Genomic DNA, 55,782 nt, shown 5'->3' with positions numbered 1-55,782 from the left:
TTTTTCAGGCTTTTACGCAGGTTTAATGCTTCGTTTTTAAGAGCTTAGCCTACAAGGCTAAGCCCCACTTTCCCTCTCTCTTCATCTATTGAGACAACCTCGATTTGAGGCAGATACTGGTTTAGAGAGAGCACCTCAAGCGGATGAGAAATTTTTGTTGCGCTCATTTTTGAGATGTGAATCATGCCGTCATTTTTAAGCCCGATATCCACAAATGCCCCAAAATCGGCAATATTTCTTACAACTCCAGAGACAAAACTTCCTACACTCAGCATTTTAATATCTGTTATGCCCTCTTTAAACGGGATGGGCGGCAACTCTTCTCTTGGGTCAAAACCGGGTTTTTGCAGCTCTTTGATGATATCTTTTAGCGTCTCTTCTCCGACGCCCAACTCTTTTGCTTTTTACTTGATATCAACAGTTGCCAAATCAATAGCGAGAAGTTTTTTAGCAACTTCGTAACTCTCAGGATGGATTCCGCTGTTGTCAAAAATATTTTTGGAGTTTTTGATGCGGATAAATCCTACGGCCTGCTCGTACGCTTTTTTGCCCAAACCCTTTACTTTCAAGAGTTGCTCTTTTGTGTAAAAAGCCCCGTTTTCTTCTCTAAAAGCGATTATATTTTGGGCTATTTTTACACCTATACCTGCAACGTAAGCCAGAAGCGAGAGAGATGCGGAGTTTATATCAACTCCTACGCGGTTTACGAGATCTTGCGTAACATCGCCCAGTTTTTTCTCCAAAAGTTTTTGGTCTACATCATGCTGATACTGCCCGATACCTAAACTTTTCGGGTCTATTTTAACAAGTGCAGCCATCGGGTCTTGAAGTCTTTGAGCGATAGAGATAGCGCCTCTTATGGTTACGTCAAGATTCGGGTACTCCTGCGAAGCAATCTTTGAAGCGGAGTAGACGGATGCACCTGCTTCTGAGACGACCGTGTAGTTTAGTTTCGCATTCTCATCCCTGTTAAGTCGTGCAAAAAACTCCTGCGTCTCTCTTGAACCTGTTCCGTTCCCGATAGCCACACCCGTTATGTTATATATGGAAGTTAGTGTTAGTACTCTGTTTTTGGAGTTTTCATAATCCTTCTGAGGCTCTGTCGGATAGATAACGCATGACTCAAGGTAGTTTCCGTTTTCATCAATAACGGCCAGTTTACACCCCGTTCTAAATGCAGGGTCAACGCCCAATATAACTCTTTTTGTAACAGGTGGAGTCATAAGAAGTTGATTTAGGTTTTTTCCAAAGACCGAAATTGCGGCTATGTCGGCTCTCTCTTTTAACTCTCCTTGAACTTCTCTCTCAAGGGAAGGAAGCATAAGCCTCTTTAGTCCATCTTTGTAAGCTTCAAAAAGCAGTTCTTTTGAACTTGAAGCATTGCGGGGGATTTTGTACTCTTTTATATTTGCTTCAATGTAATCAGTATTGATAGTTATCTTTACGGAGAGCTCCTTTTCTTTAACCCCGCGCATTATGGCAAGATAGCGGTGAGACGGCATGTGAGCCACTTTTTCACTTTTACCCGCAAAGTTTTTAAAAGTTCCGTTTTCATCAAAGTTTTTTCTCTTTTTAATCTCTAAAACTCCATGGCGAAGCATGTTGTTTCTTATGGACTCACGCTCACGAGGCATATCGGCATAACGCTCTGCCAAAATATCCTGCGCACCCTGCACCGCTTCATCTACGGAGGGGATACCCCCTTTTACAAACTCTTTCGCCTTTGCTTTGAATTCGGCTTCGCTAAGTCGCACTTTTTCTAAAATATCTGCAAGAGGAGAGAGACCATTCTCTATGGCAGTTGCCGCACGAGAATTTTTCTTCTCTTTATATGGACGGTAGATATCCTCTAAAACACGCAAACTATCAGCATCTTCTATGCTTTTTTTGATTGTTTCGCTCAGAGTTGCTCTCTCGGCAATAAGCCTTAAAATCTCCTCTTTTCTCTCTAAGAGTTTTTTGGCACTAAGAAACAGAGTCTCAAATTCACGGAGCACTTCATCATCCGCTCCGCCCGTCATCTCTTTGCGATAGCGTGCGATAAACGGGATAGTAGCACCCTCATCAAGAAGCTTTAAAATATTTTCTACATGTTCTTTTTTTAAAGCAGTTTTTCTGGTTAGTAAATTTATTAAATTGTTAATATTTTTTTCCTACGCACTCTATAAAATCTTTTTCGCTCAAATCTTCTATTAGTGTTTTAAAGTTTTTCAGCGCAAAGAGTTTTACATCTTCGCCCTTTAAGGCTTTTAGCTCGTTTGAAAAGCCCCCTTTGGAGACTATAACATAGATATTAGGCGTTAGCTCGGCTAAGCGACACTGCTCTTGAAGCTTACTCAGCTCACTCTTTTTTGCTTTTTGGTTGGAGTATTTGCATACTCCCGCAACGACTTTACCCGACTTTGTCTTTGCTAAGATGTCGATTTGCGTATTTCTATCCCAATAGCTTCCAATCTCTACAATCGGGTCATCTTTGAGGCTCTTTTTTATAAGCTCATGGGAGAGTTTTTTAAAAGTAAGTTCGTAAAAATCGCTTTTGCGATTGGCAAAAGATTCTGTTGTTTCTTTGAAATCGCCATCTTTTATGCTTTTGAAGTATGGTGAGACAAAAGCAAACCAAAAGCGCATAAAAGGGGTGTTGAAGTTTAGTCTCTCATCTACCTTATCATCTTCAATCGGCGGAGATTCAAGCGAGTACTCACGTTTTAGAAGATTTTTGTCACAGAGTTTGTCAATGGCTCCCTCTCCCTCAACCCTTGAGATGCGTGCCCGCTTTAGTGCGGAGTGAACTTTGCCGTCTCCTGCCGCGATAGCGCTTAATATGGAGTGGCTAATTTTGTCGCTTTGTGTAAGTTTTGTAATATCGCCGTGAATATAGGTGTAGTTTTTTAAAACCTTGCTCTCTATCAACTCTTCAAGCGATTTGCTCAAGTCAACGCTCCAGCTCATGCCGCCAAAAACAGAGAAATACTCTATTGCACCACCAAGTTCTTGTGGCTTGTTTTGAAAACAAAAGGAGCGAAACTGCTCTAGAAGTGAAGGTTGTTTTGCCATGAAAAAGCCTTTTATTATTTTTTGAAATTATACTTGAATAAAAATTATATAGCATCAAAAGAAGCGTTGATTTACAAAATGAAAGTTTTTAATGCTAGAATTCTACTCTTATAATTTCTCCTCATCGCTTAATAGGATAAAGCAGTCCCCTCCTAAGGGATAGCTCGAGGTTCGATTCCTCGTGGGGAGACCACTCAGACTATCTTCAAAAACCCATTTCCATCTTTTTATTTGAGAAATGATATACTTTAACATGATTAATCTATCTACAAACAAACAGCTCGGCGTTACTCTTGCAAACACTAACAGAGCGTTGGCGGTTGTTTTAAAAGAGGCGACACCAAAAGAGATGGAGACGATTTTAAAAGATAAAGATTTAAAGTCCGTTATAAACTCCATGCTCAAAGGAAGCATTCAAAACTCAGAGTCCGACAAAGCTCTTTTAAATCTTGCAAAAAACAATCCAACGCTAAAAGATTTGGGCAATGTTTCAAACACCGTAAAAGAGCTTTTAAATGTGCTAAAGAGCGAAAAAAATCCACTGCCCATTGAGAGCGCCTTAAAGAAGTTTCTCGTCGATATCAAAGAGCTTAGTGAGCCTCTTTTAAAACAGAAGCTTGAAAATTCGGGTGTTTTTTTAGAATCCAGACTCAAAAATGCGCAAAATCCTCAGGTCGAGCTTAAAAACATCCTTATCTCGCTTAAAAAAAGTATAGAAAAAAGCGAGATTCCAAGCGTAAAACTTCTTGCTCAAAATATAAAAGAGATGTTGGCTACACCTACTTTAAAAGAGGCATCAAACAGCGCTCTTTTGCAGGCTCCCAAAAACGAGAAAGCTGTTTTGGCATTATTGGCAAAAGACGTTGAAAATATTGTCTCAAAACTCTCAGAGCAGTTAAAAAGTGCAGACATCATAACGACTAAAGGTTTTGAGAAACAGCTCTCAAAAGCAGACCCGCTCTTTTCGAAAGAGACCGCAGCTCTCATTCCTAAACTCTCCCACTTTAGCGCTGTGCAAAAGCTCTCGGCGGATGAGAGTGTCAAGGAGATTTTATCACAAGATTTAAAAGCTGTTTTACTAAAGGCGGGCGAGGAGATGGCAAAATCACCGCATCCAAATCAGGCAGAAATTTTAAAACATGTAGACAAACTGCTGCTTCAGATAGATTACTTTCAGATGCTCTCCCACCTCTCAAACTCCTCCTCGCTCTACCTTCCATTCTCATGGGATAGCCTTGAGGAGGGAAGTATTAACATTAAAAAAGATAAAAACAGCGTCTTTTACTGCGATATAGATTTGAAACTAAAAGAGTATGGGGAGCTAAAGTTAAAACTCGCACTTTATGAGGAGAATCAGATAAATATTCACATCTACTCGGATAGTTCTGAGTTTAAAGAGATTGTAAAAGAGAGTATCGCTTCTTTGCGTTCTGCTTTGATTGAATCACAAATTACGCCAAGAGAGATACGCATTTTTGATACTCCAAAGAAAAGTCCCATCTCATCCTATGAGACGCCACCGCAAGAGATTGATATGGGATTTGAGGTAAAAGTATGAAAAAAGCAGCAGCTCTCAGATATGACAAAGATAGAGAGAACGCTCCTAGAGTAGTTGCCAAAGGGGAGGGAAGAAGCGCGGAAAATATTATAAAAATCGCCGAACTTCACAATCTTCCCATCAGAAAGGATGAGGATCTCATAGAGCTGCTCTCAAAAGTGGAGCTTGACAAAGAGGTTCCGGAAGCTCTTTATAGGGCTGTTGCAGAGGTGTTTAGTTTTATCTATAAGGTGAGCAAGAAGAGTTAGAAATCCTGATACTCTTCTATTTGTGTTACATCTATTCCTTTTTCTTTGAGTTTATTTCCTATCTCAAGAACGATTTTATTATATTTTTCTGTCTCTAAAAATCCTTTATATGAGTCAAGCTTCCCCTCGTACACTTTTGCCGCGATATCTTGAATTGCTCCAAGAGCTTTTTTAAGCTCTTCATCCAAAAACTCAACAGTATCGCCTAAAATTTCCTCTTCTTTCATGTCTTCTCCTTTTTTATTTTTAAAGTGAATTATAACTTTTAATATTCAATCTTGTCGGTTATATGTTCTGGCAGATTTTTGCTATTTGCCGCTCCGAGTTTTTCCAACTTTTGAAACTGGCTTGTAATGCTTCCGCTGCCTGAGTGGAGTTTAGAGAAGGTCTCATCGTAGGTTTTTTGAACGGTTGTTATCTGATTTCCGAGTTTCTCGACACTCTCAATAAATCCAGCAAATTTGTCAAAAAGTAGCCCTGCACGTTGTGCAATTTCCTGTGCATTTTTTTGCTGGCGTTCATATTTCCAGCTATTTTCAACTGCACGAAGCGATACCATCAAGGTTGTAGGACCTACTAAAATAACATTTCTTTTAAAAGCATGGTCAAATAGTGAGCCGTCATACTCCATCGCCATAAGTAGCGCACTCTCAATTGGCACGAACATAAAGATAAAATCGAGTGTTTTTATGCCCTTTAGATTTGTGTAATCCTTCTCACTCAGCTCTTTTATATGCTTTTTCATAGAAAGCACATGTGCCATAACAAATTGCTCTTTTTGTTCCTCATCCTCATCCGACGAATAGCGTTCATAGGCAACCAGAGAGGTTTTGGCATCTATGATTATATCCCTGCCATCAGGAAGATGCACCACAACATCGGGGCGGTAACGGCTGCCGTCGCTCTCATGCTCTAGGGCGACCTCTCTCTCATACTCTTTTCCAAGCCTTAAACCGGAGTGTTCAAGCACGCTCTCTAGAACCATCTCACCCCAAACTCCCTGTTTTTTGCTCTCGCCTTTGAGTGCTTTTGTGAGGTTTTTGGCATCTTTGCTCATCTGATGGTTTATCTCTTTGATGCTTCTTATTTCGGCTTGAAGCATGGAGCGGTCTTTCGCCTCTTTGATGTAGACATCATCAATCTGCTTTTTAAACTCTCTGAACTGCTCTCTCATGGGGTCTATCATCTTGGAGATATTTTCTTGATTTTGCAAAGAGAACTTCTGTGAGTTGTTTTCTAGAATTTTTTGAGCAAGTTCTTGAAACTCCAGTCTCATCTGCTCTCTGCTTTGTTCTAGCAGTTCAAATTTCTCTCTGTTTTTCTCATTTATGCCATCAATACGCTCCTCTAAGACAGCGTTTTTGTTTAAGAGAGCGGTTGATTTTTCAGCTTCATGACGCAGAGAATTTTTTAAATTAATTACAGCCGTAATCCAGACACCAAGTGCGCCAAAGAGCAAACCTATTATTACATAGAGGGCTTCAAACATCTTACATATTCTCCAAATTATTGCCGTATTGTAGCATAACGCATAAAATAGATATAATTGCATATATGAAACAGAGGATACCCCTATGGACGGTACAAAAAGAGCAGAGATTAGAAGCGGGATGAGCGTAGCGATAGTTCTCAAAGAGGATCAGGCGACGGGGAAACTTACCGATGGCATAGTCCGCGATATTTTGACAAAATCATCTTCGCATCCACATGGAATTAAAGTTCGTTTGATGAGCCGTGAAGTCGGCAGAGTAAAGAAGATACATTAATGGATACAAGAGATTTTTCAAACCTTCCTCTTAGCAAAGAGATGCTCCATAACCTAAATGAAATAGGTTATAAAGAGATGACGCCGATTCAGGAGCAGAGCCTGCCTTACATACTTGAGGGCAGGGATGTAATTGCTCAGGCAAAAACGGGAAGCGGCAAAACGGCGGCTTTTGGTATCGGGCTGCTTCACAAACTTCAAGTCAAAAAGTTCAGAGTCCAGTCTTTGGTGCTCTGCCCGACACGAGAGCTTGCAGATCAGGTTGCACGTGAGCTTAGAATGCTTGCGAGATTCGCTCACAATATAAAGATTCTGACGCTTTGCGGCGGAAGTGCTTTCGGTCCACAGTTGGGCTCTCTTCGTCATGGCGCGCATATCATTGTAGGTACTCCGGGGCGCATTTTAAAGCATCTTAAAAAAGAGACGCTCTCGCTTGAAGATGTTGATATGTTGGTTTTGGATGAAGCGGACAGAATGCTCGATATGGGTTTTAGCGAGGAGATAAACGAGGTTTTAAAGTTTGTTCCAAAATCTAGACAGACGCTTCTCTTTTCGGCTACATATACGGATGAGATTATGGATATCAGCGCATCAATCCAAAACAGTGCCATAAATATAAAAACCACTTCTACCGAAGTTGCCAACAAGATTATAGAGCGATTTTACGAGGTGCAAAACTCACAGAAGATAGAAGTGCTTATAAATATTTTGAGTAATTTCAAGCCAGATAACGTTATAGTGTTTGCTAACACAAAGGCGGAGGTTCAAGAGATTGCCCAGACTTTGCAGAAAAACAGAATCGATGCGCTGGCTATTCATGGGGATTTGGAGCAGTATGAGAGAAACGATGTGTTGGTGCAATTTGCTAACAAAAGCTGTAGGGTGTTAGTGGCAACAGATGTCGCGGCACGCGGACTTGACATCAAAGAGCTCTCAATGGTTGTGAATTACGACTTGCCCCATAGCGAAGAGATATACACGCACCGCATAGGCAGAACAGCTCGCGCGGGAGAAGAGGGGCTGGCTTTTACCCTTTTTAGTGCTTATGAATCGGACAAGGCGGATGAGTATAGAAAGGAGAGCCGTCTTTTTGAATCTGCCGACACTTTAAAAGCAGTAAACGGCTTTGAGATGAAGCCGCAGAACATAACGCTTGTCATCGAGGGCGGCAAAAAAGATAAAGTACGCGCGGGAGATATTCTCGGTGCACTCACCGGTGAAGCGGGACTAAGCGGCGATGTTATAGGAAAGATAGATATCTACGACAGACAGAGTTATGTTGCCATAGAAGCTCTCAAAGTTGATGAGGCACATGATAAGCTTAAAAGTGGAAAAATCAAAGGGAAGAAGTTTTCAGTTTGGATTCTCTAAAATATATAAGTCACTATCCGCAGGATATAAAGATGCAAGTGCAGGAGCTGATAAGAGAGAATAAACTTGCACTTCATCTTAAGAACAAGTATCCAACTGCACATGCAATTAAAACGGATAAAGCGCTTTTTGCCTATATAAACGACATTAAAAACAGCTACATAAAAAATGCGCCGACTCTAAGCAAAGTTCTTTATGACGGTAAGATAAACGTTATTCACAATGCTCTTGGAACGCATCACTTTATCTCAAGGGTTCAGGGTGCAAAACTAAAGAGCAAAAACGAGATACGCATCGCTTCTATGTTTAAAAGTGCGCCTTTGGAATTTTTGGAGATGATAGTGGTGCATGAGCTCTCCCATTTTAAAGCAAAAGAGCATAACAGAGCGTTTTACTCTCTATGCGAGTATATGCAGCCCTCCTACCATCAGGTGGAGTTTGATGTAAGGCTATACTTGACACAGATGGAGATTTTCTCCAAGATAGAGGAGTGGAGTTAGCAGATGAGGAGCTATTTATGAGAGAAGAGACAAGTTTAGCTATTATAAAAAGTATTGCTGATTCGCAAAATGATTTGATTGCTGTTTTTAATAACGGCGAGCCTGTTCTGATAAACAAAGCATTTGAGAAGTTTTTTTCAGTCTCATCACTTGATGAGTACAAATCAAGCTTTGGTCTCTTTGTCGATAATTTCGTTCCCCATCCGCACTATTTTCACAAAGATAAGATTAAAGACGCAAGCGTCTGGTTTGACGCAATCCTAAAACTCCCAGAGATGGAGCGTGTTGTGAGCATGATGACGCCAAGTTATGAGCCGCATGCTTTTGGTGTTCAAGTTGAGAAGATAGAGGAGTATGTTGTTGTGGTACTTGAGGATATTACGCAGACTCTTATAAAACGTATTATGATTGAAAACAATACAAATATCGACAAAGGGAGCGGTGCTTATGCCAAGAACTACTTTTTGCAGGTTACACAAAGTTATCAGGATGCTGCACAATTTAGCAAAAAAATAGTCAGTGCGATTTTAATAAAAACAGACAAAAATGATGAATTAGCTCTGAGAGATTTAGCTGATTATTTTAAGAGCATTATCAGACAAGACGATATGCTGATTCGCTGGGGAGAGAGCTCTTTTTTGCTTATATTTCTTGTCGATAATATTTCAAATGCGCAGAAGATGTTAAAGAAGCTCTATGCAGACGAGTGCAGTTTTGTGCTTACAACTCAAAGAGAGAGCGAGAGTATCAAAGAGCTTATAAAAAGAGTTGAGAGCTGATTTAATTCTCTTTGTTAAAGAAACGGTATCTGTTTCTTCCGTTCTCTTTTGCCTCATACATTGCCGTATCAGCATTTTTAAACAGTGTCTGTCGGTCAAGCCCGTCCTTAGGATAGATTGCAATGCCTATTGAGGCTGTTACATGCATTTCACTTCTGTTGAATTCACACGGTGTATCGCTTACTTTAAGAAGTTTTTCGGCTATATGTGAAGCGCCGGAAGGGGGCGTATTTGGCAGCAGAAATATAAACTCATCGCCGCCAACGCGTGAAACTGTGTCTACTTCGCGTAAAACAGCATTAAATCTTTTTGCAAGTTCAATAAGCAGAGCATCGCCGGCATCATGTCCGAGTGTATCGTTTGCCTCTTTGAAAAGATCCAGATCCAAAAAGAGAATGCTCAACTTCTCGCTGTTACGTTTTGCCATCCTTAAGGCATAGTCGAGACGCTCCTCAAGCTGATATCTGTTTGGAAGCCCGGTAAGAGAGTCAAAGCTAGCAAGAAAGTGGATACGCTCTTCTGCGCGTTTTCTGTCGGTAATATCCTCTTTTATTGCCATATAGTGAGAGATTGTTCCATCGGCTTTAAAAATAGGTGCCGCCTTTACCCCCTCAATGTACTCTATGCCGTTTTTGCTTTTGTTTACAAACTCCCCATGCCATGTTTTCCCAAGCTTTATGCTCTCCCACATGTCATCATATACTTTTGGGTCTGTTTTACCGGACTGTAAGAAGCGCGGGTTTTTGCCTATAGCCTCATTTTTTGCATAACCTGTAATTTCACTAAAGGCTTCGTTTACATACTCTATATTTCCATCAAGATTTGTAATTATGATGCCGCTTGGACTCTGCTCAACCGCTTGGTAGAGCCTTGTCAGCTCCTGAGTTTGTATTTTGAGAATATATCTGCTTTTAAAGAGCATTAAGATAATAAAAAGCAGTAAAAACTGTACAACTAAACCTGCCGCCGTCATCAAGAGAGGATAGATTACATCTGCAGAGTTGTCAAACTCCTTTGTGCTTGAGAAGCGTATGCGCCACGTTGCATTATTCAGCTCAACACTTTTTTCGGTATTGAATTTTGATCTGTATGAGTTTGGTTTGAACGACCTATAAAGCAGATGTTCTTCAGAGGTATCCTCACCGTCATATATTTCAAAGTTTAAAATTGATGATTTTAAAACGATTTTATTCATAAGGTCGTTCATACGAAAAGGACTGTATACAAAGCCTACAAGAGCTTTTCGTCTCTCATCTACGCTTTGGGTCTTTGCCCCTTTTTTGTATAAAGGAAGATACATCAACATTCCTGCCTGCACGTCTTCATCAATCTCCTGAACAAGGATTACTTTTTTGGATATAGATGCCTTTGCGGTGTCTCTTGCCCTCTCCATCGCAGCTCTTCGAACCGGTTCTGAAAACATGTCGTATCCAATCGCCGCTCTGTTTCGCTTATCCATAGGCTCAAGGTAGAGTATAGAGCTGTATTGTCCACGTTTGCCTAATGGTTTGATGGAGAATGATTTAAATCCGTCCTTTCTCATCTCCTCTTCTATTTGCGCCACTTCTGAGGGGTCAATCATCTTTGAAAAACCGATACCTTGGACACCTGGGTAATTATTTTTAAGATTTAACTTTTCTACAAAGTCATGCCACTCTTTGCGAGTTATACTTTCGCTTGCGTGAAACAAGCCTATTCCGCCATGGACGTGAAATAAGGCTATTCCGCTATGAAGGAGCGTTTCGTACTTTAGCATTCGTTTGTTGATGCTCTCTATATTTTCATTTACGGCAGCCTCGAACTTTTCTGTTGCGAGAAAATGGTAGTATTTATTTGCGGCATTCCAAATAATAGCTCCGACTAGAAGCGAGAATAGAACTGCTAACGAGATGGTTGCTCTGTTATAGACGAAACCGTTTCTTAATGGCGCTAGGGAGTGATTGCAATTTGTCACGCTTTGAACCCTGTTGTTTTAGTTAAATATATTTTATATGCTAGCATAAATTAAAAAGTCTTCTGTTGCGACTACTCAACTTCTGCTATCTTTTTGTCGTAGTCGTTTGTAATCTCATCAAATTCATTTTGTAAAATCTCTAAGAGTTCAAACATCTTCTCAACCTCTTTTTGCTCTAAAGAGACTAGTTTTGAAAACTCTATAATTTTAAAACTGTCACCTTTTGTTGTTGCCTCAAGAAGCTTTTTTTGATGAGAAGCTAAAGTCTCTTCGCTCTTTATGATAGAGGCTTCAAGTTTGTCAATCTTTTTTCTCATCGGCGAAATTAGTTTGTTTTTGTCTCTAATTAGGTCAGCTTTTGCTTTTTTGCTATTTTTAAAGTTTGTTTTGGGCTTTTGCTTGCCCTTCTCTTCATTCTCTTCCTCTTCCCAGCCCATTTTTTCTAAGAACAGGTCATACCCTCCGTCAAAATACTCTGCACCGTTTTTTGTAAATATGATAAGCCTGTCACATGTACGGCGTAGCAGCTCTTCGGAGTGGGTTACGACGATTACGGAGCCTTTGAAGTTTTGGATTGCTACCGTCAGTGCTTCTATGGAGTCCATGTCTAGGTGGTTTGTAGGCTCATCCAAAAAGAGGAGGTTTACATCACGAGCTAAAATTTGCCCTAGCATGACACGGCTTTTTTCGCCGCCTGAGAGAAGAGAGACTTTTTTATCTGCACTATCTCCGCTAAACATCATAGAACCCGCAATAGAGCGAATATTTTGCGCGGAGAGTTTCGTGTTGGCGGAGTGAATCTCGTCCAAGACGCTACTGTTTGGATGCAGTCTTGCGATATTTGTCTGCCCGAAGTGCGCAAATGCTGTGCTTGTGTGCATATGAACCTCACCGCTAAGCGGCTTTAACTCTCCTGCAATTGTATTTAGCAGGGTTGATTTACCTTTACCGTTTTTTCCGATAATCCCAAGACACTCGCCCTTCTCAAGCACGAAAGAGATATTTTTAAAAAGAATGTTCTCAAGCGTATATCCGAAACTTAGATTTTTAACATCAAGCAGAACTTTTGCCGGAGTATCTTTGTAGTTAAAATCAAATTCCAAAGATGAGTCGTACCCTAAATCTTGAAGCAGATCCATCTTCTCAAGCTGTTTTACTTTCGACTGTGCAAGAGCGGCGGTTGAAGCACGTGCTTTGTTTTTTGCAATAAAATCCTCAAGCTCTTTTACTTTCTTATCCTGCGCTATCTTCTGTTTCTCGTGCAGCTCATCATTGGCTTGGAGTTGCTCGTAGTATTTGTGCGTATCTCCGGCAATAACTCTTAGATTTCTGCGTACAATCCCCATGGTATGAGTAGTGACGGCGTCCATAAAATCTCTGTCGTGAGTAACAAGAATTACCTCACCCTGAAATGCTTTTAAAAAACTCTTCAGCCATCTAAGTGAGAGGATGTCGAGGTAGTTTGTAGGCTCATCAAGAAGCAGCAGGTTCGGTTCAGTTACTAAAAGTTTTGCAAGATTTATGCGGATTTGATAACCGCCAGAGAAGGAGAGCGGGTCTTTTTCTAAATCTTCTTGCGTAAAACCCAAACCAAATAAAATCTTCTCTACGCGGTAGATATCATACTTCATTTCCTCTTCAAGCGCTAACGCCGCCTCTTCTCTTAGCGTGGTCTCGGTAAAGACAAGATGCTGTTTTAGGGCACCTATTTTATACCCTTTTGGTATAACTACTTCGCCGCTATCGGGAGTATCTTCACGCAGTATAAGCTTAAAAAGCGTTGATTTTCCGCTTCCGTTACGGCCTACTAAACCTACTTTGTTGCCTGAGTTTAGTTTAAAGTTAAGATTGCTAAAAAGCTCCTGTTTGCCGAAACTCTTTGAGATGTTTATTAGTTGTATCATAAGACTCTTTTTTTTATTTTATTACGTATAAAGGAACAAAGTCCCTTTATACTGCGCTAGCTGCTAAGGCACTGAAGCTTGCTGTACAAAGCGGCAGATTATTGTGTGTTTTTTATCTCTTCTAGTATCCATCGCCATTCGCCGTAACCGCTGTCTCTGTTTATATGTCCTGCGTTTTCTAAAACTTTCATCTCTATACCGAGTGTTTTTTGAAGTTCTATAGCTTCATCTTGTGACATGTAAGGATCGTTAGTCGAGGTAATAAGCATCTGCTTTTTTGCATAAAGTTTTTTAGGAACACTGCATGGAAAAAAGCTCTCAAGCTCCTCTATGCTGCACTCCAAACTTGGAGGAGCAACAAGAAAAAGATTTTCTATCTCCTCTATTTTGCACTCATTGCAGAGATGAAACCAGAGTATATTTGCCAGTGAGTGGCAAACAACGATATCTGGTTTAAAATCGTCCAGTTCTTTGGTTAACTCAACTAACCACTCATCTTTGTTTGGAAAGTCAATGTTACTAAAGTTTAAAAAACTGACACAGCCATAATCTTTTGCAATCTCAGATGCCAACCAACTCTGCCAGTGCGGAAAATCACTCCCGCCCCAGCCGTGAAGGATTAAAATCCTCTTCATTTTTTATGAGTGCTTGGCAATAGCGTTTGTGATGCGCAGCATCGTCTCGTCTCTGCCGATTATCGCCATAACGCTATCAAGTCCCGGACCGCTCATTTTGCCCAAAAGTGCCACGCGCAAAGGCTGACCGATTTTTCCAAAGCCTATCCCCATCTCATCAACCACTTCTTGCATAAGATGGTGATAATCGCTTGGAAGATGAAGCTCTTTTGCGGCAGATACTTTTGCACCGAAAATATTTAAAATTTCCAGCGCATTGCCTTTAAGCGCTTTTTCTACGGCTGTTTGCTCATAATAAGTCGGAGTGGTAATAACCTCATAGACAAGGGCTGCCATCTCTTTTAGAGTCTTTGCGCGCTCTTTTATGGCATCTAGCAAGATCTCTTTTTTGTCATGGGAGGCAAGCAGCAGACCATACTGTTCAAGAAGCTTTGCTAGCTCGCTGTTTGGAGCATTTTTGATATAGTGGGAGTTTAGCCAGTCAAGTTTTTCGGTGTTGTAGATAGATGCCGACTTGTTGATGTTTTTAGGGTCAAAAAGCTCTCTCATCTCATCCATGGAAAAAATCTCTTGATCCCCATGGCTCCATCCAAGACGTACTAAAAAGTTCAAAAGTGCTTCGGGAGTATATCCCATCTCTTTGTACGCCATAACGTCTGTCGCGCCGTCACGTTTGGAGAGTTTTTTCCCCTCTGAATTGTGAATCATCGGAACATGATGAAAATTCGGCATATCAAATCCGAGTGCTTCATAAATAATAATCTGTTTTGGTGTATTTGAGAGATGGTCGTCCCCGCGTATAATCTCGGTGACTCCCATAAGATGGTCATCAACCGCTACGACAAAGTTGTATGTAGGAGAGCCGTCGGCTCTGGCGATTACAAAATCATCTAAAATATCTTCAGCTCTAAAAACAATGTCGCCCTTAACGCCGTCTCGTACGATGATATCTCCGCTAAGAGGTGCTTTTATGCGGATAACTGGTTTAACGCCCTCGGGAGGAGTGCCTTTAAAATCACGATATTTGCCGTCATACTTTGTACGCTCTTTGTTTGCGCTCTGCGTCTCTCTAAGTTCCGAGAGCTCCTCTTTTGACATGTAGCATCTGTAGGCTTTGCCCTCTTCTAAGAGCTGATTGATATATTTTGCGTATATCTCATCTCTTTGAGATTGGTAGATTATCTCGCCGTCATGCTCCAAGCCAAGCCAATGAAACGCATTGACAATTGCCTCTGCCGCTTCCTGTGAATTTCTTGCTTTATCGGTATCTTCGATGCGAAGAAGAAATTTCCCGTTATGTCTTCTTGCCCAAAGATAGGAAAAAAGAGCTGTTCTTAAACCGCCGATATGTAAATAGCCCGTAGGACTTGGAGCAAAACGAGTGACAACCATAAAAAGCCTTTGGTAAATAGTTATGGAATTTTAGGCTATCATTTGTTAAAAGCGGGTAAAATACTCCTTTTAATTTACAGGATGACAGATGTATAAAATATTTTTATCTCTTTTTTTTGGCGCACTGCTTAGTGCGGAGCTAATAAATGGGGTCAGCGTGGTTGTAAAGGGTGAAGCAATTACTCTTCGTGATGTTAAAGAGGAGATGCACATGTCGAATGTCGATTCGGCTACGGCAATTGATATTTTGATACGAAAAAAGTTAGAAGTTGCTGAGATAGAAGAGCGAAAAATAAGCGTTGCGAGCGCCGAAGTTTATGATGATATCAAAAGAGTGGCAGCTGCAAACAAGATGAGCATAGATGAGTTTTATGAGGCTGTGAGAAACTCAAACGGACTTAGTTCTGCAGAGTTGAAAGAGAAGACAAAAGAGAAACTTCTCTCACAAAAGCTTTACTCATCGATAGCCTACTCATCTGCAGAGTCTCCGAGTGAAGATGAGATGAAAGAGTATTATAAACTTCATAAAGATGAGTTTTTACGTCCAATAGCTTTCGTTGCTACGACTTACACCTCAAAAAATAGAGAGCTTCTTCAAAAAAAGATAAACACTCCTGTGTTTCACTCAAATGAGATAAAAACAGAGCAGCAAACTCTCCCGTATAATAGAATTTCTCCTGAACTTGCAGGGCTTTTGGAAAAAGCTGATGTGAATACATTTACCCCTGTTATCATGAACAACAAGGGCTCTTTTGTCACATTTTACGTCAAAGAGATTCAAAAACCGAGCAAAACCGGCTATGAAGATGTTAAAGAGCAGATTAAAAACATGATAATGGGACAGAAAAGGGAGCAGGTTTTAAGCGACTATTTTGCGAGGCTAAGGGGCAACGCAGATATTAAAATCCTTAGAGAAGTTGAGTAATGCTAAGCGATGAAAATTTTATAAATATAGCCAGAGAGATAGCTAGCGCTTCAAAGTGCGTCTCTAAGCAAGTCGGTGCCGTTATCGTAAAAGAGGGAAGAATCTTAAGTACTGGCTACAACGGCACGCCTGCAGGCTATATAAACTGCCGTGAACATTGGGACTCAGAGTATACTTCAGAACATCATGAGTGGTCGAAAACATACGAGATACATGCAGAGATGAATGCTATCATCTGGGCGGCAAGAAAAGGGATCTCAATAGAGGGTTCAACGATATATGTAACGCTTGAACCATGCAGCGAATGCAGCAAAAACATTATAGCAAGCGGAGTTGTTAGGATTGTTTATCTTAAACCTTATGAGCACAACCACTCTGCAATTATTTCAAAATTTATTAAAGACAACAGCGTAAGTATAGAGATGCTTGGTCAAAAAGAGTAGAAAATGAATGAACAAAAAGAGTTAGAAGCGGAAATCGGCAAACATTTTATGCAGCCCGAAAACTACGGGAAGCTTGAAGACGCGGACTGTGTCGGGGTGGGGATAGATCACGGTACAAAGAGTTATGTTATTCTGTATATAAAAAGAGATGAGCATACCATCTTGGATGCAATGTTTGGAACAAACGGTACGCAGGATACTACGACTCTAGGTTCACTATTTACAGAGATGATAAAGGGTGACACGATTGAGGGTGCGATAGAGATAACATCGTCATTGGAGAGAGATTTGCAGGCTAGCTATGCTGCAATTCCCGCTCCAAAGGTTGACACAACCAAACCCGAAGGTGAGCAGGTTGAGCGTATCTCAACCGAGTATCAGGACAGCGCCAATATGGTTCTCACCGCATTTCGCGCCGCAATGCGCCACTATGAGCGCAAGCAGAGCGGCATAGAAGAGGAGCAGTTTGAGATGAGTATAGTTAAAACCTGCCCATACTCGACAAAAGAGTGCAACTTGGTTAAAAAAGAGAAGAAGAACTCCTAGTTCTTTAAAAACTCGGCAATTCTCTCGCTAGGTCTTCCTATAATCGCTATATTTCCCTTTATAATTATAGGGCGCTCTATTAGTTTTGGATGTTTTGCCATAGCTTCTATAAGAGCCTCGTCACTCTTCTCATCCATAAGATGGAGCTCTTGATAGATATCCTCTTTTGTTCTCATCAGCTCTCTTGGCTTGATGCCGAGCATTTTTAAAATAGTTTTTATCTTATTTGTGTCAGGTTTCTCTTCTAAATATTTTACCACCTCTGCTTCGCACCCGTTCTCTTGGAGTATCGCCATAGCTTCGCGTGATTTTGAGCATTTTGGATTGTGCCATATTTTTACTTCTTGCATTTTGACCTCTTTTTTGCCGGTATTTTACACTATAATTGAAAAACAGATATTTTTATAACCATACTTACTCACTTAGGCTTCACCTTAGGGTCAAATCTCGCGTGCGATGACCCTAAGGTTGCAGAACCGTTCGTTTCGTATGGCTATAAAAGAGGTATAAAAAAACAGACATTGGGGGATTTTATGGTAGATGCAGTGCTTTATGTTCATATATTGGGGGCAACTGCCTGGATAGGAGGCTCACTGCTTCTGTTTGCTCTTGGCATACTTCTAAAAGGCAAAGAGGCGCAGGAGCAGACATATGAACATCTTGGGCCGCTTTATGGATATTTTGAAACATTCTGGCTGGCGGTTTTGCTAAGTACGGGGGCATTTCTCTTCTTTAACTTCAACCTTATCTCAGTACTAACGCTCGATATAGACGAATCAACATTGGGCTACATGATGAGCAACAAGCTCTTTTATGTAGGAGCTATAACGCTCTTTACGATTATTCATATGAGAATTGCGCTAAAGACACACAAGAGTGAGCGTACAATGGTTCAAAAGATTGTATCTCGTGCCAGTTCTATGATGATATTTATTTTAAATCTTATTGTGCTTTGGTATGCGATGCAGTTAAGACACATCCTCTCTTAGAGAGAAAAGTTCATAAAATATCTATGAATCTCGAAAAACTTGTTTTTACTAAAGAAACTTTTTTGCTTCGCAAAAACCGCTTTCGCTAGTTTTCGTAGCTTTTAGGTATGCTAACCAATGGCATACTCCATGATAAGGGGGTTGCAAGGGACAGATGTCCCTGCCACAGAAACGGACGCGTTCGTTTCTGTGCATAATACATTTAGAAAAGTTTTTTAAACCTTTTTAAAAGTATATATATCTGACACCCTATGCAGTAGTTGAACGCAACCTCTAAAAATGCGCAGATTACAAGGACTGCAACGACTAGAGCAGCAACAACCACTTCCCCTGAGGCAAACATCAAAAAAGATATAAATACAAACACAAAACCCATTTTAAGGGCAAACTCTTTAGGTCCCGCATCTATATCCTCTTTTTTAAGCCCTAGCGTTTTTGCGATAAGTCTTGCCAGATGAAATAGAGGGCTTGCGTTTTTGTAGCTAAGAGAGCGTACTAAAAAGTCATAGAGCAGAATTGCTAAAAGCCAGAGCTGCGGAGATATGATAAATATAACCCCTATAGCAGAGACCAAACCCGCCATAATTCTGACTACGTTTTGGTCAACTTTTTTAAAATTTACAGGACAAGACCCCATCTGTTTTTCCTTTTATATTGAGTAGTTTAAAAATTGATTCTGATAGTTAGTGAGCTTTGTAATATTTATGTCAAAAATATTTTTTACGCTCTCTCTCGCATCTTCAAAAAATAGATTTATAATCGGATGCTCAGTATTGGCATCAACGATTTTAAGGTCATCTTCTAGTGCGACTAATATCTCTAAGACTTTTATATCTTCAGGAGCACGCGCCAAAATATAGCCGCCTTTAGCACCCCTTACACTTTTTACAATCCCCGCGCGTCTCAATTTTCCAAGCAGCTGCTCAAGATAGTTTTGAGGGATTTTAGCATTTTGCGCTATCTCTCTTATCTGCATAGGAGAATCCTCTTTGTGTTTGCTTAGTTCGCATATTGCGGCAAGACCGTAACTTCCTTTGGTGGATATTAGTGGCATAGCAACTCCGTTTAAAGATATGTCAAAAGGAAGTATACATTTTTTTTTAAATAATGTAAAGTGATTTAGTCGTATTTAAATATAAATTTTTTACTCACTCTAAAGCCCTATTTATTGGATAAATATATAATCCATACTAAAATGATATAGTATAACACAACAAAATCACTTGACATTGTTTCTGAAACAGATTATACTTTCGTCAAATAAATTAGAAAACGGAGAAAAATTAACATGTCACAAACTAGATATGAAATAAAAAACCTTCTTTGCAAGAATCAGAGTCGCATACATGCCGCTCTTTTGGTTGTATTGATGTGTGCTTATATGATTAGCGCAAATGTAGCAATTTTATATGTTTTAGTTTATGACTTTTTAATTAGAATATATATGTTGCCGCAGATGAGCCCTATATATTTAATCTCTACCTTTTTAGTCAAGATTACAGGTTCAAAAGAAAAGCTTACTGATGAGAATGAAAAAGAGTTTGCTTCACATGTCGGCTTGACGCTTCTATTTGCGGCCCTTGGCGCAGAGCTTTTAAATGAGATAACAGTGGCTTATCTGCTGGTTGGATTTTTGAACGTGTGGAAAATTGCAGAAGCGACAAGAGGAGTCTGTTTTGCGTGCAAGTTTTATGAGCTGCTGAAGAGCAGAAATATCGAGCTGGAGTCACTATGAATTATGCAATAAATATAGTTTTAGGCTCACTCGGAGGTAGTAAAGATGCAAGAAAAAGCGTATAGATCGGTTATCAAAACAATATCATGGAGAACGGTTGGTACCGTTGATACGATGATAATCTCATACATAATAACGGGCAACTTGGTTATGGCGGCGTCTATCGGCTCAATAGAGGTTATTACAAAAATGATTTTGTACTACTACCATGAGAGAGTGTGGAACAAGATAGAGATTGGCAAACACAAAGCATCTGCTAACGATTATCATATCTAGAAAGAGGACATAATGAGAGAGAAGATAGAAAAACTAAATGCAGAGTTTAAGCATCTGGATGCCAAGGGTCTGCTGGAGCATTTTTTAAAAAAATACAGTGGTAAAATTGCGCTATCGTCGAGCTTTGGGGCAGAAGACCAGGTTTTGAGTGACATGATTTTAAAGATAGACCCAGATGCCTATATATTCACGCTTGACACAGGAAGATTGCCGCAACAGACTTATGATGTAATGGATAGAACAAATTTAAAATATAGGATAAAAATAAGGGTCTATTTTCCAGAGAGCAAAGATATAGAAAAGCTCTACTATATGCAGGGTGCCAACGGATTTTACGACTCCATAGAGAATAGAAAAGAGTGCTGTTATGTGAGAAAGATAGCACCTCTTAAAAGAGCTCTAGAAGGGGTTGAGGTTTGGATTACGGGGCTTAGAGCCGAACAGAGTCCGACGAGAGAAGAGATGCAGCCATTAGAGTGGGATGAGAGCAACGGCGTAATCAAACTAAATCCGCTTATTTTGTGGAAAGAGAGTGATGTTTGGAGTTACATTAAAGAAAACGGTGTGCCATATAATGCCTTGCATGATGAAGGATATCCAAGTATCGGGTGTGAGCCTTGTACGAGAGCCGTAGAAGTTGGTGCGGATATACGAAGCGGCAGGTGGTGGTGGGAAAGCCCAGAACACAAAGAGTGTGGATTGCACATAAAGGAGACAAAGTGATAGACACAAAGAGATTGACACATTTAAAACAGCTTGAAGCCGAATCGATTCATATACTGCGAGAAGTAGTCGCGGAGTTTGACAATCCAGTGATGATGTACTCTGTCGGTAAAGACTCTGCCGTGATGCTCCATCTTGCACTAAAGGCTTTTTTCCCTGCAAAACTGCCGTTTCCGCTTCTGCATGTAGATACCGGATGGAAGTTTAAGGAGATGATTGAGTTTAGGGATAAAAGGGCAAAGGAGGAGGGGTTTGAGCTTCTTGTTCATACTAACCCAGAGGGAGTTGAGAAGAGTATCAACCCGTTTGTCCACGGCTCGGCGGTTCACACGGATATTATGAAAACAGAGGGTTTAAAACAGGCACTCAACAAATATAAGTTTGATGCAGTATTTGGCGGAGCAAGGAGAGATGAGGAGAAGTCCAGAGCAAAAGAGAGAATCTACTCTTTTAGGGATAAAAACCATAGATGGGACCCTAAAAATCAGAGACCTGAGCTATGGAGTATCTATAATTCACGCGTCCACAAGGGCGAATCTATAAGAGTTTTTCCCCTCTCAAACTGGACGGAGCTTGATATCTGGCAATATATCTACTTGGAGCATATCCCGATAGTTCCGCTCTATTTTGCCAAAAAAAGACCGATTGTTCAAAAAGACGGGATTAAGATAATGGTTGATGATGAGAGAGTGCCCCTCGAAGAGGGCGAAGAGATAAAAGAGGAGATGGTTCGTTTTAGAACTTTGGGGTGCTATCCTCTCACCGGTGCGGTCGAATCAAGTGCTACAACATTGCCGGAAATTATACAAGAGATGCTTCTGACAAAAACAAGCGAGAGACAAGGTCGTGTTATTGATAATGACTCGGCAGGTTCAATGGAGAAGAAAAAAATGGAGGGGTATTTTTAAGATGTCAATATTAGAGAAAAAAATAGCAGCGGATATAGAGAGTTATCTTAAAGAGCATGAGAACAAAGAGTTGCTCAGATTTATTACATGTGGAAGCGTGGATGACGGTAAAAGTACGCTTATCGGCAGGCTTTTGCATGACTCTAAGATGATTTTTGAAGATCAGCTGGCAGCTATTAAAAAAGATAGTAAAAAGAGCGGTACAACAGGCGATGAATTTGATTTATCACTTCTAGTTGATGGTCTGCAGAGCGAGAGAGAGCAGGGGATTACCATTGATGTTGCCTACAGATACTTTACAACCGACAAGCGAAAGTTTATTATCGCAGATACTCCAGGACATGAGCAGTACACGAGAAATATGGCAACGGGTGCGAGCACGGCGGATTTGGCGATAATTCTCATCGATGCGAGATATGGAATTCAGACACAGACGAAAAGACACTCTTTTATAGCAAAACTGCTTGGAATTAAGCATATTGTAGTTGCCGTAAACAAGATGGATCTGATAGATTTTTCTGAGGATGTTTATGAAAATATTAAAAAAGAGTATCTCTCTTTCGCAAAGGATATAGAGTTAAGTGAGGATATTACACTTATTCCGCTCTCTGCACTAAACGGGGACAATGTTGTTGATGTAAGCCAAAAAACACCGTGGTACAAAGGCGAGACGCTTCTGCATCTTTTAGAAAATATAGAGATAGGAAGCGACAGAGATTTGGTTCATTTCAGATTGCCGGTGCAGTACGTAAACAGACCAAACCTAGACTTTAGAGGATACTGCGGGACAATCTCCTCAGGGATTATAAGCGTTGGAGACAACATTACCGTATTACCGTCTAAAAAAAGCTCTAAAGTAAAAGAGATTGTTACGTATGATGGCAACTTGGAGTACGCTTATGCACAACAAGCAATAACGCTTACTCTTGAAGATGAGATAGATATAAGTCGCGGTGATACTATCGTAAAGAGTGATGAACAGCCCGATAGTGCAAATGCGTTTGATGTAAATATAGTCTGGATGAGTGAAGAACCGCTGCTTAAACATAAGTCATACTTGATAAAACGCGCTTCATCTGTAGTTGCAGGTAGCATCAAGTGTTTTTACTATAAAACGGATGTGAATACACAAGAGCATCAAAGCGCGAATTTGTTAAATCTTAATGAGATAGGGCATGCTCAATTGGAGTTAGAAACATCTTTGGCATATGACCCATATATTAAGAATAAGGCAATGGGAAGTTTTATAATCATAGACAGAGTCACAAACAATACTGTTGGAGCGGGGATGATTACCCAAAAATCGCAAACTGATTCAAAAACTAAAGCTCCAGAATATGGAGAGTTTGAGATAGAGCTAAATGCGCTTATAAGGAAACATTTTCCTCATTGGGAAGCAAAAGAGATATTTTAGGAAAATAACATGTCAAAAGAGACAAAAGCGCAAAGAGTGGAGCGAATAAAAAAAGAAAAAAATGGTTTGGATGTTTTGAAAGATATCTACCGCTATGCAAAAAGTGGCGAAGAGGTTGACCCCGAAGATATAGACAGATTTAAGTGGTACGGTCTTTATACACAAAACCGGAATCTTCAAGATGAAAATGATAATACGCTCTACTTTATGTTAAGAGTCAAGCTAGAGGGCGGCAGGCTTGATATTAAAGGGCTTGAGGCAGTTGAGGAAGTTTCACGAAAATATGCAAGAGGCACGGCAGACTTTACGACAAGACAGGATTTGCAGTTTCATTTTATTAAAGTAGCAGATTTGCCCGCAATTTTTTCTCGCCTCAGTGAGGCTGGATTAACTACTGTTTTTGCGGCGGGAGATGTTGCTAGAAATATAGTTACATGCCCTGTAAGCGATGTCGATAGAGAGCGGATTTATGATGTAGAAGCTATAGTAAAAGATGTTTATAATTATTTTGACGCTAACAGAGAAATTTCTAATCTTCCACGAAAATATAAAGTTGGAATTAGCGCTTGTTCTAAACAGTGCGCTTCTCATGAGATACAGGATTTAAGTTTTAACGCAAAAAAAAGCGCTAAGGGCAAAGTGCTCTTTGATGTGAGCATCGGCGGAGGGTTGGCTTCAAACAAGCGCATTGCTTCATATATCGGCTCCATTGAATCTCATCAGATTTTAGCGGTTACTAAAGCGGTTACTGAGATTTACAGAGATTACGGCAACAGAGAAAACAGAAACAGAGCAAGACTTGGGCATCTGCTGGATTCATTAGGTATGGAGAAGTTTGTAGAGATTCTGCACCCAAAAATAGAGTTTACAATTAAAAAAGATGAGGCACAGTCATATACTCCTTATGCAAACAGGGAACACTTCGGTGCACATGAGAGCATAAAAGATGCGAGGAGCTATATCGGCTGTGCAATAGAGGGCGGAAGAATAGGAGCCGATGGACTTGAGAAGTTTTTAAAGATAGCTAAAAAATATGATATCACGAACATTAGAGCGACAGCGACACAGAATTTTGTTATAACAGATTTGCCGAGTGAAAATATCCATGTCGTGGAAGAAAAATTAAAAGAGATGGGTATAGATGTAAATCCATCGCCTTTTAAGGCAAGAATGCTCTCCTGCACGGGGATGAATTTTTGTAAATTTGCAGTTTCAGAGACGAAAAATTTGGCTGCAAAACTGGTGGAACACTTGGAAAAAAGGTTTCCAAACTTTGAAGAGAAACTATCTTTTAGCGTCAACGGATGTCCAAACTCATGTGCTCATCCGCATATCGTTGATATTGGGCTTTTAGGTTGCAAAGTGAAGAGGAACGGCGAGAGTGTCTCAGGATTTGAGCTTGTCTTAGGTGGAAATTTAGAGGGAGATAAGAGCAGTTTTGGGAGAAAAACGGGGATAAAATTTGCAGCAGATGATACATTTAGGGTTGTTGAGAGCATAGTAGAGAGTTATCAGGGGAGCCATTACAAAAATTTTTATGATTATGCTTACGGAATAATTTATGAGTAAAGATATATTTAGACCGCTTCTTGCCAGCAAAAAAGAGCTAAAAGATGAGATTAAAAAGAATATTATCGGTGTTCATAAAAAGTACTATTTTGATTATACGGCTTCGGGGTTAGCGTATAAAGTTATAGAACAACGTATGGCGGAGGTGCTGAGAACTTATGCAAATACGCACTCAAAAGAGGCTTCAATGGCTGCAAAAACAGACCTTTTATACAAAGAAGCACGCAGACATATAAAAAACTCTTTAGAACTTGAGCAAGATTTTGCGATACTCCCTTCGGGCTGCGGAGCAACGGCAGCCATAAAAAAATTTCAGGAGATTTTTGGGATATATATTCCGCCTGCAACACGCAAAAGATTCAATATTCAAAGCTGTGTCGAGTCACGCCCTTTGGTAATAGTAGGACCTTATGAACACCACTCAAATGAGGTGAGTTATCGCGAAGCACTATGCGATATTGTTCGTATAGGAATTAGCGATGAGGGGGTAGTTGATTTACAAGAGCTTGAGGATGTTTTAAAAAAGAACGAACATAGGCAAAAGATAGGAGCATTTTGCATAGCTTCAAATGTAACCGGTATCATAACGCCTTATAAAAAAATCTCTGAGCTTCTTCGTAAATATGGTGCCGTTGTCTGTTTTGACGCGGCGGCATCATCACCATATATGAATGTTCCATCATCGCTATATGACGTCATGTTTCTCTCCCCGCATAAACTCATAGGAGGTCCCGGTTCATGCGGGATATTAGTCATAAGGAAATCTCTTATAGACTTAAGTATTGCTCCATCGTTTGCGGGCGGAGGCACGGTCTCGTATGTTGACCGCACTGCTCATACCTTTGTAGATGAAAAAGAGTCTAGAGAGGATGCAGGAACATCCCCTATTTTACAGCTGATACGTGCGGCGCTGGCATATCAGCTTCGCAACGAGATTGGGTTTACATGGATAAAAAAAGAGAAAAACAGGCTGATGAAGCATCTTATGGATGGTTTGTTAAAAATTCCAGACTGTACTATTTATGGAAATATGAACGAGGAGAATATAGGAATTATCTCTTTCAATATAAGGGGAGTCGATCCGTATAGCCTATGTTCAAGCATGTCAAGCAAGAACGGTCTGCAAACCCGAGCAGGCTGCTCATGTGCAGGACCCTACGGACATGATCTTTTGGGATTGGAAGATGACCACAATCCTGAGGAGAAACCGGGATGGGTTCGCATAAGTATTCATTTTTCTCAAGAGATAAGTGATATTGATTATCTGCTCTTGGCACTGAATAAAACTATTTACGATATGAAAAATTAAGAGCTATTGAATATTTACAATAGTACAATTTAGTAAAATTTCAGGGGCATAAAATGGTTTATGAATTGTCAAATCCCGTTACAAAAACTTTAATTATGCATCTAAGAGACCAAAGCAGCGATGCTCTGCGCTTTAGACATATTATCGGCGAACTTACGAAACAGCTTCTGTATGAAGCGCTAAAAGAGCCTGTTTTAAGGCAAAAGAGCATAACGACATGGCGCGGCAAAGAGAGTTATGAGGTTATTGATGAGGATAACATAGTCGTTGCAACGGTTTTAAGAGCCGGCATGCCTATGCTTGATAGCGCGGTAGACCTTCTGCCTGGAGTATCTGCGGGATTTTTGGCTATGAAGAGGGACGAGACGACGCACAAGAGCGTTTTATACTATGACAGGCTTCCGGATTGCAAGGGAAAAACCGTTATCTTGGTTGATCCGATGGTTGCAACTGGCGGTTCTATGATGGATGCGCTGGAGCTTATCAAAGGCAGAGAGCCGCTGAAAATAATCACGCTAAATATCATTGGTTCGCCTGAGGGCTTGGAAAAAGTAAGTAAGGCATACCCTGACGTAGATATCTACATTGCGCAGATAGACGAGAGGCTCAATAGCGACAAGTTTATTATTCCGGGGCTTGGGGATGCTGGTGACCGCTCTTACAACACAGTAAAACAGTAGATGATTATAAACTTAAGAGGGAAAACCTCAAACGAGATACTCGCTGTTTTTGAAGCTCTAAATGTAGACGGCAGTGAAATATTAAAGGTTGAGGTTTTAGAGTCCGATATACAAACCATCGGATATAAGGCTTTTGCAGATTTGGCACAGCTCTATTTTATGAGGCTGCTCACTCCTATAAAAAAAGATGAAACAGCAGCTATTTTAAGATTTCAAAAGCTACATGTTAAAAACTCTTTTCACAACTCTGATGATAACGGCAGTGAAAAATACGGCGCTCAGAGCGACTTTTTTGCGATTGATAAAACTGCACAGTTTAGTTTTTTATACCACTACAAAAAAGCGCTTGAGTTTGTAAACTTCAAGGGCAAAAAGAGGGTTTTAAATCTTGGAGTAAACCGCGGTGATGAGTTTAGAGTGATACAAGAGATGCTTACATGTGAAGAGTTTAGCACTGTTGAGTTTGTGGGCATTGACTACTCCGCTTCGGCAATTGAGTTTGCAAAAAAAGAGTTCTCTCGTTGTGAAAATGTCGAGTTTTTTTGTCATGACATAAACGCTCTTAGTGAGCTGGAGTTAGGAAGATTTGACCTTATTATCTCCATCGGTACATTACAGAGTTCAAACATCGCCTTTAACGCCGCGTTTATGTCTATATACCAAAACTACTTGGCAGAGGGCGGCGCAATGCTGCTCGGTTTTCCAAACTGCAGATGGATAGACGGCGAGATGATTTATGGGGCAAAGGCTCCAAACTACAGCTTTAGCGAGCTTAGCCTTGTTCTAAAAGATATACACTTCTGCAAAAAGTATCTTCAGCAAAAAAAGTACAGAGCAGTGGTAACGGGGAAGGATTATCTCTTTTTGAGTGCGAGAAAAATAGCACAAATTTAAATTCTTTTTCTTTGGGTACAATTTTGTTTTAAAACTCGAAAGGTTTGCAGATGACTCATGACAATATTATTCAAGGAAACGAACTCTTTCGTAAAAGTTATTTTAAAGCTCATGAGAAAAAGTTTTTGGAGCTTGCAAAAAAAGGGCAGACGCCAAAAGCGCTCTATATAGGCTGTTCAGACTCAAGAGTTGTACCCGATTTGATGACAAACAGCGCTCCTGGAGATCTGTTTGTCATCAGAAACATCGGCAATTTTGTAGCCCCTTATAGACCTGATGAAGATTTTCACTCGACCGCTTCAGCTATTGAGTATGCCGTGAGTGTGCTAAACGTAAAAAATATTATAGTGTGTGGACACACAAAGTGCGGTGCAATAGAGGCTATTCATGATAAAAGCTTCAGTGACAATCCAGAACTAGTCCATACAAGAACATGGCTCACCCTCGGAGAGAGTGCAAAATCGCAAGCAATACTTGCTTTGGGTTTAAATGCTGACAAAGAAGTTTTATATCGCCTTACAGAGAAGCTATCCGTAATTTCCCAGCTTGAAAATCTCTTGACATACCCATCGGTAAAAAAAAGAGTTGATAGTGATGAAATTGCGATTCATGGCTGGATTTATGATATTGAGAGCGGAGAGATAGAGTATTACGACCCTGAGATTTCGCAGTTTATCCCCATTAGTTCACTCAAAGTTGAAGTTTAGAGAAGATACTTTTTAATCCAAACACTAAGGACATAAAGTCCCCATACATGCTGTTTAAAGCCTCCGCTTGAGGCTTTATTTATATACTCCTCAATCGCTGTTTTTTTAAATATCCCACTTTTGTCGTTTACCTCTCTTATAAGCTCTATCCTTTTGCTCTCAATGAGATACTCCATGTAGGGATTCGAGAATCCCTTCTTTTTGCGTGAGAGAATCTTTTCATCAAGATATGGTTTTGCAATGGACTTTAAAAGTGATTTTGTAACGCCATCCTCGTAGCGGAGTTTTGGGTCGATGCTAAAGAGGGCAGATGCAAACTTATGGTCTAAAAAAGGTGTGCGCGACTCAATGCTGTGTGCCATGCTGACGCGGTCAAGTTTTGTTAAAAAGTGCTCTGCCTGAAAAATATGGATATCAATATAGCTGTACCAGATACTCTCGTCTGTATGTGAAGAAGCCTCAAATCTGTCACGATACTTTTTTATATATTTGAGTGACTCGTTGTCTCTGACATTTCTTCGCAACGCCATATTTTTTTGCAAATCGGTAAAGCTCTCTCCTGTTGTACGAAACAAAAGCGTGTCGTCAAAAACCCTCTTGTAGCGTTCCCACTCCCTGTTCATAGAGAAGTTTGAGTGGAAATAGTTGCTTAGCCAGTTTTTGTTTTTAAGCTTACTAAGCGACTGCACATCCAAAAATTCAAAATATTGCCTATATCCCAAAAAGAGCTCATCGCTCCCCTCTCCGCTTAAGACCACCTTATAACCGTCTTTTTTAATATGCTCAAAAAGGAGGTAAAGCGGAACAGCCGCAGGGTCGTTTAGCGGCTCATCCATTGTCTCTAAAACTCTATCGCTGGCGTCAATAAACTCGTTTTGCGATATCTCGACCTCTATGTTAGAGACCCCTAAAAACTCTGCACTCTCTTTTGCATTTTGTCTCTCGTCGTACTTTGCAAAATTTTTGTATCCCAAAGTATATGTCTGCAATTTTACTCCGCCCTTTAAGGCAAAAGCATTTATAAGCGCGCTGTCTATTCCGCCTGAGAGCAGGGATGCTATTGGAACATCTGCGTTAAGCCTCAAGCCAACAGACTCCTCAAGTATTTTTTCCAACATGAAAACAGCTTCGTCTTTGTCTGTGATGAGGTTTGGCTTAGTGTCAAGCAGGTCAAAATATTGCCTCACTTCTACGCGCCCCTCTTTAAAGGTAAGATACTCTCCTGCCGCTAACTTTTTAATGTTTTTGAAGAAAGTAAAGGGCGGAGTCGGTGCCAGATATGAGAGGTAGCTAAGAAGTGCATCCTCATCCATCTCTATTTTTTGCAAAAACGGTATAAGCGCTTTTATCTCAGAAGCGAAGACAAATGCGTTGCCATGAAGGTAAAATAGCGGCTTTTTGCCCAGCCTGTCGCGAAAAAGGTAGAGTGTGCCATCATCAAGCAGTGCGATTGCAAACATACCGCGCAGATGAGAGACGAAACCGACTCCCCATTTCAGATACGCCGCAATGATAACCTCGCTATCGCTCTGGGTTTTAAAATCAAACCCATCTTTTAGCTCATTTTTTAACTCTTTAAAGTTGTAAATCTCTCCGTTAAACGAGAGCAGAATCTTCTCATGGGAGAGCGGCTGGTTTGAGCGGGAGTGTGTGTCGGTTATGCCAAGACGCTGATGCGCAAAAAAGAGATTTTCTCTCTCAACTACACCGCAAAAGTCTGGTCCTCTGTGGGCAAGTTTGCCAAGAGCAACCCTTGCAGTATTGGCGTCATATTCGCCTAAAATACCAAAAACAGCGCACATCAGATAGACTCTTTTAGAAAAAGAGCAGTTATATCGTCTTGCATGTAGTCATCCCGAAAAATTACTTTTTTAACACCCAGCTCTTTTGCCATCTGCTCTATCTGCGCTGTTGTCAGGTAGTTGTACGTTTCGCTTTTCTTATCTCCGTGAAGCACGTTAAATATAAAACCGACTCTGCAGGCGTTAAAACAGTTGCGCATAAAGAGATGCGTTTCAAACTCCTCTAAAACATTCATCGCACCGCTGCAGACATAATAATCAGCAGCAGGAAGTTTCTCTTTGCAGATATCTACTATAACTATCTCACAGCCCGTTCTATCACTTGCAATGGAGTACATGTCGCTGAGAGAGTCTATGCCGATGTACTCTTTTGGGGCTCTTTTCTTTTTTAACATGTAGAGATACAAATCCCCAAAACCGCAGCCCGCATCGGCGATGCTGTATCTGCTTATCTTATGGGGCAACATATCTAAAATAATGTCAAATCTCATCTTTTGAGACTCTTTTGAGTGCCAGTTTACACCTTTTGCCGTAATGCCGTATTTGTCTATGGCAGAGGAGTAGAATTTTTGGCTGTCAATGCGAGGCATGGCTTTTCCCGATAAAAGATTTGGTTTTCGAATTATAGCCTACCTTGCGCACTTTCGTAAAAAAGAGCGTAAAGTGTCAGTTTTGGTGCGTAACATCAAATATAATATAAAACATATTCATCTTATTATGTTAAAATATATCCAATTAATTATAAGGATTTATTATGAGTCATGTCTACAATCTTGCGATAATAGGCGCCGGTCCTGCTGGGATTGCAACGGCGGTTGAGAGTTATCTGCAGGGCATCAAGGATATTGTTTTACTTGAAAAAGACCAAAATCACAACTCTACGATACGCAAATATTACAAGGATAACAAAAGAGTAGACAAGGATTGGAAGGGTCAAAAAGTAGAGCTTGATGGCAGAATCTACTTTGTTGACGGAACAAAAGAGACTACACTCGATTTCTTTGATGAGATTTTGGCGAACCACTCTGTGGAACTTAAAACTCATACCGAGGTTCAAAAGATAGAGAAAAGAGACGGGTTGTTTGAAGTTTTTGTTGCAGGCGGCACCATTATGGCAAAGTATGTCGTAGTAACAATAGGGAGAATGGGCAAGCCTAATAAACCTGAGTACAAGATACCGCTAGATATAAAAAGCAGGGTAGGACATACGCTTGATGGCTGTGTGGGCGGTGAGAAGGTTTTAGTTGTCGGTGGCGGAGACAGCGCAATCGAGTATGCGGTTGATTTAAGCGCCAAAAATGAGGTTTGCATCTGCTACCGAAGAGAGACTTTCGGACGCGCAAACCCTACAAACCAGCGAGATATTGCAAACGCGATAATGAATAAGGATGTTGAGCCTATTTTAGGGATAGATATCGTCTCGCTTGAGAGTGACGAGGGACTAGTCAAAGTTCTCTTTAACAATATAGAGCCCCGTACTTTTGAGAGAGTTGTTTATGCAATCGGCGGCACTACGCCAAGTGCGTTTTTGGCAAGTTCTGGCATAAAAGAGGAGGGCGGCAAGCCTGTTCATGATGAGAATTATGAGACAAATATTAGCGGACTTTTTGTAGCGGGAGATATAACACAAGAGTCTGGCGGTAGCATAGCTCTCGGGTTAAACCACGGATACGCAATCGCATGTTATATCCAGAAGAATCACAACTAGCGGGCTGTTATTATTTGATTATAGCCTTGTCTCTTTCGCTCATCTCTCCATCCTCGGTTGCCAAAATCAGCTCAATCTCGCAATGCAGATACTCTGAGGTGGTTATCGGCGAGGAGTTTTTATCTTCAAATGCCGCTTTTTTTGCATTTTTTACTATATCTTCAAGCAGAGAGTTCAATGGAGTTTTAGTTGATGATGAGCCTCTTAGCTCGAAGTTTAAATAGATATTTAGAGTAGTGGCTATTTTCTCGCCAAGCAGCGGATATTGCTCTAAAAGATGCTCTTTATCTATTGTTCTGCTTGCTTCTAATACCTCTTGTATAGAGTCTCTGGCAAGTTGAAGTAAAACAGAACGGGACATCCAAAGCTCCTAAAATATCAGAATCGTAGTATATTATACCCTCTTTTGATAATTTTTTATTTTACCGCTTTTGCTACACAAAGCCCAAGATGTTTTAACATCTCCAAATCTTTCTCCATTGCGCGACCGCTTGTAGTTAGGTAGTTTCCTATCACGATAGAGTTGGCTCCGAACTTAAATATCTCATTTTGTCTCTCTCCAAACATCAGCTCCCGCCCGCCTGCTACCATTATTCTCTGCGCATTTGGAATCATCTCTCTTGTAAGCTTGATAAGAGAGAGAGCCTCGTCCACATCAAGCGGGTTTGGTTGAAGTTGTAGTGCTTCATTATGATGGTAAAAATTAATAGGAACCGATGTCGGATTTAGCGATTTTAAAGATTCAAGCATCGCTATTCTATCCTCTTTGCTCTCTCCAAGGCCGAAAATACCGCCGCTTATAAGAACTAACCCCGCTTCGTTTACATTTTGACATGTATCATAACGCTCTTGCCATGAGTGGGTTGTGCATATCTCTTTATAGAACTCTTTTGAGGTTTCAAGATTGTGGTTATATGCTTTTATTCCCGCTGCCTTTAGAGTTAAAAGCTGCTCAATTGTTGCCGTTCCGTTGCAGGCGATAAGACGAAGCTGGGGAACCTCTTTTGTCAAAACTTCAGCGACAGAGCAGACAAAGAGAAGAGTTTTATCGTTTAGCCCTTTATCCGCTGTAACTAAACAAAATCCCAAGGCACCGCTCTCATAGGCTGCTTTAGCCTCTTTTAGGATAAGAGCTATATCTTTTTGTCTATAACGCTCAATGTCTGCTTTGTATCTTACGCTTTGAGAGCAGAATTTGCAATCTTCGTTACATGTACCGCTGTTTATGTTGCATATCGAGCATAAAAATATCTCTTTACTCACTGCGCTGCCTCATGTGCTCAATCTCTTCTTTTTTAATCTCTTCGCTTTTATTGGCTCTTGTATAGTTGGTTACCAAATAGTGTTCGCTCTTTAGCTCTAGCATCGACCACTCAGAGAGAGCCTTGTTTCTGGCGCATATCTCTCCAGAGTTCAAAAAGAGCGTATTGTCTACAAAGTCTACGTAGGCTTTGTGCGTGTGGCCGAATATTACCACATCCGCATCGCCCAACATGTAAAACGGAAGGTGCATAAGCTTAAACGTTGTGCCCGATAGCTTAAAATAGTAGGGCTCCTGAACAAGATTGAATCTGGCGTGATGCTCTGCTAGATGAGCATCATTGTTGCCATAAACCGCTACGTATCTGATTCCTGTCTTCTTTAGATACTCAAGAATCTCAACCTCTACAATATCGCCTGCGTGAATAATAAAGTTAGCACCGTCTTTAATCAAGATGTCAATGGCTCTTTTTGCCTTCTTTACCTTGGTGTGAGTGTCTGAGATGATGCCTATTTTCATGACTGCTTCTTAGTTTATCTCTTCTGCGGGCGTTCTTGTTTTACACTTGATACACTCATAGACCTCTTTGCCTCTGTAAACCCTTTTTGCCAAAGCGCCATCACAACCCTTCTCTTTACATTTTATGGTTGATGGTTCAAATTTTGATATGAACTTACATTTAGGATAGTTTTCACACCCCCAAAACGGACCGCGTCTTGAGTTCTTTAGGCTTATTTTGCCGCCGCAGTCAGGGCATGGAGTAAGGCTTACCTTCTCTTCGACATTCAGGCTCTTTGTGTTTTTACAATCAGGATAGCCGCTGCATGCCAAAAATGGACCGTTTCTTCCGTTTTTAACAACCATCTCCTTGCCACATTTGTCGCATATTTCATCGCTCGGCTCAGAGTTTGATTTCTCACTCTCCTCTTTGCCTTCGCTCTCTACCTGTTCCGTGTATTTACACTTTGGAAAGCCGCTGCAAGCTATAAACTCTCCGAATCTTCCAGAGCGGAGAAGAAGCTCCTCCCCGCATTTAGGACAAGCACGACCTAGAGGTTTTGCTGTTTTAAGCGATAGAATATTTGTTTTGCCCTCTTCAACCTGCTCTAAAAACGGGAAATAGAAATCGCTTAAAAGCTTTTGCCAATCATTCTCTCCCTCTGCCACTTCGTCAAGCTTCTCTTCCATATTTGCCGTAAAAGAGACATCAACGATATTTGCAAAGTTTTTCTCTAAAATCTCCGTAACGGTAAACGCCATCTCTGTAGGGATAATCTGCTTTTTCTCAATGGTCACATATGTTCTATTGCTAAGAGTTGCAATGGTTGGAGCGTATGTTGAAGGTCTTCCTATCCCCTCTGCCTCAAGTTTTTTGATAAGCGCTGCTTCGGAATAACGAGCAGGAGGCTCAGTAAAGTGCTGCTCTTGGCTTATTTTTTGTATATCTGCGGCTTCGCCCTCTTTAAGAGCAGGTAAGAGTTTGTCTTTGTCTTCTGCTCCTGTTAGCGCGTAAAAACCATCAAACGTAAGTTTACGTCCGATTGCCCTGTATTCGTTATTTTTTCCGCTAAAGAGGATGCTCTGCTGTTCAAAAATTGCATCATTCATCTGACATGCCATAAATCTTTCGTAAATAAGGCGGTAAAGTTTTATCTCGTCAGGCTTTAAAAAGCTTTGCGCCACCTCTGGTGTAAACTGCAGCATTGTAGGGCGGATTGCTTCGTGAGCCTCTTGCGCGCCTTTTGCTTTTTTGATGTAAACCTTAGGCTCATCTGGGAGATATTTTTTGCCAAATCTGCTCTCTATTACACCGCGAACCGCACTGACTGCTTCATGAGCCAAGTTTAGCGAGTCTGTTCTCATGTATGTGATGACACCAGAAGTGCCGCTTGGAGTTTTTACACCCTCATAAAGAGCTTGAGCGACCATCATTGTTTTTTTAGGAGTAAATCCTAGTTTGCTTGATGCGGTCTGCTGAAGAGTTGATGTCATAAACGGCGGAGGTGTCGAGCTTTTTCTCTCTTTTGTCTCAATCTTTGTAATGACAAACGAGTCAGCTTTTACGCTCTCTGCTATCTCATCGGCCTGTTTTTTGTTTGTGATGGAGAGTTTTGAGAGTTTCTCATTATTGTGAGAGATTAGAGTCGCCTCTATATCTTTTTTAAAGAGCGTATCTATTGTCCAGTACTCCTCTGGAACAAAAGCTTTTATCTCACGTTCTCTGTCAACAACGAGTTTGAGTGCTGATGATTGAACACGTCCTGCCGAGAGCCCTTTTTGGATTTTTGAGCTAAGGAGCGGAGAGAGTTTATAACCCACAACACGGTCAAGTATACGGCGTGCCTGCTGAGCATTTACCATGTTTATATCTATTTTGCGAGCATTCTCCAAAGCGTGGTTTATAGCAGTTTTGGTTATCTCGTGAAAAACGATGCGCGGAAGTGTCTCTGGGTCTCTTTTGATTGCATGGGCTATATGCCATCCGATTGCTTCACCCTCGCGGTCCTCATCGGTCGCGATGTATATGGTCTCACTCTTTTTTGCCAAAGCGTTTATCTCTTTAACGATTGCGGCGTTCTCTTTTGCAACACTATAAGCGGGAACAAGATGGTTCTCCTCATCTATGCTAATCCCAAAACGGGATTTTGGAAGGTCCCGTATATGACCTTTTGAGGCGATGACCTCATAATCTTTGCCGAGAAAGTTTTTAATGGTCTTGGCTTTAGCGGGTGATTCGACGATAATTAAGTTCAAATAGTTTTCCTATTGCGCTATACATTATATATAGTGTAGTTATTTTTAAGTTTGGAAGTGTAGCAAAAAAAGTATAAATTGTAAAAATAGTATCTTTTTAAAAAAATTTCATAAATTTGTTAAAGTTATTTTTTTTGCTGTCGATCTAGTTAACATCAAGGCAAGGAAGCCGAGATAAAAATTTAACTGGGGCGTAAGGCTCTACCCGAAAAGGATTTATTATGGGATTTAGAATTAACACAAACGTAGGTGCGATGAATGCGCACATGTATGCTACAAAAAACAATGTTGGACTTGACAAAAGCTTAACGGCTCTCTCTTCAGGTTTAAGAATTAATAAAGCGGCTGATGATGCGGCGGGTCTTGCAATTGCAAATCAACTCTCTGCTCAATCAAGTGGACTTGGTCAAGCGATTAGAAACTCTAATGACGGTATCGGTCTTATTCAGACTGCGGATGGTGCTTTGGAGGAGACAGGGAACATACTAAAAAGAGTTAGAACTCTTTCTGTTCAAGCAGCCAATGATACTCAAACTGCAGATACAAGAGCTTATATCCAAGATGAAGTTGATGCTTTAATAGGGCAACTTGATGATATAGCTAGCAGAACTTCATTTAACGGTCAAAATCTTCTTGATGCGACAGGTGGAACTGCAGGTATGTTTACATTTCATACAGGTGCATATACTAATGAAACAACATCAGTAACTATTACTGCGGCTGATTCTGCAACTCTGGGCGTGAATGCTCTTAATGTAACTACTCAAGCTGGTGCAGAAACTGCTATAGCTTCAGCTGATGCTGGTATTGTACTTGTTGATACGCTTAGATCTACGCTTGGTGCGGCTCAAAATAAACTAGAGTCAAACGTTAGAAACATTTCTGTTACACAGGTGAATGTTAGTGCGGCTGAGTCTCAAATCCGTGATGTTGACTTTGCGGCTGAGTCTGCTACATTTGCAAAGCACAATATCTTGGCTCAATCTGGTTCATATGCTATGAGTCAGGCTAACGCAGTTCAGCAGAATGTTTTAAGACTACTTCAGTAGTTTAGAGCATTTTTTAAAAAAACACTTCCGCCCTTTTATATTAGACAAAGGGCGGTTTTGCTTCTTCTGCAAAGGGTTTTACACCCTTTGCTTTTCTTCTAAAATTTTCTAACTTTTTCTTCTTCTAATTAAACTAAATATCTTTATTGCCGATTTACTATTCAATAAAGGCAAACTAGTTTATGCTAACTATTTTCGACTAAAGGATTTATTATGGCTATCAGTTCACTAGGTGTTGGATCAGGGATTTTAACACAAGATGTTTTAGACCAGTTACGCGAGGCGGATGAGGCACAGTTCATCAGACCGGTAGATTTGAAACTTGCTAATGAAAAGGATAAAATAGACGCGTTTGATCTCTTAGATGCAAATATGACAAACTTGATAGACAGCATCGATGCTCTTAAGACGCCTCTTTTATATGATGAGCGGACTACTTCAGTTGTGGGAACGTCTGTAGCAGTAACGGCTGCTGCAAACAGTGATATTCAGGACTTTACGCTTGATGTTGCAAACTTGGCAACAAAGCAGATAGAGCAGTCTGGTGCTTTTACTTCAAACACTGAATTAATCGCAAATGCTGCAGGAGTTATGAATCTCAATATTGATGGTCAGGATTTTCAGATAGCTTATGATGAGACTACTACGCTTACGGATTTAAAAAATTCAATCAACGACATCGCAGGCGATAAAGTAGATGCCACAATAGTGCAGATAAGTAGTGGTGAATTTCGTCTATTTGTAAGCTCAGCGGATACCGGTACAACACAGAATATTACGATTACAGACAATGCTGATGGACTTGGAGCAAACCTTAAAGACGGCCGCTTGACAACAGATTTTGATTTGGCTGCGGTTCAAACTGGAGTTGATGCAAATTTTACTTTTAATGGACAAGCGATAACTCGCTCAAGTAACAATATAACAGACTTGATTGTGGGTCTTGATATTACACTAAAAGAGGTTGGAACTTCTACTGTCAGTGTCGCACAAGACCGTGAAGGTATTATGACGAAAATAGATAGTTTTGTAGAGAAGTACAATGCAGCTATAACTGAGCTAAATAGAATGACAAAGTCAAGCATCGAGAGTAGCGAGAGGGGTATTTTCTCTAACGAGAGCACGATTAAGAGCATGAAAAGAGAGTTGGAAAATATGTTTTCAACTGTCGGTGGCGGAGTGGGATTTATGTCAGATTTTGGTTTTGATATAGATAAAGATGGAAAGATGAGTGTGGATAAAGATGTTTTAAATGTCAAGATGGATGAAGATCCAGCTAATGTAGAAGCATTTTTTTCTGGCGGCACATTTACCAAGGCAGATGGAACGACAACTGAAGTAATGGGAATATTTAATGAGATGTCAACAATAACTAGTGTTTATACAAAGTATAACGGAACGCTTGACCAGTATAAAAATTATGTCAACGATACAATAGATTCCTTAGAAGATAGAAAAACATCAGCGACAGAGAGACTTGATGCAAAGTATGAGATTTTGGCAAAACAGTATGCAGCATATGATGCGATGATAGCAAAGTTCAACAATGCTTCTTCTATGTTTACTGAGATGGCAAATACGTCAAATGATTATAATAATTGATTTGTATAAAAAGATTAAAGAAAGCCTCTTAGATGACGATATTTATGCATGAAGAGAACGATAAAAATAGTAAAAAAGGATTTGAAATGTATGGTAATGTAGCTCATAATATTTACGCACAAAATAATGTTGGGATAGAGTCTCCGGCAAAGCTTATTGAGATGCTCTATGAAGGGGTTCTTCGTTTTAACGCGCAGGCAAAGAAGGCTATGAAAGATGGTAACATAGAAAAGAGAGTTTACTGGATAAATCGCTCTGTTGCTGTGATAACTGAGCTTATCTCCATGTTAGATGTAAAAGGTGGACGTGTAACGCAATATCTCGAGGGGCTTTATAATTATGAGATACAGCTTTTAAATGAAGCAAATATTAAAAAAGACGAGTCAAGACTTGATGAGGTCAGCAATGTATTCAAGGGGTTGTTAGAAGCTTGGAGAGAGACCACAAATGTGGCTAAATAAGCTAAAAATAGCAATTATTGAGAAAAATCCAAATGCTTTGGGTAAGCTTTTGGATGATGTTCCGCAACTCCAAGATCCAAAAGAGATCCAAGAGGCGATATATCTTTTAAAAGAGGCGACCTCTTTGATGGAGAGCCTTCGAGATGAGACAAAAGCATCTATGAAGCAGATAAAGAAAAATCTTGATTTTCTGCGCTCTACTGATATTCCTACATCTAAAAAACTAGATATCCGCACGTAACCTTTTTAGAAATTTCAAAAATTTAAACTTTTAATATTGCTGCAAAAATGCTATTTTTTATGATAGAATAATTTCAAATATAATAATGGTTGGACTTAACAATGCCTATTTTAGATGCAGATTATTCAAGAGTGGATTATGAAGATATGGCAAAAGCCATAGGCCTCAAACCTAAACATATTCCGCTACTTATAGCAAGTTTTATAGAAGAGTCAGCCTCAACGATGGAGTCGTTAAAAAATGCAATAGAGGCAAGAGATTATGAAAAAATAAGGTCAAGCGCACATGCAATAAAAGGGAGTGCAGGAAACCTGAAATTCAACGAAGTTTACGAGATGGCAAGAGATATAGAGTTTGCCGGTGTAAAACAGGAGGGCAGTTTTGAGTACGAAGCCTATTTTGAAGCTATCAAAACCGCAATAGGAACTATCTCTCTTTAAAAATCTTTGCTATTTTAACTTTTTTGGCTATAATTCGTCGCTTCTCTTTAGACCTGTGCAATGGTGCTTTAAGTTACAGTGTCAGGGTAGGAATACAGCAGCACGGCTTAGAGCGTTATGTGCCGCAGGTATCTGGAGAGGAGTCTTTTTAAAACAATGCTTTTGATAAATTTCTTCGTTGAAAAGAAGTGAATTTTCGTCATTTACCTCAAGTAAACTCCTCAAATTAACTTAATTTCGCCTCAAACTTTAACAAAATCAGTTGTCTTTATCTCGGTACAAATTTTTTTGCGATCAATCTTTTCTGTGTTTGGAAATTCCGCATGCCTGATTTGGTTTTGGCGGATTGTTTTTAAGATATGTCAAATCTTCGAGTGTTTGCGTTAAAACTCTCTTTTGCTGCAATAATGGAAGCATGCAGTTGTCTTTCTCGTTCATAGGCAGACTCATGTCCAAAAGTACCGCCTCTACCTCTTTATCTAAATCAAGCAGTGCATTATTAATATGTTTAATAGAATTCATTTTGTGAGTATAACAAAAATTCAAAATATTTTGGTATAATTTCGCTCTCAAAGTACATTTTGTACTCTAAGGGAATTTTACAAAGGAGTTTCGATGCCAAAGATGAAATCGGTTAAGGGCGCTGTAAAGCGTTTTAAAGTTAAGAAAAACGGCACAGTTAAACGCGGTACAGCGTATAGAAGCCATATCTTGACAAAACAAGATTCAGATACTCGTAGTAAGCAACATAAACCAAAAGTTATTGCTAAAGTTGATGAAAAAAATGTAAAGGCTATGATTAACTAATATTTAGTTAATTATTCAATCTCCAGATTGATTCTGGGCAAGACCACCGAGATGTGGCACCTTGAACACAAAAAGTGACTGGGTAAAGAAAAAAGGAAATAAAATGCCAAGAGTAAAGACAGGTGTTGTTCGTAGAAGAAGACACAAAAAGATATTAAAACTAGCAAAAGGTTTTTATAGCGGTCGCCGCAAACATTACCGTAAAGCTAAAGAACAATTAGAACGTTCAATGTACTATTCGTTCCGTGACCGTAAGCAGAAAAAACGTGATTTCCGTAAACTGTGGATTATCCGTATAAATGCAGCTTGTCGTCTTAACGGTATGAACTACTCATCGTTTATGAACGGTATTCACAAATCTGGCATCGAGCTTGACCGTAAAATTCTTGCTGATATGGCTATGAATGATGCAGCAGCATTTAGTGCAGTTGCAGCTTCGTCAAAAGCAGCATTAGGCAAATAAGCTTAAATTGGATTCCGTGCTTTGCACGGAGTTTAAATCTTATGTAAAAACAGTACCGAGTTTCCCACACTGTTGTAGTAAACCCCTAGTGACGACTTCTTAGATATAAAAATACCTCTTCCATTAAAAGATGTCGATTTTTTAAACATAGTACTTAAAATTTTAGTATCAAATCCTTCACCTTCATCTTTAATAACAGTAACGATATAGATGCTTGAACCGTGCTCTACCTTATGAATGTTTACGGATATATTTTTTGTGCAATCTTTTTGCATCTCTTCAAGTTTTGCAAAATAGGTATTGTCGCTTAGCAGTCTGTGCTTTGTGTCGGTATCAAGGCCCAAATTCCCATGCTCGTAAGCATTCATAAAGAGCTCGGAAAAAACAACCCCGGCATTATAAGCAAGCTTGCAGTTACTGTTTAGACCAATCCAAGTATTTGCGTACCAATCGTTAGCCTCTTTCGTTTCATCAAGCGTGCTTCTGAACTCTTTTTGCGCAAATTTGCTGCTCTCGTCTAGACTTAGCTGATTGATGATTATAAAGGTTATATCATCTTCTTGCGAGTATGTTCTGTGCAAAAAGTTGTTTACCATATCCTCTTTGGAAAAAGAGTTTAGAAAATCACCCTCAATAAACTCCGCGTATTGTTTGCCGCTTGTGATTGTGTTGTTCTCAATAACGCCGTCACTGTAAAAAAGAAACTTTGAAATATTTTTAGTTGTACATGTTGATAAATTTAGCTCTTTTGTGTATTTGCTCATCGGAGGGTTGTTTGACTTTAGTTTAATGATTTGTCCATCTGCTGACTGCATTAGAATTGAGGGCATCGCGAATTTAGCATAATGAATAACATATTCTTTGCAGTCAATTATTATAAAATCCATCGATAGTGCCTCTTCATCAAGCAAAATAGGTCTGATATATTCTAGAGAGATCTCTATTAGATTTCTTAAATCAAAGTTCTTATTTTTAATCATCAAATCAATAGAATGATTTACAAACGAAGTCATTAGCATTGAGGTTAGCGATGCAGACAACCCTTTGCCCATTCCATCTACAATAGAGTAAAATGCAACGTCGTTGTTAATCTTTCTTATACTGTAAGCATCTCCGCTTAAGATATCAAGCGGTTTGTAGTAAAAGTCTATAAGCGCCATGCACTGATTGTCAATCATGTGGTAGTAGAAATCATTTCTAACGATGTTTAGCTCTTTTGAGAATGCCAAATCCTCTTGGTATGAGTTGTACTTCTCTTTTTTCTCAAACTCTCTTATTCTTTTCTCTCTCTGCTCTTTTATGTAGTTATTTGCAATCAGGAGTTTGGATACGTTCTCGATAGCTTGCATAACTTCTATTGCCACTATTGGCTTTTTAATGAAGTTGTTTACATTTAGCTGGAGCGCTTGAACGATTATATCTATATCTTGTATTGCTGAGACGAGAATAATAGGGATATCTTCATCAACACTTCTGATTTTTTTAATCATATCTATGCCGTTAAGCACAGGCATGTCGTAATCGGCAATAATGAGGCTTATGTCTTCATCGTAAAATTTTTGATAACCCTCTTCGCCGTTGTTGGCAAATATTATCTTTTTTACTAAATCTTCAAATATGGAGTCGTAAAGGAGTTGTGTAGTTTTGTTATCTTCAACACATAGAAGTGTTAAAGATTTTAGGTAGTCCAATACTGAGCTGTCGATGTTGCCGTGCATTAAATTTTAAATTTGCTCAGCTCGTTTTGCAATCTGTTTGCATCGCTGGATAGTTTGGTAGCAGCTTCATCTACTAGGTTTCTGTGCTCTGTATTTTTCTGAGAAATCTCTATAATCTCATCCATATCGCGGATAAGCTCTTTTGTTTTGGTAGCAATGTAAGTGCTTTGGTGCATAACGTCGCTGGATTTATTTGTAGTAATTAAGAGATTCTCTTTTGTCTCTTGTGAAGATGAGATTAACTCCTGTGCAGAGCCCGCAATATTGCTCATATTTCTTGATGTTCTTAGTGTCTCTTCTGAAATCTCGACAACATTTTGAGTTATTAGATTTACGTTTGAACTAATCTCGCTTAGACTTTTTTGCGTTCTCTCTGCCAGTTTTCTAACCTCGTCTGCGACAACTGCAAATCCGCGTCCATGCTCGCCTGCACGCGCTGCTTCTATTGCTGCATTAAGCGCAAGAAGGTTTGTCTGGTCTGCTATATCTGAGATAATTGCTAAAACATCTTTTATATTTTTTGCCTGCTCTGTCAATGATGAAACTTTTTGAACCAAATCTTGCTGATGTTCGCTCCCCTCTTCAATTGCCTTGACAACCGAATTAAGCTCGCTTATAAATCCGTCAAGTACGCCAAAAGTCCTCTTTAAATCCTCCGTTACAGTAATGGAAGCCTCTTCGATAGCATCAAGACGAACCCCGACCTCACCTACTAAAACATTTATTTTTGTAATTTTGCCATCAGCATGTTCGCCATTTTTTGTAAGTTCATCAACTATATTGTTTAATATTTTGCTCTCTTTTGACGTAGTAGAAGAGACATCTTTAGCTTGATAAACGCTCTCTTTAAACGCAACAATCATGACATAGAGAGCTCTTGAGATTTGAGAAATCTCATCCTTGCCCTCCACTATAATATCGCATGTTAGGTCAAGATTGCTAGATACGCACTCTATCTTCTCTAAGGAGCTGCGAACACTTCTGTTTACACCTCTGCTTACTATAAAGATAATTGTAAATATAACAATAGCAAAAATTGTATAGCTAAACAGTGTTATCAGGGCAGTTCTGTTCTCTTTTGACCCAATTTCATCCAAAAGCAGGCTATTTTGTTTTGCAAGCTCGTCATCAATCTCTTTTAAAAGGTCTATCTTTTTAGTTATAGTTTGAAACCATATAACGCTGTCTACACCAAAATTGCCCTCTAGGGCTTTAGTCCTTGCTATATCTCTCATTTTATTAACTTCGGTAATAATAGGGGAGTTCATCGTTGACTGGTAGAGCACTTTTGAATCATCGGTTGCCATAGAGAGGTAAGAGTCTAAAAAGGCGTCCTGCTCTGCAACGAGCGTAATCCATTTTGCAAAGACACCATCCTCAAATCTGTTGGCTGCAAAAGTACCGCTTAGCACCGCTCTCTCTATACCTGCGCGCTCTTTTGATTTTAGGAAGTTGCTATATGAGTCAAGTGCTTTTACGAGCTCTTGAGTATTTGCAAGCTTTGCGCTAAGCGAGACTATATTTAAAATCTTTTTATTCATGTTGGTGTAGTATGAAACAACATCGCCAACGCTTATCGAAAGTGTATCAACACGAGAGCGGATATCTGATATCTTGTTCATATCAGCGTTAAAGCCTGATATCTCGCTGTTAAGCTCTTCTGGAAACTTTCCCATATCAAGAGTTTTTATGTATGAAGCTAAATCATCATACTCTTCTTTTGTCAACTCTCTCTGCTTTGGTAGGATATCACCAAATTGCCCGCCTTTTGAGCCGATATAACCGGCACTAGCACCCCTCTCTTTTTGCGTCTCATGAATCAAGTGGCTTAACTTTTTAGAAAGCTCATTGAGCAGTTGCGCTTGGGCAATCTGCGCGCTGTTTGTGATCGTTCTGTTAAGCGTAATAGCAATAATAACAAGAGCAAATGAAACAACTATGGCCGTGATAAGGTTTAATTTATATTTTATTGTCATTTTTAAGCTCTTTTAGCTTTAAATGTTTGTATTAGATTCAAGTCATCTAAAAGGTGCAAAAGCTGTTCATTCCCGACATTCATGCGGATATCAATATTGTCTTTTAAAACAAGTTTGTTTAAATAACCTATTACGGAAGAGGTAATAGAGAGTGAATCTACAACGGCAATATTAATCTGTTTATGCTGGAGAATTAGAGTATCAATACTCTGCTTAATGTTTTGAAAATCACTTATGCTTTTGATGTTGCCTGTAATTTTGATTGTGTTTGAAGATGTTTCTATTTCCATACTGTCTATCCTTCGTGTAATAAATACTACATGTTGTTAGTAGTTTATAATTTAAACAATTAAAGTTAACTAAAACCATTTATCCCATCTATCCACTCTTTCATTTTCTTCTCATAGCCGATGTTTTTAAGCTCTACAAATTTCAGCGGTTTTGACATATAGAGCTGTTTTACGTATCCGCCGAAATCGTGCGGGTATAGATACCCCTCGTTTTTCTGCCTGATGTTTTTTGGAATGTCGAGCATAATGCCGTCATTTACCGCTTTTTGAGCTTCATTAATTGCTAAGTATGCAGAGTTTGATTTTGGAGAAGCGCAGAGATAGATGACCGCTTGTGATAGAATGATTCTTGCCTCGGGATAGCCGATTTTTGACACACTTGTCATGGCGCTAGTAGTAAGAGTTAAGGCCTGCGGATTTGCATTTCCGATATCTTCGCTAGCAAGGATTACAAGCCGTCTTGCTATAAAGTCGGCACTCTCCCCTCCGTCTATAAGTCTCGCTAGGTAATAGATAGCTGCGTCCATATCTGAGCCTCTTATAGACTTAATCATCGCACTTGTCAAATCATAATGAACTCCCGCTTCGCTACTTCCTGCGCTTAGTGCATTAGGTCTGAGAGATTTTAAAATTTCAAGTGTTATATCGCTGTTTATGTTTGAGGCAAACTCCAAAAGTTTAAGCATTGCTCTTGCATCACCGCCACTGCTTGCAACCAAATACTCGCTTGCTTCTTTATTGCATGTAATATTTGTCTGTGTTAATGTTTGGTCTAAAAGTTTAAATAGAGCTTCGTTTGAGATATTGTAAAGTTCAAAAAGCATAGAGCGGGAGCGGATTGCCGAGGTGAGAGAAAAAAATGGGTTCTCTGTCGACGCTCCAATAATCAAAACAGAGTTGTTTTCCATAACAGGAAGCAGGACTTCCTGCTGATTTTTTGCAAGTCTGTGTACTTCGTCGATGAAGATAAGCGGTCGTTGGAGGGTGTTTTTATACTGCTCAAAAATCTGTCTTAGCTGATCAATTTTGATGCTTGTGGCATTGAACTCGTAAAAAGGCAGTTCCATAACTTTTGCGATAACTCGTGCAATAGAGGTTTTTCCGCACCCTGATGGTCCAAAAAAGAAACTGTGCCCAAGCGCGCCTTTTTCACATAATACTCTAAGGGGAGCATCTTTTGCGCTTAAATGCTCTTGCCCTATTATCTCATCAAAAGATTTTGGTCGTAAATGATGGGTAAAATCTGCCACTTAACCACTCTTTTTAGTGGTTTTCTTACCTGTAAAACTCTTTTTTTTATCATCTTTAAAGAGAGGTTTCTTTCCAATCTTGGTTACACTTTTTTTGCCATCTTTGAAGTTTTTGTCATCATTTTTTTTAAAGGTAGGTTTTTTACTCTCTGGAGTATTTGCTTTTTTGCTCTCTCTAGGGCTTGATTTCTTCCCTTCTTTATTCTCTTCTTTTAAAAATTTAAAGAGTGCGGAGTATTCGCTGCGGCTTAGAAATCTAACCTTGCCGGTTGGAAGATTATTCAATTCAATCTCAGCAAAACTGACTCTTTTTAGGTCTGCTATATCTGCACCAAAGTGCGCAAAAAATCTTCTAAGTTCACGATTTTTACCCTCGCTAAGAGCCACTTTTAAAACTGAGTAGTTTGGTTCATTTTTTTGGATTTTATAGCCTATGAAAGGCTTAAATACCATGGACGTAACTTTAGAGTGGCTGTGTCCGCCTGCCGTCGCATCATCTAGTACCATTCCCTGAAGCATCGCTTGCTCCATCTCCTGAGTCACTTCACCCTTGATTTTAATCTTGTAAATTCTCTCCAAATCTGACTCCATAAGAGCAGAGGCAACCTTTGAAGCATCAGTCAGAAGAAGAAGTCCCTCGGAGGCGTAGTCAAGTCTTCCTACTGGAACATAGTGTTTATACTCTTTGCCTAGAGTCTCATAAATGGTACGTCTGCCTTTTGGGTCGCTTTTTGTAACAAGCTCGCCTTTTGGTTTGTTGTAGATGATGACCGTATATTTGTCTCTTGGGGTTACCTGTTTACCGCTGACATACACTACTGAAACTCCCTCATGTACATCGGTTGCGGGGTTGGTCTCTATCTCGCCATCGACCCTTACATAGCCCTCTTGTATCACCTTGTCAGCCTCTCTTCTTGAGTAGCTTGAGTGGTGGGCGATGTATTTATTTAATCTCATGATATCCCTTTTTCTATCAGAGTATGGATGTGAAGCACGCCTTTTACTCTCTTTTGTTTATCCGTTACAACAAGCAGCTGTATCTTCATCTCTTCTATAATCACAAGCGCTTCGCTTGCAAGTATGTTTTCATCATCAATTGTTTTTGGATTTATGGTCGCATATTTTAAAACTTCATCATCAAGTGAAAAATCTTTGCTCAAAAGTGCTCTGCGGACGTCACCATCACTCATAAGCGCTAGGAGTTTGTTCTCATTGTCGGTTATTAAAACCGTTCCGAGCCTGCCTTCGCTGATTTTAACGATAGCGTCTTTTACTTCTGTCTGTGGCGAGATTATAGGCAGCTCTTTTGTTCTCATCAAATCACTCACTTTGACAAATAGGCGTTTTCCCAAGGCTCCACCGGGATGGAAAGAGGCAAAGTCGCTTTTTTTAAAGTTTTTTGCTCTCATAAGACAAACAGCAAGAGCATCACCGAGCGCGAGTGTCAGGGTTGTTGAGCTTGTTGGCGCGACATTGAGAGGGCATGCTTCTTTCTCAACTACGACTTTTATTACAATATCGCTATATTTTCCAAGCGTAGAGTTTTTGTCTCTCGTCATGCCGATTAGCGGGATGTTGAATCTTTTTACATGTGGAAGTATTGAGCTTAGCTCTTCGCTCTCTCCGCTGTAGCTTATTGCGATAACGACATCACTGCCGCTTATCATTCCAAGGTCGCCGTGAAGCGCTTCGGTAGGATGCAGAAAAAAGCTTGGAGTTCCCGTTGAAGCAAATGTTGCCGCCATTTTGGCGCCGATAAGACCTGATTTGCCTACACCTGTTACGATAAGCTTTCCTTTGCAGCCAAGAATAATCTCGACAGCTTTGTCAAAAACATCGTCAATATGCTTTGCGCTCTCCAAAAGGGTGTTTGCTTCAATTGTAAGGGTTTCTTGTGCTATTTGTCTGTAATTCATAAACGCAATTATACCCTTTTTGGGTATAAAAGCGTAGAAGATTTAGTTAATGTTTGGTCTAGGAGTTTTAGAGGTAGAAACAGGTAGCTGAGGTATAACGATATCTTGTTTTCTGCCCTCAAGCGCTTTTAGGAACTCTTCGATTGAAGCAGCCTCTTTATCGCTGATGTCAGTTCCAAGTTGGATACGTCCCATTTCTTTGATAGCGTCTTTGAGCTCCCAGATTTGACCGTTGTGGAAATATGGTGCAGTCTGAGTGATATTTCTAAGAGTAGGTACTTTAACCATACCGTTCTTGTCACCCTTAAAATCGCCTACATTTTGGAATTTATATATGCCTGTAATGTTAAACGCGTTCATCTCTCCGCCAAGAGCGACTCCGTTGTGACATGTAGTACAACCTTTGTCTATAAAAGTTTTCAGACCATCTTTTTGAGTTTTGTTTAAAGCGTTATCGTTTCCATTTAAAAAGTCGTCAAACGCAGATGGAGTAACAAGCGTGCGCTCAAAAGTTGCTATTGTGTCTGCGACTTTTTCAAAAGTTATCTTTACGTCATCGCCGTAAGCACCTTTAAACTCATCTACGTATTGAGGAATTGATGTAACAACCGAGAGAACATGGTCAGGTGTCGCTGCCATCTCAGGAGCTGCTTGAATAGGACCTTGCGCCTGTGCTTCTAAATGCGGGTCGCGTCCATCCCAAAACTGTGATGAGAAAAATACTGAGTTGTAAACGGTAGGCGAGTTAAGGTGATGAGGATTTGCTGTCCATCTGTGCCCTATTGCGGCGCTGATTCCGTCATCTCCGCCTTCGCTTAGGTTGTGGCAGCTGTTACAGCTGATAAAACCGCTCTTTGAGAGTCTAGGGTCAAAGTAGAGTTTTTTTCCGAGCTCTGCTTTTTTAGGAGTTATAGGATTCTTTGGATTGTCAATCAGCTTTAGAAGCTCGGATGTGGAGCTTGGGATTGGTTTTAATCCTGCATTTTTCGCGTCCATAGCCAAGTCTGAAGCTAAAACCGATGAAGCTGCCAAAGCTAATGTTAAAAGTATTTTAGTGTGCATGTTATTCCTTTTTTTGTTTGTAAAGTTTGTCATAAATCTTACATTTTTTCAGCTTTGTTAAACATTATTTTTTTTATTACATATGAACCCATGATTTTATTTATACGAGATAAGATATAATATATGCTAAATTTTTTTAAAGGAAAAATATGAGAGATAAGCTCGGAAAATATGTAAGCAGTATAAATACTTTAAAAGTTGAAGAGAGGGTGCTGTTTTATAATACGTTGATTTTGGCGGAAGAGGGTGCCGGCAAAACAAATTTGGCGTGTAAAATAAGAAACTATATTATTGACAACGGTGTTGCGACTCTATATCTTGATTTTTCCAACTCAGATGAGAACAGCATAGAGCTAAGATACAAAGACGAGCATTTTAACTATATAAGGTTTGATGAGAGCGAAGAGTTCCAAGAGAAGTTTGATGCGCTTGTCTCCGCAAAGAAACATATCTACATGGCAACAGATCCTAGTTACTTCTCAAATAAAAGGGACATTACAAGCAAGCTGACAACGACTCTTCAGCATAAGGGGCTGTTAGAGAGTTACTACTATTTTTTCCATGATATTGAAAATTTAAACGGGTTTTACACAAAATTTGAAGACTTTTTGCTCTACATGTTAAATTTTTTAAATCTTAAAAAGTATGGTCTTACATTCTTGGCTCAGCCTCATAGTACATTTGAAAATCCGCAGATAAAACTGCTATTTACTTTTTTATATCTTGGAAAGTGCTCAAATATTGAATATTTCAACACTTCAAGCCTGAAAAAGTTCCCTAAAAACAGATTTTTTTATCAATACAGAACGAACTACCATACGCTTCTGTTCAATGATATCAAGAGTAATGTAGTTCAGATAGACGAATATGTGTTTGAAGAGTAGTTATGCAAAAACTTTTTGATGAGGTTGCATCTTTAGACAAGAGGTGTTGCGAGGAGTTTTTTTTAAGCGAGGATATTCTGATGGAGCATGCCGCAGGCGGTATGGCTGGGTATATCCGCAGCAATTTTAAAAAAGGCTTAAAAGTCATCATAGTTTGCGGAAGCGGAAATAACGGAGCTGACGGAATTGCTCTTGCAAGGCTTCTGCATGCAGAGTACGACACATCAATATTTTATGCAAAAAAACCTGCGTCAAAGATGGCGCTTCTACAGCAAAAACGCTCTCTTGGCATAGGCGTAAAGGAGTGCGCAAAACTTCAAGAGTGCGATGTTTTAGTCGATGCAATTGTCGGCACAGGATTTAGTGGCGAATTTAGCGATGCGATTGCCTCTCTGATTGAAGAGATGAACGCGCTGAGAGCATTTAAAATCGCATGCGACATCCCATCCGGATACAAATTTGCAGCAGATGTGACTTTGACTATGGGTGCTTTGAAAAAGAGCATGTTTATGGACAGCGCAAAAGAGTTCGTAGGTGAGATAAAAGTCATAAATCTTGGCGTCTCTAGAGAGATTTATGAGAAGCAGAGCTGCTGGAATTTACTTGATTTGGATGATTTAAAACTTCCAAACAGGGTAAAAAAAGATTCACATAAAGGCTCTTACGGCCATCTGGGTGTAGCAAGCGGTGAAAAAAGCGGAGCAAGTATAATGAGTGCGCTCGCTGCTTTGAAATTTGGAGCGGGTCTTGTAACGCTTGTCGGATACGAGGATATACAAATACCTCATACGCTTATGTATTCGCATGAAGTTCCAAAAAATGCAACAGCGCTGGCATTGGGGATGGGGCTTGGAGCTGAATTTAGCCAGATAGAGCTAAATAAGTTTTTAGACAACAACCTTACTCTCGTGGCCGATGCAGATATACTCTCTTTGCCAATCATTTTGGAAATTCTAAAGAGAGAGGGCGTGGTTGTAACTCCGCATGCAAAAGAGTTTGTTTCTCTATTAAAAGTAACAAAACTAGCTGATATAACGACTGAAGAGTTGCAAAAAAACCGTTTCAAGTATGCTGAGGAGTTTTGCAAAGCGTATCCTCATGTTACGTTGATTTTAAAAGGTGCAAACGTTGTAATAGCCAAAGGGGATGAATTTTACATAAATCCGCACGGCAAAGCATCTTTGGCAAAAGGCGGAAGCGGTGATGTTCTAACAGGTTTAATCGGGGCGCTTTTAGCACAAGGATACGCTCCTCTAAACGCGGCGATAAACGCCTCTTTGGCTCATACAAAGCTGGCACTAAATTATGCAGGCACTGACTTTTCGCTCACGCCTGATGATTTGATAGAAGAGATAAGTAAATTATAGGAACAAAAAATGAAAGATATTTTAAAAATCGGAAAATATGAGTTAAACAGCCGCCTAATTGTCGGAAGCGGAAAATATAAAGATTTTCAAACTACAAAAGAGGCAACGCTTGCAAGCGGAAGTGAGCTTATTACCGTTGCGGTTCGCCGTTTAAATATTACAGACCCTGACAAAGAGAACCTTCGTGACACATTTAAAGGGACTAATGTAAAGTTTTTACCAAACTCTGCAGGATGTGTAACAGCGGAGGAGGCGATTACCACTTTTCGCCTTATGCGCGAAGCTACGGGAATAGACCTTATTAAGCTAGAGGTTATAGGCGATACGCAAAAAACTCTCTATCCTGATGTTTTAGAGACCATAAAAGCATGTCAGATACTTGCAAAAGAGGGTTTTACAATTATGGCTTACACTTCCGATGACCCGATTATGGCAAAAAGGCTTGAGGATGCCGGTGCGCATGCTATTATGCCTCTTGCGGCTCCGATAGGAAGCGGCCTTGGAATTCAAAATCCATATAACATAGTCTTTGTTCGTGAAGCGGTAAGCCTTCCGGTAATAGTTGATGCAGGGATTGGATGTGCAAGTGATGCGGCTTATGCAATGGAGCTTGGTGCTGATGGAGTACTGACAAATACCGCGATTGCAGGAGCGCAAAACCCTATGATGATGGCTGAGGCTATGAAACATGCAGTTATTGCAGGACGTATGAGCTATTTGGCAGGAAGAATTGCAAAGCGTCCTTATGCAACTGCTTCTTCGCCGATTAACGGGATGATACAGTTTTAATTTGAACGCTTTTTGAACAAGTCCAAAAAGCTTCGCTGAAGCCGCTGTGGCTACTAAAGCTTCACATCTTTTGATGTGAGAGTTTTATTTTTGATTTAAACCTCAATATTTTTTGAGAGGTGAATAAGCAGCAGAAGCTGCCCCATTCCCTCAAAAAACTTTCTTGCTCCGTCATCCTCGGCTTTTATCGACCTCTCCAAAGCAGTTAAAAAAACAAGTTGAGATTCGTGGGACGCTTTCATATATGCATCTATAATATACTCAAATGAGAGTGTATTAATCTCTCCGTTTATATCAAAATCAATCTCAGATAGCACGTTAATATTATGTTTTAGCAAAAGCTCTTTGCATTTTTGCGCCAGTATATTCATCTGATTGCCTCTCTGTCCAATTCACCGCTTTTTAATTTTAACATGTACTCTTCAAGCTCTCTCTTTACGTCCCCTCCTAATATGAAAAGTCCCAAAATGTTTGGAAGTGCCATGGCAAGAAGAAGCATAAAACTAAAATCTACTAACAATCCAGTACTCACAACAGTTCCTATAATGGTTAAAGATAAAAACATAATTTTATAAATAATGGAAAGTTTTGAGCCAAAAAGATAGACCCAAGCACGCTCACCGTAGTAAGACCACGATATCAGTGTTGAAAAAGCAAAGAGTGTTATGCTGACGGACAAAATAGCAGGAAACCACTCTATAACCGTTCCATATGCTGCGCTTGTTAGTGCCGCTCCCTGCTTTGCTTCAATAAGGGCAACATAAGCCCCGTCATGAGCATAAACACCTGTTATTACGATTACAAGTGCTGTCATAGTACATATGACTATAGTATCTATAAACGGTTCATATAGCGCTACCAGCCCTTGTCTTACAGGATATTTTGTTTTTACGGGAGCATGAGCAACTGGCGAGGAGCCGATCCCTGCTTCGCTTGAGAAAACCGCTCTTTGAAATCCCTGTATAAGTGAACCGATAACACCGCCGTAAATAGCACTTGTTGAAAAGGCCTCCGTAAATATAATGCTAATGGCATCGCCTATCTTCTCAAAATGAACTCCTAAAATCCATAGAGATGCCGAGATATATATTATAGCCATGAAAGGCACGAGGGTTTCGGTAATTTTAGCGATTCTTGTAACACCGCCGATAATAACAAAGCCCACCAAAGATGCGATAATAATTCCAAATACTATAGGAAATTCTTGAAAAAATGGCACCTCTTGAGATACTGCGCTTAAAGCTTGTGAGACCTGAAAAGTATTCCCTCCGCCTATCGCTCCTCCAATCATAAATACGGCAAAAACCACCGCCAAAACTTTACCGAATTCTGCATAACCCTTTTTCGCCAAACCTTTTGAGAGATACTCCATTGCACCGCCCATAATCGTTCCGTCTTTTAAAAACTCTCTGTGCTGCAGTGAGAGTGTCACTTCGGTAAATTTTAAACTCATGCCTAAAAAGCCGGCTACTATCATCCAAAATGTAGCCCCTGGACCTCCTATGGCAACAGCCAAAGCAACACCGGCAATATTTCCAAGTCCTACAGTTGCACTTAGTGCCGTAGTCAGCGCACCAAAAGAGGATATCTGCCCTATATCATCTGCGGTATTGTATCTGCCTCTTATTATATTGAATGAGTGCCTGAACATTCTCGCATTTATAAATTTTGTTAAAAATGTTAGATAAACACCTCCTGAGATAAGCCAAACAACCAAAAACGGAAGTTTCACCCCCTCAACTGTCCCAAAAAGAATATCAAAAAATAGAGCCGTCTCTAAAATAGAGTTGACACTGCTAATAAATTCACCCAAAACTAACCCTTTAAAACTATATAAATGTATTGTAACAAAGTAATCTTAATCTCTTTTTTGTGTCGCTTAAGAGAAAGTTTTAAAATATGTAAAAAAAGCTATTGACATTTTGGAAGTTATTAACTATAATTTCGCCTCATTAATCAGCTGAAAGATTGCTTTAATGTATAGGTCGGGGTGTAGCTCAGTATGGTTAGAGTACTTGGTTTGGGACCAAGGGGCCGAAGGTTCGAGTCCTTTCACCCCGACCACTTTTATATTTTTTAGAGACATGGTGGGATTAGCTCAGTTGGTTAGAGCACTGGTTTGTGGTGCCGGGGGTCACGGGTTCGAGCCCCGCATCCCACCCCATAACAAAAAAATATAAAAAAACTTGATAAAAATGATAAACTTTGTGGCGTTCGTGGCTCAACTGGATAGAGTTTCGGACTTCGGATCCGACGGTTATAGGTTCGAATCCTATCGGGCGCACCATTTTTATAAATGCATGCGCTCTTAGCTCAGCTGGATAGAGCAACGCCCTTCTAAGGCGTAGGCCAATGGTTCGAATCCATTAGGGCGCACCACTTTGTCTGAAGAGACATTAAACACTTAAAGATGCGGATGTGGTGAAATTGGTAGACACGCCAGACTTAGGATCTGGTGCCGTAAGGTGTGGAGGTTCAAGTCCTCTCATCCGCACCATACCTAAAATAGGTACTTTCAAGAGATTTTACTCTCACTTTAAGAAAACTTCAAAATCAATTTTTTACTACTTTTTTACTACAACTCTTAGTCTTTAGCCGGTATAAATTTCTACTACTAAATTTTTTTCTTCAAAATAACTCTTCAATTTTCAAAACTGATGACACAATATGAACTCCAATGAAATAATTTACTACAAAATGACACCTTCTGAAAGGCAAAAAAGCCTTTATTAACATCTCCCTAAATTTCTAATATTATTAGCCCGTTACAATTATTCAACGGGGTACCAAGTGTTTTTCACTCCCAAAGTGAAGGAAGCTTTCTTTGGCTTCCCGTTGAGTAATTCAACTGGGGCACTTGGTACCTGTTTCTCACTCAAACAAATCTCATTGTTCAAAAAATTGATAGGCGTATTATCAAGCGTCCGGTGAAGTAGATATTTTGTATATGTGTAATCATAGTTAACTCATGTATTGAGTACCCAAAATATTGAAAAAATAGTAGAAATTGATACAGTTGTGGCTGGTTCTCAAATGGAAACAAAAAGAGGAATCGACTACACGCAGATAGTGGCGCTGTGGATGATACTATGCTCTCATCACCTTCTCATACTAGACCTAAACCAAAAACTCTAACATATTTGGCATGGAACAGACTGTACAGCACAACCGACAGTTGATAGTATGCTCTTGCCGAGCGTGAAAAAGGCGAAGAGGCAGTTACGATAACCGATCGAAACGATGGAATTATAACATTTTGTATTATGTTTGCAAAATACATAAAATCGAGAGCGGAGAGGTGTGCCCGAATTTCAGGCTACTTCTCAGCCCTTCATGCAGTTCTTTCTCCCATCTCACTCTGGAATTCTTGTCTTTAAAAGATATCTAATATAGGACAATTCATCTTTTTAATAATTGGTAGAAAATCTTCATTATAATAAAAAGTTCTTTTTTTCTTTGTATGGAAAGTACTAATCAGTAGTTTTGTTTCATCGGAAGAGGCGTTACAGCAATCTATTAATAGTTTTAAAAAGATAACTCAACTTTCGCACATAGATTTCAGTAAAAATACCAACTAAAATCAATCTACAAAGCCCATAAATAGGCACTTTTTGCTATAATTGTATCAACCAAAACACCATTATAGAAGGCTTTTTTATGGGTA

General features: G+C 39.9%; 59 protein-coding genes, 6 tRNA genes, 1 other RNA gene and 1 pseudogene (1 of these 67 only partly in view). 40 read left to right on the top strand and 27 right to left on the bottom strand.

Going from position 1 to position 55,782, the window contains the following annotated elements:
• Positions 1-40, top strand: partial view of a TIGR04219 family outer membrane beta-barrel protein gene (locus tag K0A91_RS04510; protein ID WP_295008556.1) — the final stretch only. The gene continues 713 nt to the left of window position 1, outside the view; only the last 40 of its 753 coding nucleotides appear in the window; the start codon falls outside the window, past its left edge; its stop codon occupies positions 38-40.
• Between the two features lie 4 nt (positions 41-44).
• On the opposite strand, the pseudogene K0A91_RS04505 reads toward K0A91_RS04510, so the two are convergent.
• Both K0A91_RS04505 and K0A91_RS04500 read right to left on the bottom strand, forming a co-directional pair.
• A pseudogene (locus tag K0A91_RS04505) lies at positions 45-2,144 on the bottom strand (Tex family protein).
• Positions 2,140-3,054: a DUF234 domain-containing protein gene (locus K0A91_RS04500; protein WP_295008554.1), complete on the bottom strand. Its 915-nt coding sequence runs from the start codon at positions 3,052-3,054 to the stop codon at positions 2,140-2,142. Before K0A91_RS04500 ends, K0A91_RS04505 begins: the two are co-directional and overlap by 5 nt.
• 117 nt (positions 3,055-3,171) lie before the next feature.
• Here K0A91_RS04500 and K0A91_RS04495 point away from each other — a divergent pair.
• The 3 genes from K0A91_RS04495 (at position 3,172) to K0A91_RS04485 (ending at position 4,860) form a co-directional block, all read left to right on the top strand.
• Positions 3,172-3,247 (top strand) — tRNA-Arg (locus tag K0A91_RS04495).
• Positions 3,248-3,307: 60 nt separating this feature from the next.
• On the top strand, positions 3,308-4,612 hold the full coding sequence (locus K0A91_RS04490) for a flagellar hook-length control protein FliK (RefSeq protein ID WP_295008552.1): 1,305 nt from the start codon (positions 3,308-3,310) through the stop codon (positions 4,610-4,612).
• Positions 4,609-4,860: an EscU/YscU/HrcU family type III secretion system export apparatus switch protein gene (locus K0A91_RS04485; RefSeq protein WP_295008550.1), complete on the top strand. Its 252-nt coding sequence runs from the start codon at positions 4,609-4,611 to the stop codon at positions 4,858-4,860. The genes K0A91_RS04490 and K0A91_RS04485 overlap by 4 nt, the downstream gene beginning before the upstream one ends.
• On the opposite strand, the gene K0A91_RS04480 is transcribed toward K0A91_RS04485, so the two are convergent.
• Positions 4,857-5,087: a hypothetical protein gene (locus tag K0A91_RS04480; protein ID WP_295008548.1), complete on the bottom strand. Its 231-nt coding sequence runs from the start codon at positions 5,085-5,087 to the stop codon at positions 4,857-4,859. The genes K0A91_RS04485 and K0A91_RS04480 overlap by 4 nt on opposite strands.
• Before the next feature lie 38 nt (positions 5,088-5,125).
• Positions 5,126-6,349, bottom strand: coding sequence for a DNA recombination protein RmuC (locus K0A91_RS04475; RefSeq protein ID WP_295008546.1), 1,224 nt, complete (start codon positions 6,347-6,349; stop codon positions 5,126-5,128).
• An 85-nt stretch (positions 6,350-6,434) separates the two neighbouring features.
• On the opposite strand from K0A91_RS04475, the gene K0A91_RS04470 reads away from it, so the two are divergent.
• The 4 genes from K0A91_RS04470 to K0A91_RS04455 are packed head-to-tail and all read left to right on the top strand — an operon-like array spanning position 6,435 to position 9,275.
• A complete protein-coding gene (locus tag K0A91_RS04470; protein ID WP_295008544.1) occupies positions 6,435-6,626 on the top strand; it encodes a YwbE family protein in 192 nt (63 codons plus the stop codon).
• Positions 6,626-7,996, top strand: coding sequence for an ATP-dependent RNA helicase DbpA (gene dbpA, locus K0A91_RS04465; protein ID WP_295008542.1), 1,371 nt, complete (start codon positions 6,626-6,628; stop codon positions 7,994-7,996). Before K0A91_RS04470 ends, dbpA begins: the two co-directional genes overlap by 1 nt.
• Positions 7,984-8,496, top strand: a complete 513-nt coding sequence (locus tag K0A91_RS04460) for a YgjP-like metallopeptidase domain-containing protein (RefSeq protein ID WP_295008540.1) — start codon at positions 7,984-7,986, stop codon at positions 8,494-8,496. Before dbpA ends, K0A91_RS04460 begins: the two co-directional genes overlap by 13 nt.
• Positions 8,497-8,513: 17 nt before the next feature.
• Positions 8,514-9,275, top strand: a complete 762-nt coding sequence (locus K0A91_RS04455) for a hypothetical protein (protein WP_295008538.1) — start codon at positions 8,514-8,516, stop codon at positions 9,273-9,275.
• A gap of 1 nt (position 9,276) precedes the next feature.
• On the opposite strand, the gene K0A91_RS04450 is transcribed toward K0A91_RS04455, so the two are convergent.
• From K0A91_RS04450 to gltX, 4 genes are all read right to left on the bottom strand, one after another.
• Complete coding sequence (locus K0A91_RS04450) at positions 9,277-11,229, bottom strand: CHASE domain-containing protein (protein WP_295008536.1); 1,953 nt, start codon at positions 11,227-11,229, stop codon at positions 9,277-9,279.
• 71 nt (positions 11,230-11,300) lie between these two features.
• Entirely contained in the window at positions 11,301-13,133 is a 1,833-nt protein-coding gene (locus K0A91_RS04445; protein ID WP_295008534.1) for an ATP-binding cassette domain-containing protein, read from the bottom strand.
• Positions 13,134-13,231: 98 nt separating this feature from the next.
• A complete protein-coding gene (locus K0A91_RS04440) occupies positions 13,232-13,768 on the bottom strand; it encodes an alpha/beta hydrolase (RefSeq protein WP_295008533.1) in 537 nt (178 codons plus the stop codon).
• Between the two features lie 3 nt (positions 13,769-13,771).
• Positions 13,772-15,160: a glutamate--tRNA ligase gene (gene gltX / locus K0A91_RS04435; RefSeq protein WP_295008532.1), complete on the bottom strand. Its 1,389-nt coding sequence runs from the start codon at positions 15,158-15,160 to the stop codon at positions 13,772-13,774.
• An 88-nt stretch (positions 15,161-15,248) separates the two neighbouring features.
• Here gltX and K0A91_RS04430 point away from each other — a divergent pair, with 88 nt between their 5' ends.
• Genes K0A91_RS04430 through K0A91_RS04420 form a run of 3 tightly spaced genes read left to right on the top strand, consistent with a single transcriptional unit; the run spans position 15,249 to position 17,074 of the window.
• Positions 15,249-16,085 carry a peptidylprolyl isomerase gene (locus K0A91_RS04430; RefSeq protein WP_295008531.1) on the top strand — a complete coding sequence of 279 codons (837 nt, stop codon included), beginning with the start codon at positions 15,249-15,251 and terminating at the stop codon, positions 16,083-16,085.
• Entirely contained in the window at positions 16,085-16,528 is a 444-nt protein-coding gene (locus K0A91_RS04425) for a dCMP deaminase family protein (protein WP_295008530.1), read from the top strand. Before K0A91_RS04430 ends, K0A91_RS04425 begins: the two co-directional genes overlap by 1 nt.
• A 3-nt stretch (positions 16,529-16,531) precedes the next feature.
• Positions 16,532-17,074, top strand: a complete 543-nt coding sequence (locus tag K0A91_RS04420) for an iron-sulfur cluster assembly scaffold protein (protein ID WP_295008529.1) — start codon at positions 16,532-16,534, stop codon at positions 17,072-17,074.
• Here K0A91_RS04420 and arsC read toward each other — a convergent pair.
• The gene (gene arsC / locus K0A91_RS04415) at positions 17,071-17,424 is read right to left on the bottom strand and encodes an arsenate reductase (glutaredoxin) (RefSeq protein WP_295008528.1); all 354 of its coding nucleotides are present in this window, start codon (positions 17,422-17,424) and stop codon (positions 17,071-17,073) included. The two genes, K0A91_RS04420 and arsC, sit on opposite strands and share 4 nt — an antisense overlap.
• A 183-nt stretch (positions 17,425-17,607) precedes the next feature.
• Here arsC and K0A91_RS04410 point away from each other — a divergent pair, with 183 nt between their 5' ends.
• Positions 17,608-18,063 carry a hypothetical protein gene (locus tag K0A91_RS04410; protein ID WP_295008527.1) on the top strand — a complete coding sequence of 152 codons (456 nt, stop codon included), beginning with the start codon at positions 17,608-17,610 and terminating at the stop codon, positions 18,061-18,063.
• 202 nt (positions 18,064-18,265) lie between these two features.
• Here the strand turns inward: K0A91_RS04410 and K0A91_RS04405 are convergent, their stop codons facing one another.
• Positions 18,266-18,700, bottom strand: coding sequence for a DUF4395 domain-containing protein (locus tag K0A91_RS04405; RefSeq protein WP_295008526.1), 435 nt, complete (start codon positions 18,698-18,700; stop codon positions 18,266-18,268).
• Between the two features lie 12 nt (positions 18,701-18,712).
• On the bottom strand, positions 18,713-19,117 hold the full coding sequence (locus K0A91_RS04400) for an Rrf2 family transcriptional regulator (RefSeq protein ID WP_295008525.1): 405 nt from the start codon (positions 19,115-19,117) through the stop codon (positions 18,713-18,715).
• Positions 19,118-19,351: 234 nt separating this feature from the next.
• On the opposite strand from K0A91_RS04400, the gene K0A91_RS04395 reads away from it, so the two are divergent.
• The 10 genes from K0A91_RS04395 to K0A91_RS04350 are packed head-to-tail and all read left to right on the top strand — an operon-like array spanning position 19,352 to position 28,278.
• Positions 19,352-19,798, top strand: coding sequence for a DUF4395 domain-containing protein (locus K0A91_RS04395; protein ID WP_295008524.1), 447 nt, complete (start codon positions 19,352-19,354; stop codon positions 19,796-19,798).
• Between the two features lie 45 nt (positions 19,799-19,843).
• The gene (locus K0A91_RS04390) at positions 19,844-20,074 is read left to right on the top strand and encodes a DUF2061 domain-containing protein (RefSeq protein WP_295008523.1); all 231 of its coding nucleotides are present in this window, start codon (positions 19,844-19,846) and stop codon (positions 20,072-20,074) included.
• A gap of 12 nt (positions 20,075-20,086) precedes the next feature.
• Positions 20,087-20,797, top strand: coding sequence for a phosphoadenylyl-sulfate reductase (locus tag K0A91_RS04385; protein WP_295008522.1), 711 nt, complete (start codon positions 20,087-20,089; stop codon positions 20,795-20,797).
• Entirely contained in the window at positions 20,794-21,705 is a 912-nt protein-coding gene (gene cysD / locus K0A91_RS04380) for a sulfate adenylyltransferase subunit CysD (protein WP_295008521.1), read from the top strand. Before K0A91_RS04385 ends, cysD begins: the two co-directional genes overlap by 4 nt.
• Before the next feature lies 1 nt (position 21,706).
• Positions 21,707-23,119, top strand: a complete 1,413-nt coding sequence (gene cysN, locus K0A91_RS04375; RefSeq protein ID WP_295008520.1) for a sulfate adenylyltransferase subunit CysN — start codon at positions 21,707-21,709, stop codon at positions 23,117-23,119.
• Between the two features lie 9 nt (positions 23,120-23,128).
• A complete protein-coding gene (locus K0A91_RS04370) occupies positions 23,129-24,688 on the top strand; it encodes a nitrite/sulfite reductase (RefSeq protein WP_295008519.1) in 1,560 nt (519 codons plus the stop codon).
• Entirely contained in the window at positions 24,681-25,997 is a 1,317-nt protein-coding gene (locus K0A91_RS04365) for an aminotransferase class V-fold PLP-dependent enzyme (RefSeq protein ID WP_295008518.1), read from the top strand. Before K0A91_RS04370 ends, K0A91_RS04365 begins: the two co-directional genes overlap by 8 nt.
• 53 nt (positions 25,998-26,050) lie before the next feature.
• On the top strand, positions 26,051-26,677 hold the full coding sequence (gene upp, locus K0A91_RS04360; RefSeq protein WP_295008516.1) for a uracil phosphoribosyltransferase: 627 nt from the start codon (positions 26,051-26,053) through the stop codon (positions 26,675-26,677).
• The gene (locus tag K0A91_RS04355; RefSeq protein WP_295008514.1) at positions 26,678-27,571 is read left to right on the top strand and encodes a class I SAM-dependent methyltransferase; all 894 of its coding nucleotides are present in this window, start codon (positions 26,678-26,680) and stop codon (positions 27,569-27,571) included.
• 50 nt (positions 27,572-27,621) lie between these two features.
• Positions 27,622-28,278 carry a carbonic anhydrase gene (locus tag K0A91_RS04350; protein ID WP_295008512.1) on the top strand — a complete coding sequence of 219 codons (657 nt, stop codon included), beginning with the start codon at positions 27,622-27,624 and terminating at the stop codon, positions 28,276-28,278.
• On the opposite strand, the gene asnB is transcribed toward K0A91_RS04350, so the two are convergent.
• A complete protein-coding gene (gene asnB / locus K0A91_RS04345; RefSeq protein ID WP_295008509.1) occupies positions 28,275-30,080 on the bottom strand; it encodes an asparagine synthase (glutamine-hydrolyzing) in 1,806 nt (601 codons plus the stop codon). The two genes, K0A91_RS04350 and asnB, sit on opposite strands and share 4 nt — an antisense overlap.
• Complete coding sequence (locus K0A91_RS04340) at positions 30,080-30,670, bottom strand: class I SAM-dependent methyltransferase (RefSeq protein WP_295008507.1); 591 nt, start codon at positions 30,668-30,670, stop codon at positions 30,080-30,082. Before K0A91_RS04340 ends, asnB begins: the two co-directional genes overlap by 1 nt.
• A 164-nt stretch (positions 30,671-30,834) precedes the next feature.
• Between K0A91_RS04340 and K0A91_RS04335 the strand changes: the two genes are divergently transcribed.
• The gene (locus K0A91_RS04335; RefSeq protein ID WP_295008505.1) at positions 30,835-31,788 is read left to right on the top strand and encodes an NAD(P)-binding domain-containing protein; all 954 of its coding nucleotides are present in this window, start codon (positions 30,835-30,837) and stop codon (positions 31,786-31,788) included.
• A 10-nt stretch (positions 31,789-31,798) separates the two neighbouring features.
• Here the strand turns inward: K0A91_RS04335 and K0A91_RS04330 are convergent, their stop codons facing one another.
• From K0A91_RS04330 to topA, 4 genes are read right to left on the bottom strand one after another with little or no spacing between them, the layout of a single operon-like run.
• The gene (locus K0A91_RS04330) at positions 31,799-32,149 is read right to left on the bottom strand and encodes an AMMECR1 domain-containing protein (protein WP_295008504.1); all 351 of its coding nucleotides are present in this window, start codon (positions 32,147-32,149) and stop codon (positions 31,799-31,801) included.
• A gap of 56 nt (positions 32,150-32,205) precedes the next feature.
• Entirely contained in the window at positions 32,206-33,051 is an 846-nt protein-coding gene (locus K0A91_RS04325) for a biotin synthase (protein WP_295008502.1), read from the bottom strand.
• Positions 33,044-33,568 (bottom strand): YfcE family phosphodiesterase, encoded by a 525-nt coding sequence (locus K0A91_RS04320; RefSeq protein ID WP_295008500.1) that lies wholly within the window; start codon positions 33,566-33,568, stop codon positions 33,044-33,046. The genes K0A91_RS04325 and K0A91_RS04320 overlap by 8 nt, the downstream gene beginning before the upstream one ends.
• Positions 33,569-33,577: 9 nt before the next feature.
• Positions 33,578-35,803: a type I DNA topoisomerase gene (gene topA, locus K0A91_RS04315; protein ID WP_295008498.1), complete on the bottom strand. Its 2,226-nt coding sequence runs from the start codon at positions 35,801-35,803 to the stop codon at positions 33,578-33,580.
• Positions 35,804-36,024: 221 nt separating this feature from the next.
• Between topA and K0A91_RS04310 the strand changes: the two genes are divergently transcribed.
• The 6 genes from K0A91_RS04310 (at position 36,025) to ffs (ending at position 39,738) form a co-directional block, all read left to right on the top strand.
• A complete protein-coding gene (locus K0A91_RS04310) occupies positions 36,025-36,852 on the top strand; it encodes a flagellin (RefSeq protein WP_295008496.1) in 828 nt (275 codons plus the stop codon).
• A 213-nt stretch (positions 36,853-37,065) separates the two neighbouring features.
• The gene (gene fliD, locus K0A91_RS04305; RefSeq protein ID WP_295008495.1) at positions 37,066-38,454 is read left to right on the top strand and encodes a flagellar filament capping protein FliD; all 1,389 of its coding nucleotides are present in this window, start codon (positions 37,066-37,068) and stop codon (positions 38,452-38,454) included.
• An 86-nt stretch (positions 38,455-38,540) separates the two neighbouring features.
• A complete protein-coding gene (fliS, locus tag K0A91_RS04300) occupies positions 38,541-38,915 on the top strand; it encodes a flagellar export chaperone FliS (protein WP_295008597.1) in 375 nt (124 codons plus the stop codon).
• Entirely contained in the window at positions 38,902-39,156 is a 255-nt protein-coding gene (locus tag K0A91_RS04295; protein ID WP_295008494.1) for a hypothetical protein, read from the top strand. Before fliS ends, K0A91_RS04295 begins: the two co-directional genes overlap by 14 nt.
• Before the next feature lie 101 nt (positions 39,157-39,257).
• Positions 39,258-39,596, top strand: coding sequence for an Hpt domain-containing protein (locus tag K0A91_RS04290; protein ID WP_295008492.1), 339 nt, complete (start codon positions 39,258-39,260; stop codon positions 39,594-39,596).
• Between the two features lie 44 nt (positions 39,597-39,640).
• An RNA gene (ffs, locus tag K0A91_RS04285) (signal recognition particle sRNA small type) lies at positions 39,641-39,738 on the top strand.
• Positions 39,739-39,890: 152 nt separating this feature from the next.
• On the opposite strand, the gene K0A91_RS04280 is transcribed toward ffs, so the two are convergent.
• The gene (locus K0A91_RS04280; protein ID WP_295008490.1) at positions 39,891-40,118 is read right to left on the bottom strand and encodes a hypothetical protein; all 228 of its coding nucleotides are present in this window, start codon (positions 40,116-40,118) and stop codon (positions 39,891-39,893) included.
• A 93-nt stretch (positions 40,119-40,211) separates the two neighbouring features.
• Here K0A91_RS04280 and rpmI point away from each other — a divergent pair, with 93 nt between their 5' ends.
• Together rpmI and rplT are read left to right on the top strand one after the other, a co-directional pair.
• Positions 40,212-40,403 carry a 50S ribosomal protein L35 gene (rpmI, locus tag K0A91_RS04275; protein WP_294888890.1) on the top strand — a complete coding sequence of 64 codons (192 nt, stop codon included), beginning with the start codon at positions 40,212-40,214 and terminating at the stop codon, positions 40,401-40,403.
• Positions 40,404-40,506: 103 nt separating this feature from the next.
• Complete coding sequence (gene rplT / locus K0A91_RS04270; RefSeq protein ID WP_295008488.1) at positions 40,507-40,866, top strand: 50S ribosomal protein L20; 360 nt, start codon at positions 40,507-40,509, stop codon at positions 40,864-40,866.
• 32 nt (positions 40,867-40,898) lie between these two features.
• On the opposite strand, the gene K0A91_RS04265 is transcribed toward rplT, so the two are convergent.
• From K0A91_RS04265 to K0A91_RS04235, 7 genes are all read right to left on the bottom strand, one after another.
• Positions 40,899-42,584 carry a response regulator gene (locus K0A91_RS04265; RefSeq protein WP_295008486.1) on the bottom strand — a complete coding sequence of 562 codons (1,686 nt, stop codon included), beginning with the start codon at positions 42,582-42,584 and terminating at the stop codon, positions 40,899-40,901.
• Positions 42,584-44,560 (bottom strand): methyl-accepting chemotaxis protein, encoded by a 1,977-nt coding sequence (locus K0A91_RS04260; RefSeq protein ID WP_295008484.1) that lies wholly within the window; start codon positions 44,558-44,560, stop codon positions 42,584-42,586. Before K0A91_RS04260 ends, K0A91_RS04265 begins: the two co-directional genes overlap by 1 nt.
• 2 nt (positions 44,561-44,562) lie before the next feature.
• Positions 44,563-44,850, bottom strand: coding sequence for a hypothetical protein (locus K0A91_RS04255; protein ID WP_295008482.1), 288 nt, complete (start codon positions 44,848-44,850; stop codon positions 44,563-44,565).
• A 65-nt stretch (positions 44,851-44,915) separates the two neighbouring features.
• Positions 44,916-46,100, bottom strand: a complete 1,185-nt coding sequence (locus tag K0A91_RS04250) for a replication-associated recombination protein A (RefSeq protein ID WP_295008480.1) — start codon at positions 46,098-46,100, stop codon at positions 44,916-44,918.
• On the bottom strand, positions 46,101-47,057 hold the full coding sequence (locus K0A91_RS04245) for a pseudouridine synthase (protein WP_295008478.1): 957 nt from the start codon (positions 47,055-47,057) through the stop codon (positions 46,101-46,103).
• Positions 47,054-48,016 (bottom strand): KpsF/GutQ family sugar-phosphate isomerase, encoded by a 963-nt coding sequence (locus K0A91_RS04240; RefSeq protein WP_295008477.1) that lies wholly within the window; start codon positions 48,014-48,016, stop codon positions 47,054-47,056. Before K0A91_RS04240 ends, K0A91_RS04245 begins: the two co-directional genes overlap by 4 nt.
• A gap of 42 nt (positions 48,017-48,058) precedes the next feature.
• Positions 48,059-49,078, bottom strand: coding sequence for a cytochrome-c peroxidase (locus K0A91_RS04235; protein ID WP_295008475.1), 1,020 nt, complete (start codon positions 49,076-49,078; stop codon positions 48,059-48,061).
• Between the two features lie 149 nt (positions 49,079-49,227).
• Here K0A91_RS04235 and K0A91_RS04230 point away from each other — a divergent pair, with 149 nt between their 5' ends.
• From K0A91_RS04230 to K0A91_RS04220, 3 genes are read left to right on the top strand one after another with little or no spacing between them, the layout of a single operon-like run.
• Positions 49,228-49,962: an ATP-binding protein gene (locus K0A91_RS04230; protein WP_295008473.1), complete on the top strand. Its 735-nt coding sequence runs from the start codon at positions 49,228-49,230 to the stop codon at positions 49,960-49,962.
• 2 nt (positions 49,963-49,964) lie between these two features.
• On the top strand, positions 49,965-51,329 hold the full coding sequence (locus K0A91_RS04225; protein ID WP_295008472.1) for an NAD(P)H-hydrate dehydratase: 1,365 nt from the start codon (positions 49,965-49,967) through the stop codon (positions 51,327-51,329).
• 9 nt (positions 51,330-51,338) lie between these two features.
• Positions 51,339-52,118 carry a thiazole synthase gene (locus K0A91_RS04220; protein ID WP_295008470.1) on the top strand — a complete coding sequence of 260 codons (780 nt, stop codon included), beginning with the start codon at positions 51,339-51,341 and terminating at the stop codon, positions 52,116-52,118.
• A gap of 95 nt (positions 52,119-52,213) precedes the next feature.
• On the opposite strand, the gene K0A91_RS04215 is transcribed toward K0A91_RS04220, so the two are convergent.
• Together K0A91_RS04215 and K0A91_RS04210 are read right to left on the bottom strand one after the other, a co-directional pair.
• On the bottom strand, positions 52,214-52,489 hold the full coding sequence (locus K0A91_RS04215; protein ID WP_295008468.1) for a hypothetical protein: 276 nt from the start codon (positions 52,487-52,489) through the stop codon (positions 52,214-52,216).
• The gene (locus K0A91_RS04210; protein ID WP_295008466.1) at positions 52,486-53,931 is read right to left on the bottom strand and encodes an alanine/glycine:cation symporter family protein; all 1,446 of its coding nucleotides are present in this window, start codon (positions 53,929-53,931) and stop codon (positions 52,486-52,488) included. Before K0A91_RS04210 ends, K0A91_RS04215 begins: the two co-directional genes overlap by 4 nt.
• 173 nt (positions 53,932-54,104) lie before the next feature.
• Here K0A91_RS04210 and K0A91_RS04205 point away from each other — a divergent pair.
• The 6 genes from K0A91_RS04205 (at position 54,105) to K0A91_RS04180 (ending at position 55,253) form a co-directional block, all read left to right on the top strand.
• Positions 54,105-54,182: transfer RNA gene (locus K0A91_RS04205), tRNA-Pro, on the top strand.
• Between the two features lie 23 nt (positions 54,183-54,205).
• Positions 54,206-54,282, top strand: a tRNA-His gene (locus tag K0A91_RS04200).
• Between the two features lie 46 nt (positions 54,283-54,328).
• A tRNA-Arg gene (locus K0A91_RS04195) sits at positions 54,329-54,405 on the top strand.
• Between the two features lie 15 nt (positions 54,406-54,420).
• A tRNA-Arg gene (locus K0A91_RS04190) sits at positions 54,421-54,497 on the top strand.
• Between the two features lie 33 nt (positions 54,498-54,530).
• A tRNA-Leu gene (locus tag K0A91_RS04185) sits at positions 54,531-54,615 on the top strand.
• Positions 54,616-55,091: 476 nt separating this feature from the next.
• Positions 55,092-55,253 (top strand): hypothetical protein, encoded by a 162-nt coding sequence (locus K0A91_RS04180; RefSeq protein ID WP_295008464.1) that lies wholly within the window; start codon positions 55,092-55,094, stop codon positions 55,251-55,253.
• Positions 55,254-55,782 lie beyond the last annotated feature (529 nt).

Source organism: Sulfurimonas sp., from assembly GCF_019429335.1.
In the GTDB taxonomy this organism is placed as follows: domain Bacteria; phylum Campylobacterota; class Campylobacteria; order Campylobacterales; family Sulfurimonadaceae; genus Sulfurimonas.
Note: the sequence above shows the minus strand (reverse complement) of the source record. Positions and strands in the feature narration are given on the sequence as shown.

Excerpts from the sequence above, each read along its gene's own strand:
- rplT (WP_295008488.1), top strand. The coding sequence starts at position 40,507 with ATGCCAAGAGTAAAGACAGGTGTTGTTCGTAGAAGAAGACACAAAAAG.
- K0A91_RS04420 (WP_295008529.1), top strand. The coding sequence starts at position 16,532 with ATGAATGAACAAAAAGAGTTAGAAGCGGAAATCGGCAAACATTTTATG.
- K0A91_RS04255 (WP_295008482.1), bottom strand. The coding sequence starts at position 44,850 with ATGGAAATAGAAACATCTTCAAACACAATCAAAATTACAGGCAACATC.
- upp (WP_295008516.1), top strand. The coding sequence starts at position 26,051 with ATGGTTTATGAATTGTCAAATCCCGTTACAAAAACTTTAATTATGCAT.
- K0A91_RS04475 (WP_295008546.1), bottom strand. The coding sequence starts at position 6,349 with ATGTTTGAAGCCCTCTATGTAATAATAGGTTTGCTCTTTGGCGCACTT.
- K0A91_RS04370 (WP_295008519.1), top strand. The coding sequence starts at position 23,129 with ATGTCAAAAGAGACAAAAGCGCAAAGAGTGGAGCGAATAAAAAAAGAA.
- K0A91_RS04245 (WP_295008478.1), bottom strand. The coding sequence starts at position 47,057 with ATGAGATTAAATAAATACATCGCCCACCACTCAAGCTACTCAAGAAGA.
- K0A91_RS04395 (WP_295008524.1), top strand. The coding sequence starts at position 19,352 with ATGTCACAAACTAGATATGAAATAAAAAACCTTCTTTGCAAGAATCAG.
- K0A91_RS04330 (WP_295008504.1), bottom strand. The coding sequence starts at position 32,149 with ATGTCCCGTTCTGTTTTACTTCAACTTGCCAGAGACTCTATACAAGAG.
- K0A91_RS04485 (WP_295008550.1), top strand. The coding sequence starts at position 4,609 with ATGAAAAAAGCAGCAGCTCTCAGATATGACAAAGATAGAGAGAACGCT.
- K0A91_RS04310 (WP_295008496.1), top strand. The coding sequence starts at position 36,025 with ATGGGATTTAGAATTAACACAAACGTAGGTGCGATGAATGCGCACATG.
- cysN (WP_295008520.1), top strand. The coding sequence starts at position 21,707 with ATGTCAATATTAGAGAAAAAAATAGCAGCGGATATAGAGAGTTATCTT.
- K0A91_RS04430 (WP_295008531.1), top strand. The coding sequence starts at position 15,249 with ATGTATAAAATATTTTTATCTCTTTTTTTTGGCGCACTGCTTAGTGCG.
- K0A91_RS04385 (WP_295008522.1), top strand. The coding sequence starts at position 20,087 with ATGAGAGAGAAGATAGAAAAACTAAATGCAGAGTTTAAGCATCTGGAT.
- K0A91_RS04445 (WP_295008534.1), bottom strand. The coding sequence starts at position 13,133 with ATGATACAACTAATAAACATCTCAAAGAGTTTCGGCAAACAGGAGCTT.
- fliD (WP_295008495.1), top strand. The coding sequence starts at position 37,066 with ATGGCTATCAGTTCACTAGGTGTTGGATCAGGGATTTTAACACAAGAT.
- asnB (WP_295008509.1), bottom strand. The coding sequence starts at position 30,080 with ATGTGCGCTGTTTTTGGTATTTTAGGCGAATATGACGCCAATACTGCA.
- K0A91_RS04280 (WP_295008490.1), bottom strand. The coding sequence starts at position 40,118 with ATGAATTCTATTAAACATATTAATAATGCACTGCTTGATTTAGATAAA.
- K0A91_RS04220 (WP_295008470.1), top strand. The coding sequence starts at position 51,339 with ATGAAAGATATTTTAAAAATCGGAAAATATGAGTTAAACAGCCGCCTA.
- K0A91_RS04470 (WP_295008544.1), top strand. The coding sequence starts at position 6,435 with ATGGACGGTACAAAAAGAGCAGAGATTAGAAGCGGGATGAGCGTAGCG.
- K0A91_RS04260 (WP_295008484.1), bottom strand. The coding sequence starts at position 44,560 with ATGACAATAAAATATAAATTAAACCTTATCACGGCCATAGTTGTTTCA.
- gltX (WP_295008532.1), bottom strand. The coding sequence starts at position 15,160 with ATGGTTGTCACTCGTTTTGCTCCAAGTCCTACGGGCTATTTACATATC.
- K0A91_RS04265 (WP_295008486.1), bottom strand. The coding sequence starts at position 42,584 with ATGCACGGCAACATCGACAGCTCAGTATTGGACTACCTAAAATCTTTA.
- K0A91_RS04290 (WP_295008492.1), top strand. The coding sequence starts at position 39,258 with ATGCCTATTTTAGATGCAGATTATTCAAGAGTGGATTATGAAGATATG.
- K0A91_RS04355 (WP_295008514.1), top strand. The coding sequence starts at position 26,678 with ATGATTATAAACTTAAGAGGGAAAACCTCAAACGAGATACTCGCTGTT.
- K0A91_RS04455 (WP_295008538.1), top strand. The coding sequence starts at position 8,514 with ATGAGAGAAGAGACAAGTTTAGCTATTATAAAAAGTATTGCTGATTCG.
- K0A91_RS04425 (WP_295008530.1), top strand. The coding sequence starts at position 16,085 with ATGCTAAGCGATGAAAATTTTATAAATATAGCCAGAGAGATAGCTAGC.
- dbpA (WP_295008542.1), top strand. The coding sequence starts at position 6,626 with ATGGATACAAGAGATTTTTCAAACCTTCCTCTTAGCAAAGAGATGCTC.
- K0A91_RS04480 (WP_295008548.1), bottom strand. The coding sequence starts at position 5,087 with ATGAAAGAAGAGGAAATTTTAGGCGATACTGTTGAGTTTTTGGATGAA.
- K0A91_RS04400 (WP_295008525.1), bottom strand. The coding sequence starts at position 19,117 with ATGCCACTAATATCCACCAAAGGAAGTTACGGTCTTGCCGCAATATGC.
- K0A91_RS04320 (WP_295008500.1), bottom strand. The coding sequence starts at position 33,568 with ATGAAAATAGGCATCATCTCAGACACTCACACCAAGGTAAAGAAGGCA.
- K0A91_RS04295 (WP_295008494.1), top strand. The coding sequence starts at position 38,902 with ATGTGGCTAAATAAGCTAAAAATAGCAATTATTGAGAAAAATCCAAAT.
- K0A91_RS04490 (WP_295008552.1), top strand. The coding sequence starts at position 3,308 with ATGATTAATCTATCTACAAACAAACAGCTCGGCGTTACTCTTGCAAAC.
- K0A91_RS04405 (WP_295008526.1), bottom strand. The coding sequence starts at position 18,700 with ATGGGGTCTTGTCCTGTAAATTTTAAAAAAGTTGACCAAAACGTAGTC.
- K0A91_RS04230 (WP_295008473.1), top strand. The coding sequence starts at position 49,228 with ATGAGAGATAAGCTCGGAAAATATGTAAGCAGTATAAATACTTTAAAA.
- rpmI (WP_294888890.1), top strand. The coding sequence starts at position 40,212 with ATGCCAAAGATGAAATCGGTTAAGGGCGCTGTAAAGCGTTTTAAAGTT.
- K0A91_RS04390 (WP_295008523.1), top strand. The coding sequence starts at position 19,844 with ATGCAAGAAAAAGCGTATAGATCGGTTATCAAAACAATATCATGGAGA.
- arsC (WP_295008528.1), bottom strand. The coding sequence starts at position 17,424 with ATGCAAGAAGTAAAAATATGGCACAATCCAAAATGCTCAAAATCACGC.
- K0A91_RS04235 (WP_295008475.1), bottom strand. The coding sequence starts at position 49,078 with ATGCACACTAAAATACTTTTAACATTAGCTTTGGCAGCTTCATCGGTT.
- K0A91_RS04335 (WP_295008505.1), top strand. The coding sequence starts at position 30,835 with ATGAGTCATGTCTACAATCTTGCGATAATAGGCGCCGGTCCTGCTGGG.
- K0A91_RS04410 (WP_295008527.1), top strand. The coding sequence starts at position 17,608 with ATGGTAGATGCAGTGCTTTATGTTCATATATTGGGGGCAACTGCCTGG.
- K0A91_RS04365 (WP_295008518.1), top strand. The coding sequence starts at position 24,681 with ATGAGTAAAGATATATTTAGACCGCTTCTTGCCAGCAAAAAAGAGCTA.
- K0A91_RS04350 (WP_295008512.1), top strand. The coding sequence starts at position 27,622 with ATGACTCATGACAATATTATTCAAGGAAACGAACTCTTTCGTAAAAGT.
- K0A91_RS04225 (WP_295008472.1), top strand. The coding sequence starts at position 49,965 with ATGCAAAAACTTTTTGATGAGGTTGCATCTTTAGACAAGAGGTGTTGC.
- fliS (WP_295008597.1), top strand. The coding sequence starts at position 38,541 with ATGTATGGTAATGTAGCTCATAATATTTACGCACAAAATAATGTTGGG.
- K0A91_RS04440 (WP_295008533.1), bottom strand. The coding sequence starts at position 13,768 with ATGAAGAGGATTTTAATCCTTCACGGCTGGGGCGGGAGTGATTTTCCG.
- K0A91_RS04500 (WP_295008554.1), bottom strand. The coding sequence starts at position 3,054 with ATGGCAAAACAACCTTCACTTCTAGAGCAGTTTCGCTCCTTTTGTTTT.
- K0A91_RS04340 (WP_295008507.1), bottom strand. The coding sequence starts at position 30,670 with ATGCCTCGCATTGACAGCCAAAAATTCTACTCCTCTGCCATAGACAAA.
- K0A91_RS04215 (WP_295008468.1), bottom strand. The coding sequence starts at position 52,489 with ATGAATATACTGGCGCAAAAATGCAAAGAGCTTTTGCTAAAACATAAT.
- K0A91_RS04240 (WP_295008477.1), bottom strand. The coding sequence starts at position 48,016 with ATGAATTACAGACAAATAGCACAAGAAACCCTTACAATTGAAGCAAAC.